Source organism: Priestia sp. 53B2 (assembly GCF_056099005.1).
In genome coordinates this window covers 57,672-115,342 of record NZ_JBLZXA010000020.1, presented here as the reverse complement: position 1 = coordinate 115,342, position 57,671 = coordinate 57,672, and the positions used below count along the sequence as shown (strand labels likewise).

At 37.6% G+C, this 57,671-nt stretch carries 62 protein-coding genes and 1 other annotated feature (2 of these 63 cut by a window edge); of the genes, 23 read left to right on the top strand and 39 right to left on the bottom strand.

Annotated elements, in window-relative coordinates; translation table 11 throughout:
* Nucleotides 1-120, top strand: partial view of an arylamine N-acetyltransferase family protein gene (locus tag ACN6NE_RS14790; RefSeq protein WP_474325773.1) — the final stretch only. Its footprint begins 636 nt before the window's first position; only the last 120 of its 756 coding nucleotides appear in the window; the start codon falls outside the window, past its left edge; it ends in the stop codon at nucleotides 118-120.
* Nucleotides 121-148: 28 nt separating this feature from the next.
* On the opposite strand, the gene ACN6NE_RS14785 is transcribed toward ACN6NE_RS14790, so the two are convergent.
* Nucleotides 149-598 carry an Lrp/AsnC family transcriptional regulator gene (locus ACN6NE_RS14785; protein ID WP_129706314.1) on the bottom strand — a complete coding sequence of 150 codons (450 nt, stop codon included), beginning with the start codon at nucleotides 596-598 and terminating at the stop codon, nucleotides 149-151.
* A 173-nt stretch (nucleotides 599-771) separates the two neighbouring features.
* Between ACN6NE_RS14785 and ACN6NE_RS14780 the strand changes: the two genes are divergently transcribed.
* Nucleotides 772-1,392, top strand: a complete 621-nt coding sequence (locus tag ACN6NE_RS14780; protein ID WP_129706313.1) for a YitT family protein — start codon at nucleotides 772-774, stop codon at nucleotides 1,390-1,392.
* A 38-nt stretch (nucleotides 1,393-1,430) separates the two neighbouring features.
* Here ACN6NE_RS14780 and ACN6NE_RS14775 read toward each other — a convergent pair whose 3' ends face one another.
* The 5 genes from ACN6NE_RS14775 to gnd form a co-directional block, all read right to left on the bottom strand.
* Entirely contained in the window at nucleotides 1,431-2,042 is a 612-nt protein-coding gene (locus ACN6NE_RS14775) for a DUF1349 domain-containing protein (RefSeq protein WP_028407502.1), read from the bottom strand.
* A 154-nt stretch (nucleotides 2,043-2,196) separates the two neighbouring features.
* Nucleotides 2,197-3,525, bottom strand: coding sequence for a GntT/GntP/DsdX family permease (locus tag ACN6NE_RS14770; RefSeq protein WP_129706311.1), 1,329 nt, complete (start codon nucleotides 3,523-3,525; stop codon nucleotides 2,197-2,199).
* 270 nt (nucleotides 3,526-3,795) lie between these two features.
* Nucleotides 3,796-5,322: an NCS1 family nucleobase:cation symporter-1 gene (locus tag ACN6NE_RS14765; protein WP_129706309.1), complete on the bottom strand. Its 1,527-nt coding sequence runs from the start codon at nucleotides 5,320-5,322 to the stop codon at nucleotides 3,796-3,798.
* A 278-nt stretch (nucleotides 5,323-5,600) separates the two neighbouring features.
* Nucleotides 5,601-7,142 (bottom strand): gluconokinase, encoded by a 1,542-nt coding sequence (gene gntK, locus ACN6NE_RS14760; RefSeq protein WP_098579475.1) that lies wholly within the window; start codon nucleotides 7,140-7,142, stop codon nucleotides 5,601-5,603.
* 17 nt (nucleotides 7,143-7,159) lie between these two features.
* Nucleotides 7,160-8,059, bottom strand: a complete 900-nt coding sequence (gene gnd, locus ACN6NE_RS14755) for a phosphogluconate dehydrogenase (NAD(+)-dependent, decarboxylating) (protein ID WP_129706305.1) — start codon at nucleotides 8,057-8,059, stop codon at nucleotides 7,160-7,162.
* A gap of 150 nt (nucleotides 8,060-8,209) precedes the next feature.
* On the opposite strand from gnd, the gene ACN6NE_RS14750 reads away from it, so the two are divergent.
* Both ACN6NE_RS14750 and ACN6NE_RS14745 read left to right on the top strand, forming a co-directional pair.
* Complete coding sequence (locus ACN6NE_RS14750) at nucleotides 8,210-9,055, top strand: MurR/RpiR family transcriptional regulator (protein WP_013055460.1); 846 nt, start codon at nucleotides 8,210-8,212, stop codon at nucleotides 9,053-9,055.
* Between the two features lie 169 nt (nucleotides 9,056-9,224).
* Nucleotides 9,225-9,704, top strand: coding sequence for a GNAT family N-acetyltransferase (locus tag ACN6NE_RS14745; protein WP_013055459.1), 480 nt, complete (start codon nucleotides 9,225-9,227; stop codon nucleotides 9,702-9,704).
* Between the two features lie 125 nt (nucleotides 9,705-9,829).
* Here the strand turns inward: ACN6NE_RS14745 and ACN6NE_RS14740 are convergent, their stop codons facing one another.
* Nucleotides 9,830-10,366, bottom strand: coding sequence for a phosphatidylglycerophosphatase A family protein (locus ACN6NE_RS14740; protein WP_013055458.1), 537 nt, complete (start codon nucleotides 10,364-10,366; stop codon nucleotides 9,830-9,832).
* A 173-nt stretch (nucleotides 10,367-10,539) separates the two neighbouring features.
* On the opposite strand from ACN6NE_RS14740, the gene ACN6NE_RS14735 reads away from it, so the two are divergent.
* From ACN6NE_RS14735 to ACN6NE_RS14715, 5 genes are all read left to right on the top strand, one after another.
* Complete coding sequence (locus tag ACN6NE_RS14735) at nucleotides 10,540-10,926, top strand: hypothetical protein (RefSeq protein WP_474325770.1); 387 nt, start codon at nucleotides 10,540-10,542, stop codon at nucleotides 10,924-10,926.
* Nucleotides 10,927-11,088: 162 nt separating this feature from the next.
* Nucleotides 11,089-11,814: an alpha/beta hydrolase gene (locus tag ACN6NE_RS14730; protein ID WP_129706303.1), complete on the top strand. Its 726-nt coding sequence runs from the start codon at nucleotides 11,089-11,091 to the stop codon at nucleotides 11,812-11,814.
* Between the two features lie 82 nt (nucleotides 11,815-11,896).
* On the top strand, nucleotides 11,897-12,409 hold the full coding sequence (locus ACN6NE_RS14725) for a YjcG family protein (RefSeq protein ID WP_013055455.1): 513 nt from the start codon (nucleotides 11,897-11,899) through the stop codon (nucleotides 12,407-12,409).
* Nucleotides 12,410-12,414: 5 nt separating this feature from the next.
* Nucleotides 12,415-12,849, top strand: a complete 435-nt coding sequence (locus tag ACN6NE_RS14720) for a GNAT family N-acetyltransferase (protein ID WP_129706299.1) — start codon at nucleotides 12,415-12,417, stop codon at nucleotides 12,847-12,849.
* 89 nt (nucleotides 12,850-12,938) lie between these two features.
* The gene (locus tag ACN6NE_RS14715; protein ID WP_013081784.1) at nucleotides 12,939-13,616 is read left to right on the top strand and encodes a DUF421 domain-containing protein; all 678 of its coding nucleotides are present in this window, start codon (nucleotides 12,939-12,941) and stop codon (nucleotides 13,614-13,616) included.
* A 76-nt stretch (nucleotides 13,617-13,692) separates the two neighbouring features.
* Here ACN6NE_RS14715 and ACN6NE_RS14710 read toward each other — a convergent pair whose 3' ends face one another.
* Complete coding sequence (locus ACN6NE_RS14710) at nucleotides 13,693-13,944, bottom strand: hypothetical protein (protein ID WP_474325768.1); 252 nt, start codon at nucleotides 13,942-13,944, stop codon at nucleotides 13,693-13,695.
* 378 nt (nucleotides 13,945-14,322) lie between these two features.
* On the opposite strand from ACN6NE_RS14710, the gene ACN6NE_RS14705 reads away from it, so the two are divergent.
* The 3 genes from ACN6NE_RS14705 to ACN6NE_RS14695 all read left to right on the top strand — a co-directional run bounded on the left by ACN6NE_RS14705 (nucleotide 14,323) and on the right by ACN6NE_RS14695 (nucleotide 17,910).
* The gene (locus ACN6NE_RS14705) at nucleotides 14,323-16,641 is read left to right on the top strand and encodes an ATP-dependent helicase (protein ID WP_474325767.1); all 2,319 of its coding nucleotides are present in this window, start codon (nucleotides 14,323-14,325) and stop codon (nucleotides 16,639-16,641) included.
* 150 nt (nucleotides 16,642-16,791) lie between these two features.
* Nucleotides 16,792-17,031, top strand: coding sequence for a hypothetical protein (locus ACN6NE_RS14700; protein WP_129706291.1), 240 nt, complete (start codon nucleotides 16,792-16,794; stop codon nucleotides 17,029-17,031).
* A gap of 90 nt (nucleotides 17,032-17,121) precedes the next feature.
* Entirely contained in the window at nucleotides 17,122-17,910 is a 789-nt protein-coding gene (locus tag ACN6NE_RS14695) for a M48 family metallopeptidase (RefSeq protein WP_240702586.1), read from the top strand.
* 47 nt (nucleotides 17,911-17,957) lie between these two features.
* On the opposite strand, the gene spoVIF is transcribed toward ACN6NE_RS14695, so the two are convergent.
* The 5 genes from spoVIF to ACN6NE_RS14670 form a co-directional block, all read right to left on the bottom strand.
* Nucleotides 17,958-18,215 (bottom strand): sporulation-specific transcription regulator SpoVIF, encoded by a 258-nt coding sequence (spoVIF, locus tag ACN6NE_RS14690; RefSeq protein WP_013055449.1) that lies wholly within the window; start codon nucleotides 18,213-18,215, stop codon nucleotides 17,958-17,960.
* Between the two features lie 134 nt (nucleotides 18,216-18,349).
* Complete coding sequence (locus tag ACN6NE_RS14685) at nucleotides 18,350-18,472, bottom strand: YjcZ family sporulation protein (RefSeq protein WP_013055448.1); 123 nt, start codon at nucleotides 18,470-18,472, stop codon at nucleotides 18,350-18,352.
* 87 nt (nucleotides 18,473-18,559) lie between these two features.
* Entirely contained in the window at nucleotides 18,560-18,739 is a 180-nt protein-coding gene (locus ACN6NE_RS14680) for a hypothetical protein (RefSeq protein ID WP_129706289.1), read from the bottom strand.
* Between the two features lie 61 nt (nucleotides 18,740-18,800).
* Nucleotides 18,801-18,977, bottom strand: coding sequence for a hypothetical protein (locus ACN6NE_RS14675; protein ID WP_165351683.1), 177 nt, complete (start codon nucleotides 18,975-18,977; stop codon nucleotides 18,801-18,803).
* 67 nt (nucleotides 18,978-19,044) lie between these two features.
* Entirely contained in the window at nucleotides 19,045-19,431 is a 387-nt protein-coding gene (locus ACN6NE_RS14670) for a hypothetical protein (RefSeq protein ID WP_129706287.1), read from the bottom strand.
* Nucleotides 19,432-19,692: 261 nt separating this feature from the next.
* On the opposite strand from ACN6NE_RS14670, the gene ACN6NE_RS14665 reads away from it, so the two are divergent.
* Both ACN6NE_RS14665 and ACN6NE_RS14660 read left to right on the top strand, forming a co-directional pair.
* Entirely contained in the window at nucleotides 19,693-20,430 is a 738-nt protein-coding gene (locus ACN6NE_RS14665) for a BMQ_0737 family morphogenetic spore coat protein (RefSeq protein ID WP_129706285.1), read from the top strand.
* A 140-nt stretch (nucleotides 20,431-20,570) separates the two neighbouring features.
* Complete coding sequence (locus ACN6NE_RS14660; RefSeq protein WP_474325763.1) at nucleotides 20,571-21,404, top strand: OmpH family outer membrane protein; 834 nt, start codon at nucleotides 20,571-20,573, stop codon at nucleotides 21,402-21,404.
* Nucleotides 21,405-21,451: 47 nt separating this feature from the next.
* On the opposite strand, the gene ACN6NE_RS14655 is transcribed toward ACN6NE_RS14660, so the two are convergent.
* The 4 genes from ACN6NE_RS14655 to mgtE all read right to left on the bottom strand — a co-directional run bounded on the left by ACN6NE_RS14655 (nucleotide 21,452) and on the right by mgtE (nucleotide 26,126).
* The gene (locus ACN6NE_RS14655) at nucleotides 21,452-21,787 is read right to left on the bottom strand and encodes a DUF1360 domain-containing protein (protein WP_474325762.1); all 336 of its coding nucleotides are present in this window, start codon (nucleotides 21,785-21,787) and stop codon (nucleotides 21,452-21,454) included.
* A gap of 77 nt (nucleotides 21,788-21,864) precedes the next feature.
* Nucleotides 21,865-22,377 (bottom strand): CotO family spore coat protein, encoded by a 513-nt coding sequence (locus ACN6NE_RS14650; protein WP_129706279.1) that lies wholly within the window; start codon nucleotides 22,375-22,377, stop codon nucleotides 21,865-21,867.
* A 353-nt stretch (nucleotides 22,378-22,730) separates the two neighbouring features.
* Nucleotides 22,731-24,590: a monovalent cation:proton antiporter family protein gene (locus tag ACN6NE_RS14645; RefSeq protein WP_474325760.1), complete on the bottom strand. Its 1,860-nt coding sequence runs from the start codon at nucleotides 24,588-24,590 to the stop codon at nucleotides 22,731-22,733.
* A 159-nt stretch (nucleotides 24,591-24,749) separates the two neighbouring features.
* On the bottom strand, nucleotides 24,750-26,126 hold the full coding sequence (mgtE, locus tag ACN6NE_RS14640; RefSeq protein ID WP_013081775.1) for a magnesium transporter: 1,377 nt from the start codon (nucleotides 26,124-26,126) through the stop codon (nucleotides 24,750-24,752).
* A gap of 177 nt (nucleotides 26,127-26,303) precedes the next feature.
* Between mgtE and prpE the strand changes: the two genes are divergently transcribed.
* Nucleotides 26,304-27,044 (top strand): bis(5'-nucleosyl)-tetraphosphatase PrpE, encoded by a 741-nt coding sequence (gene prpE, locus ACN6NE_RS14635; protein WP_025749875.1) that lies wholly within the window; start codon nucleotides 26,304-26,306, stop codon nucleotides 27,042-27,044.
* Nucleotides 27,045-27,062: 18 nt separating this feature from the next.
* Here prpE and ACN6NE_RS14630 read toward each other — a convergent pair whose 3' ends face one another.
* The 4 genes from ACN6NE_RS14630 to ACN6NE_RS14615 form a co-directional block, all read right to left on the bottom strand.
* Entirely contained in the window at nucleotides 27,063-27,971 is a 909-nt protein-coding gene (locus ACN6NE_RS14630; RefSeq protein ID WP_474325758.1) for an RluA family pseudouridine synthase, read from the bottom strand.
* Between the two features lie 14 nt (nucleotides 27,972-27,985).
* The gene (locus tag ACN6NE_RS14625; protein WP_025749877.1) at nucleotides 27,986-28,783 is read right to left on the bottom strand and encodes an NAD kinase; all 798 of its coding nucleotides are present in this window, start codon (nucleotides 28,781-28,783) and stop codon (nucleotides 27,986-27,988) included.
* Nucleotides 28,784-28,844: 61 nt separating this feature from the next.
* Nucleotides 28,845-29,480: a GTP diphosphokinase gene (gene yjbM, locus ACN6NE_RS14620; RefSeq protein ID WP_014461566.1), complete on the bottom strand. Its 636-nt coding sequence runs from the start codon at nucleotides 29,478-29,480 to the stop codon at nucleotides 28,845-28,847.
* Nucleotides 29,481-29,507: 27 nt separating this feature from the next.
* Entirely contained in the window at nucleotides 29,508-29,894 is a 387-nt protein-coding gene (locus tag ACN6NE_RS14615) for a UPF0738 family protein (RefSeq protein WP_013055436.1), read from the bottom strand.
* 216 nt (nucleotides 29,895-30,110) lie between these two features.
* Here ACN6NE_RS14615 and ACN6NE_RS14610 point away from each other — a divergent pair, with 216 nt between their 5' ends.
* The 5 genes from ACN6NE_RS14610 to ACN6NE_RS14590 all read left to right on the top strand — a co-directional run bounded on the left by ACN6NE_RS14610 (nucleotide 30,111) and on the right by ACN6NE_RS14590 (nucleotide 33,444).
* Nucleotides 30,111-30,701, top strand: a complete 591-nt coding sequence (locus tag ACN6NE_RS14610; protein WP_129706273.1) for a CYTH domain-containing protein — start codon at nucleotides 30,111-30,113, stop codon at nucleotides 30,699-30,701.
* Between the two features lie 4 nt (nucleotides 30,702-30,705).
* On the top strand, nucleotides 30,706-31,395 hold the full coding sequence (locus tag ACN6NE_RS14605) for a lytic transglycosylase domain-containing protein (RefSeq protein ID WP_474325756.1): 690 nt from the start codon (nucleotides 30,706-30,708) through the stop codon (nucleotides 31,393-31,395).
* A gap of 286 nt (nucleotides 31,396-31,681) precedes the next feature.
* On the top strand, nucleotides 31,682-32,092 hold the full coding sequence (locus tag ACN6NE_RS14600) for a globin domain-containing protein (RefSeq protein ID WP_013055433.1): 411 nt from the start codon (nucleotides 31,682-31,684) through the stop codon (nucleotides 32,090-32,092).
* 26 nt (nucleotides 32,093-32,118) lie between these two features.
* The gene (locus ACN6NE_RS14595) at nucleotides 32,119-32,970 is read left to right on the top strand and encodes a ClpXP adapter SpxH family protein (protein WP_013081767.1); all 852 of its coding nucleotides are present in this window, start codon (nucleotides 32,119-32,121) and stop codon (nucleotides 32,968-32,970) included.
* Between the two features lie 294 nt (nucleotides 32,971-33,264).
* Nucleotides 33,265-33,444, top strand: a complete 180-nt coding sequence (locus tag ACN6NE_RS14590; protein ID WP_013055431.1) for a hypothetical protein — start codon at nucleotides 33,265-33,267, stop codon at nucleotides 33,442-33,444.
* 31 nt (nucleotides 33,445-33,475) lie between these two features.
* On the opposite strand, the gene pepF is transcribed toward ACN6NE_RS14590, so the two are convergent.
* The 4 genes from pepF to mecA all read right to left on the bottom strand — a co-directional run bounded on the left by pepF (nucleotide 33,476) and on the right by mecA (nucleotide 39,170).
* Nucleotides 33,476-35,293: an oligoendopeptidase F gene (pepF, locus tag ACN6NE_RS14585; RefSeq protein ID WP_474325755.1), complete on the bottom strand. Its 1,818-nt coding sequence runs from the start codon at nucleotides 35,291-35,293 to the stop codon at nucleotides 33,476-33,478.
* 163 nt (nucleotides 35,294-35,456) lie between these two features.
* Nucleotides 35,457-36,638: a competence protein CoiA gene (locus ACN6NE_RS14580; RefSeq protein ID WP_474325753.1), complete on the bottom strand. Its 1,182-nt coding sequence runs from the start codon at nucleotides 36,636-36,638 to the stop codon at nucleotides 35,457-35,459.
* Between the two features lie 119 nt (nucleotides 36,639-36,757).
* Complete coding sequence (cls, locus tag ACN6NE_RS14575; protein ID WP_129706265.1) at nucleotides 36,758-38,275, bottom strand: cardiolipin synthase; 1,518 nt, start codon at nucleotides 38,273-38,275, stop codon at nucleotides 36,758-36,760.
* Nucleotides 38,276-38,489: 214 nt separating this feature from the next.
* Nucleotides 38,490-39,170, bottom strand: coding sequence for an adaptor protein MecA (gene mecA, locus ACN6NE_RS14570; RefSeq protein WP_013055427.1), 681 nt, complete (start codon nucleotides 39,168-39,170; stop codon nucleotides 38,490-38,492).
* 360 nt (nucleotides 39,171-39,530) lie between these two features.
* Here mecA and ACN6NE_RS14565 point away from each other — a divergent pair, with 360 nt between their 5' ends.
* Nucleotides 39,531-40,196, top strand: coding sequence for a TerC family protein (locus ACN6NE_RS14565; protein WP_029324771.1), 666 nt, complete (start codon nucleotides 39,531-39,533; stop codon nucleotides 40,194-40,196).
* A gap of 96 nt (nucleotides 40,197-40,292) precedes the next feature.
* Here ACN6NE_RS14565 and madM read toward each other — a convergent pair whose 3' ends face one another.
* The 7 genes from madM to ACN6NE_RS14530 all read right to left on the bottom strand — a co-directional run bounded on the left by madM (nucleotide 40,293) and on the right by ACN6NE_RS14530 (nucleotide 46,841).
* On the bottom strand, nucleotides 40,293-41,054 hold the full coding sequence (gene madM / locus ACN6NE_RS14560) for a malonate transporter subunit MadM (RefSeq protein WP_474325750.1): 762 nt from the start codon (nucleotides 41,052-41,054) through the stop codon (nucleotides 40,293-40,295).
* Nucleotides 41,051-41,464 (bottom strand): malonate transporter subunit MadL, encoded by a 414-nt coding sequence (gene madL / locus ACN6NE_RS14555; protein WP_013055424.1) that lies wholly within the window; start codon nucleotides 41,462-41,464, stop codon nucleotides 41,051-41,053. Before madL ends, madM begins: the two co-directional genes overlap by 4 nt.
* 195 nt (nucleotides 41,465-41,659) lie before the next feature.
* A complete protein-coding gene (locus tag ACN6NE_RS14550) occupies nucleotides 41,660-42,556 on the bottom strand; it encodes a LysR family transcriptional regulator (RefSeq protein ID WP_192996588.1) in 897 nt (298 codons plus the stop codon).
* 201 nt (nucleotides 42,557-42,757) lie between these two features.
* Nucleotides 42,758-43,156, bottom strand: coding sequence for a transcriptional regulator SpxA (gene spxA / locus ACN6NE_RS14545; protein WP_013055422.1), 399 nt, complete (start codon nucleotides 43,154-43,156; stop codon nucleotides 42,758-42,760).
* A 419-nt stretch (nucleotides 43,157-43,575) separates the two neighbouring features.
* Nucleotides 43,576-44,979 carry an amino acid permease gene (locus ACN6NE_RS14540; RefSeq protein WP_129706259.1) on the bottom strand — a complete coding sequence of 468 codons (1,404 nt, stop codon included), beginning with the start codon at nucleotides 44,977-44,979 and terminating at the stop codon, nucleotides 43,576-43,578.
* 259 nt (nucleotides 44,980-45,238) lie between these two features.
* On the bottom strand, nucleotides 45,239-45,418 hold the full coding sequence (locus ACN6NE_RS14535; RefSeq protein ID WP_474326674.1) for a hypothetical protein: 180 nt from the start codon (nucleotides 45,416-45,418) through the stop codon (nucleotides 45,239-45,241).
* A gap of 58 nt (nucleotides 45,419-45,476) precedes the next feature.
* Complete coding sequence (locus ACN6NE_RS14530) at nucleotides 45,477-46,841, bottom strand: amino acid permease (RefSeq protein WP_129706257.1); 1,365 nt, start codon at nucleotides 46,839-46,841, stop codon at nucleotides 45,477-45,479.
* 445 nt (nucleotides 46,842-47,286) lie between these two features.
* On the opposite strand from ACN6NE_RS14530, the gene ACN6NE_RS14525 reads away from it, so the two are divergent.
* The gene (locus ACN6NE_RS14525; protein WP_028407472.1) at nucleotides 47,287-47,862 is read left to right on the top strand and encodes a GNAT family N-acetyltransferase; all 576 of its coding nucleotides are present in this window, start codon (nucleotides 47,287-47,289) and stop codon (nucleotides 47,860-47,862) included.
* 281 nt (nucleotides 47,863-48,143) lie between these two features.
* Here ACN6NE_RS14525 and ACN6NE_RS14520 read toward each other — a convergent pair whose 3' ends face one another.
* From ACN6NE_RS14520 to ACN6NE_RS14500, 5 genes are all read right to left on the bottom strand, one after another.
* Nucleotides 48,144-49,061: an ABC transporter ATP-binding protein gene (locus ACN6NE_RS14520; protein ID WP_129706255.1), complete on the bottom strand. Its 918-nt coding sequence runs from the start codon at nucleotides 49,059-49,061 to the stop codon at nucleotides 48,144-48,146.
* Nucleotide 49,062: 1 nt separating this feature from the next.
* Entirely contained in the window at nucleotides 49,063-50,133 is a 1,071-nt protein-coding gene (locus ACN6NE_RS14515) for an ABC transporter ATP-binding protein (RefSeq protein ID WP_057241321.1), read from the bottom strand.
* A 14-nt stretch (nucleotides 50,134-50,147) separates the two neighbouring features.
* Nucleotides 50,148-51,074 carry an ABC transporter permease gene (locus ACN6NE_RS14510; RefSeq protein ID WP_013055416.1) on the bottom strand — a complete coding sequence of 309 codons (927 nt, stop codon included), beginning with the start codon at nucleotides 51,072-51,074 and terminating at the stop codon, nucleotides 50,148-50,150.
* A gap of 2 nt (nucleotides 51,075-51,076) precedes the next feature.
* The gene (locus ACN6NE_RS14505) at nucleotides 51,077-52,012 is read right to left on the bottom strand and encodes an ABC transporter permease (RefSeq protein WP_013055415.1); all 936 of its coding nucleotides are present in this window, start codon (nucleotides 52,010-52,012) and stop codon (nucleotides 51,077-51,079) included.
* A 97-nt stretch (nucleotides 52,013-52,109) separates the two neighbouring features.
* Nucleotides 52,110-53,756, bottom strand: a complete 1,647-nt coding sequence (locus tag ACN6NE_RS14500) for a peptide ABC transporter substrate-binding protein (protein WP_129706253.1) — start codon at nucleotides 53,754-53,756, stop codon at nucleotides 52,110-52,112.
* Between the two features lie 665 nt (nucleotides 53,757-54,421).
* Nucleotides 54,422-54,626: a binding site (T-box leader), on the top strand.
* Between the two features lie 76 nt (nucleotides 54,627-54,702).
* Here ACN6NE_RS14500 and trpS point away from each other — a divergent pair.
* Nucleotides 54,703-55,692 carry a tryptophan--tRNA ligase gene (gene trpS / locus ACN6NE_RS14495; RefSeq protein WP_029324755.1) on the top strand — a complete coding sequence of 330 codons (990 nt, stop codon included), beginning with the start codon at nucleotides 54,703-54,705 and terminating at the stop codon, nucleotides 55,690-55,692.
* A 29-nt stretch (nucleotides 55,693-55,721) separates the two neighbouring features.
* On the opposite strand, the gene ACN6NE_RS14490 is transcribed toward trpS, so the two are convergent.
* Nucleotides 55,722-56,471, bottom strand: a complete 750-nt coding sequence (locus tag ACN6NE_RS14490; RefSeq protein ID WP_013055412.1) for a YjbA family protein — start codon at nucleotides 56,469-56,471, stop codon at nucleotides 55,722-55,724.
* 300 nt (nucleotides 56,472-56,771) lie between these two features.
* Nucleotides 56,772-57,671: the 3' portion of an oligopeptide ABC transporter permease gene (gene opp4C, locus ACN6NE_RS14485; RefSeq protein WP_129706251.1), read on the bottom strand. Its footprint extends 15 nt past the window's final position; only the last 900 of its 915 coding nucleotides appear in the window; its start codon lies beyond the right edge, outside the window; its stop codon occupies nucleotides 56,772-56,774.

The following is a 57,671-nucleotide window of genomic DNA, read 5'->3' as shown; positions in this document are numbered from 1 at the left end:
CTCTCTGGTGAAACGCTAACTGTAACAGATGGAGAAAAAAAGACGAAAAGGAACGTTTCAGAAGAAGAAATACCTGATATTTTACAAAATCATTTTTATATTATTAAAGGATTTTATTAATATGTCCTTACACAAAAAAACCGGCCTCTTATGGGGCCGGTTTTTTTACAGGAGTAATCATCCTGTTTTCTACAGGCGACTTTAAAATAATTGAGGTATTCACATTTCCATAAGGAATCAGTTCATCCACTAGCATTCTAAGTCCATCCATTCCAGACACGGCTGCTTTGATAAAGTAAGAAACCGGCCCCGTTACGCGATGACATTCAAGCACGTCTTCATTTTGCTCAATAAAGTCTTCAAATTCCTCCGGTTTTCTTTTTAATTCGCTTACTTGAATAAACAGCTGTGTATCTCTTCCTAAAGCTTTCGGAGACACCGTAGCGCTGAAACGCTGGATCACTCCTCGTTCCTGAAGACGCTGCAGTCTTTCTGATACGCTTGGACGGCTAAGAGCCAGCTTTTTTGATAAATCACTAATCGTCATACGCCCGTCCCTTTGCAAAATAGACAATAGTTGTGCATCGATTTGATCCATACAAACCTTTCCTTTCAAAATGAATATAATAAATAAAATCTTTATTCAAGTTGATAATAGAACAAGTATTATTTCCTTCATTTATACATGTGTTTTCTTTATTTAATATCCTATCATTAAAGTAGATGATTGAAAATGAAAATTCCGAAAAAACAAACAAAGGGGGTTTATTTATGAAAAAAGTTTTATGGATTATTCTTGGATGTACGATTGCAAGTATTGGTGTTCTTATCTTGCGGCACTCTCACGTAGTGACGGGGGGAACAGCTGGTCTGTCTCTAAGCTTGTCATATGCCCTTCCCTTATCGTTTGCGGTGATCTTTTTTCTCATTAATATTCCTTTTTATCTCTTTTCCTTTTTTCAAATGGGATGGAAATTTACCGCCACAACTATAGGATCAGTATCTTTGCTATCGCTTCTCACTTCACTCGATCACTTGCTTCCTTCTTTTACACTTCCCAGCCTGATGGGTGCTGTTACGGGCGGACTAATTGCCGGCCTTGGCTTATCCATTTTATTTATGAACGGAGCTTCTCTCGGCGGTGCTAATATTCTAGCGTTATTCGCGCAGCGAAAATTCGGCTGGGATCCTGGAAAAGTGAATTTTTCATTTGATTTCCTTGTCGTGCTGTCGAGTATGTATTCAATTGGACTTTCAAAAGGAATTTTCTCGGTTATGTCCATTGCGATTACAGGTTTTGTCATCAGTTACTTCAAGCAAAAGATTGCTTTACACAATCAACCGACATCTGCTTCTGCCACACAGCCTTTAGATAATGCGCTTTCTAAATAAAAACCACGATTTAGCTGTCGCTAAATCGTGGTTTTTATTTACATTTTTTCTACTTTTATAAAATCAAATTGGGCTTCATACCCTTCTCCTTGAGGACTACAAGCATAAATACCAACTTGAACAGGTTCTTTGGTTGAGTTCAATAAGTGAGCGAGTCGGAGCTGAGTCCAAGAATCTCCATCACTTGAATAACAAACGGTGTAATCATCGTTTTTGCGCTGAATTTTAAAATAAAGCGCTGATTTGTTTTGAGTGAAATTTTGACTGGACCAATCTGAGAAGCCCTGGTTGGTTACGACTGCTCCTAATTGGTTAGGACCATCGGGATTGTATTCAACTGACGTTTTGATCCACGTATCTTTTGATACACGAATCATGAGACCTGCTTGATCGTAGCGATTAACTGGATATGTATGCACCTTTGTCATGATTTCAAAGTCGCCTTCTACTTCACGGTAAAGAAAGTGTCCATTGTCCGCTTCAAAGCCATAATGAGTACGCTGCCAAAAATCCGTTTTAGCGTCTGTTTTAATCACTAATCGATTCGTTTCTGTATCAATTTGAAATTGAGCTGGTGGACAATACCAAGAAACGTCTGAATCTAATTTTCCTTCTGAAAAGTTTGTGAAAAATACTAGTTGATTACTCACTCTCTGTCATTCCCTTCTTAGAAGCTATTATTCTTCTATTTCTATTTTGCCATAATTTAACGAATAAATAAAATATTTTGATTATTTTTCTTGTAAATTCTTTTCTTTCATAAAAAAATAAGACTCTTTTACATAGAGTAAAAGAGTCTTATTTTTAAATTAATGCATTTAGAATAAGTGCTCCTGCAAAAGCAATAAAGGATAGAAGCGTTTCCAGAACGGTCCATGTTTTGAACGTTTCTTTCACTGTTAATCCTAAATACTCCTTCACCATCCAGAAGCCAGCATCATTAACGTGAGAGAACATTAGTGAACCCGCACCCGTAACGATCACAAGCAGTTCTAAGTTAACACCGGACATATGCTCAATGATTGGTGAGACAATACCAGCCGCTGTTGTTAATGCAACTGTTGCTGAACCTGTAGCAATACGGATTAATCCAGCAATTAAAAATGCAAGTACAAGTGGTGATAGAGATAGATGTTCAGACATTTGACCAATCGTTGTACCTACTCCGCTATCGATTAATACTTGTTTGAAGCCACCCCCTGCACCAATAATTAAGACAATAGATCCTACAGGAAGCAAACATTCTTCCGTTAGTTTTTTAATCACATCTTTTGTCATACCTTGACGTTTTCCAAGCAGGTAAAACGCTGCAAAACAAGCAATTAAAAGTGCAATTAATGGACTTCCTATTAATTCTACAAACTTCACTACGCCGCTTGGCAATCCGTTAATAACAGGTGCTATAGCTGCTAAGATCATTAATAGAACGGGCAGTAAAATGACAAAAAATGAAACGCCTGTACCAGGAAGATCTTTTGATGTTGTTGTAATACGAATTAGATCAGGTTCTCCTTCTGGAATCACTCGTTTGTGAACCCATTTTGCAAAAACTGGTCCAGCGATAATTGCAGCTGGAATTGAAATGATTAATGCGTATAAAAGCACTTTCCCCGTATTTGCTCCGTAAATACTAATAGCTGCCATCGCTCCTGGATGGGGAGGAACGAGACCGTGAACAATTGATAATCCTGCAATAACCGGCAGAGCAATCAATAATATATTTTGTTTTGTTGTTTTATGAATGGAAATAACTAAAGGCAGTAGAATTAAAATTCCTACTTCGAAGAAAACAGGAATACCAATAATGAAACCTGCTACTAGCATCGCCCATGGCAGTCTTTTCACACCGAATATTCTTACGAAATAATCCGCTACCTGCATGCCGGCACCTGAATCGGCCATCAGCTTACCTAAAATTGTTCCCAGCGCTAAAATTCCTACTAAGTGGCCTAAAACACCGCCCACTCCCGTTTCGTAAGCGCCAACAATTTTATCCATTGATAACCCAGAAGCAATTGCCAAAAACAAACTCGCAACCGTTAAACTAATAAACGCATGCCATTTAAAAACTGAAACACCTACAATAACAATAACAATTGCAGCAACTGTAATAGCTAATAAGTATGCATCCATCTTGCTTTCCACCTTCCCTTTAAGTAAACGCTTTCTCTATGTAGCAAAAAAGCTCTACACCCTGTGAATTTTTTAAAAAATAAGTTCCAATTATCGAAATCGTTTACATTAATTATTTTAGAAAACGATTTCATTTCTTTATTACTTAAATTATATGAAAAAAAAATTCTTAAATCAACAAAAAAACTCAAAAAAATTTTATCAATTTTCTTCCATATAGTTTCAACACATAAAAAAATCCAATCATGTTAATGATTGGATTCATCTTATTTATTTGGTGATGGTTGGATCAGCCGTTTGACTGTCGATAATCGGTTTTTCGCTTGTTTTTAACGTTATTTCTTCATATTCCCCCGGCGCTAATACACTTTTATCTCCTCTCATGAAATACGTGTAAGCGATGATAGAAATGAATAGACCAAATGTCCAGGCATTATCCCATAAAAAGCGCAGTCCAGGAATCAGTAAGCCTAAAACGGGTATGGCCACGCCAATTACTAATGCATAAATACCGTTTTTATTAAAACCTGTTGAATAACTGTAGCGACCGTTTACCTCATATAAATCCTTTAATGCCATCTGTCTCCTTCTTACAAGCCAGTAGTCAGCAATGGCGATGCCGTCTATAGGGCCAAGCAGCGCTCCGTATGTTCCAAGCCAGCCGAAAATATAGTTCCCGAAATTAGACATGATGTACCATGGCTGAAGTAAAATAGCAAAAATACCGGTCACTAGCGCCCCCATCGCAAACGTGATTTTCTTTGGATTCAGATTCTCAATTGCACGGGCCGGCGCGACAATATTTGCTCCCACATTAATCGTTAAAGAAGAAAGCACGATAACGATTGTTCCTAAGAAAATGATAAACGGAGGGAATTTAGCTACTAAGGCCACTGGATCCCAAATAGCTTCTCCAAATATAACGATTGTTGCTGAGGTAACAGCAATTCCAATAAATGAAAAAATACTCATCGTCAATGGCAAAGAGAAGGTTTGCGCAACCATTTGAGATTTTTGACTTCTAGCATATCGACAAAAATCAGGAATGTTCAAAGCGAGCGTCGCCCAAAATGCAATGACTCCAGTTAAAGCAGGGAAAAATACGGCTAGAAATTCTCTGGTTGATGTAAATTTAGAAGGCGTAGATAAAATGGGGCCCCATCCTCCCGAGTTTGTATAAGCCCATATAAAAAGAATAATAGCTGAAATACCAATAACCGGAGCAGCAATCGCTCCTAATACTTTAATCGCTTGCGGTCCTTTATATGCCACTCCTACATTTAAAAGCCAAAAAAGAGCAAATACAATGGCTGTATGACCAGCTAAACCATTCCAAGACGAAAACGAAGCGCTCAGCAGTGTATCAATTGCTTCCGTTCCAATCCATGTATTAATTCCAAACCACCCAGCAGCCACAATGGCCCTAGCCAGTGCTGGGATATGTGCTCCTTTATCTCCAAACCACAGGCGGGCAAATACTGGATAAGGAATGCCAAACTTGGTTCCAGCGTGAGAATTAAGCAAAATAGGAATAAGAACAATAACATTTCCCAAAAAGATTGTACCAATTGCTTGCCACCAGTTCATTCCAAGCGTCATCATTCCGCTCGCCATTGTGTAAGCTGGAATACACAGACACATCCCAATCCAAAGCGTGGCAAAGTTAACTCCTTTCCAAGAATGCTCTTTCATCGTAGTAGGACGTAAATCCTCATTCCAAAGGTCACTGCCGCTCAGCTGATTGTGCGTCTCATCCGTGAGCGTCACAATTCCATCTTGCTCGATTTGTGTTTTCATCCATAAAACCCCTTTTCATAAAATAAGTTCATTCCAAAAAACAAATTTTGTTTGAATTTTCTGGAATATAAAGGCGTTTGTGACGATTCCTTCTAGTATGTGATAAATACTAACGTTATCCCTTATTATATTTAATGAGAAACGGGGATACACTGGACAAATTGTAACATTATTTGAGGGAACTTTTATATATTGTGTAGTGTCAACTCTTTTGGTTGTTAGATAACCTAACACACAAAAAATCATCGCTTGGAAGCTTCAAGCGATGATTTTGGATATTAATGTACGTATTTTTTTTGAAAAGCCGTAATGCTTTCGTATTCTTCTTTAAATAAGCGAGCCAAACGAATATAGATAGCCGTTAACTCTTTATATACTTCACTGTTTTCTTTGATTGGATAATGATGATTAGTCGCTCCAACCATATCAGAAACAACGTTTAATGAGTCAACTTCGCCAAGGCTATATAAGCCAAGGATAACTGCTCCTAGACATGAACTTTCAAAACTTTCCGGCACGGATACTTCTTGGTTAAAAATATCTGCCATCATTTGACGCCAAAGTGCGGAACGTGCAAATCCGCCTGTTGCCTGAATTTTTGTAGGCTCTCCAATTAACTCTTCAAGTGCCAATAATACCGTATACAAGTTAAAAATAACGCCTTCTAATACAGCACGAATCATATGTTCTTTTTTATGATGCAAACCTAAGCCAAAGAATGAACCTTTAGCATTTGCATCCCAAAGCGGCGCACGCTCTCCTGAAAGGTATGGGTGAAACAATAAGCCGTCTGCTCCCGGTTTCACTAAAGCCGCAATATCCGTTAATACTTCATACGGATCTTTTCCAAGACGTTTAGCTGTTTCTACTTCCGACGCTCCAAACTGATCGCGAGCCCATCTGAAAATCATACCTCCGTTATTTACGGGGCCGCCAATTACCCAGTGGTCTTCTGTCAACGCATAACAGAAAATACGACCTTTAGGATCGACTACTGGCTTGTCAGTCACTGCTCGAATAGCTCCGCTTGTCCCGATTGTCACAGCAACAACGCCTGGTTCAATTGCATTTACGCCTAAATTTGATAATACACCGTCACTTGCACCTACAATAAAGGGCGTATCTGGAAGTAAGTGCATGTCAACTGCAAGCGCTGGGTTTAACCCTTTTAACTGATGCATTGTTGAAACAGGAGTGGATAACTGATCGGTTGTAACACCTGCTACTTTAAGTGCTTCTTCATCCCACGCAAGATTTTTCAGATTAAACAAACCCGTTGCTGATGCAATCGAATAGTCGATAACATATTCGTTAAACAACTTAAAGAATACATATTCTTTAATTGAAATAAACTTATGTGTTCCCTTCACTAATTCAGGCTGTTCATTAGAAAGCCATGTTAGCTTGGAAAGCGGCGACATCGGATGAATAGGCGTGCCCGTACGCAAATAAATCTCATGACCATTGTATTCATTTTTAATTTTTTCAGTCCATTCTGCACTTCTATTATCTGCCCACGTGATACATTTTGTCAGCGGTTTTCCCTGCTGATCAACGGCAATAACACTGTGCATAGCCGAGCTGAATGAAACGCATAAAACATCATCAGGTTTTACATCGCTCGTTTTTACAACCGTTTGAATTGTACGTACAACTGCTTGAAAAATTTCTTCAGGATCTTGCTCAGCCATCGCGGGCGTCGGCGAGTATAATGGATACTCAATCCCATGATTCGCAATGACTGTACCGTCTACTGAAAACAATACAGACTTTGTACTCGTTGTTCCGATATCTACACCTATTGCATATTTTTTGCTCATGCTGCTGTCCCCCTACTTTACTTATTTACAACACCGTGGCCGCCAAATTCATTTCGAAGTGCTGCTACAACTTTTCCTGTAAATGTATCTTCCTCTAATGAACGATAGCGCATCATTAGTGATAAAGCAATAACAGGAGTTGCCGTTTGAAGATCAAGAGCAGTCTCTACGGTCCATTTCCCTTCGCCAGAAGACTGCATGATCCCTTTAATACTATCTAGTTTAGGATCTTTTGAAAACGCATTTTCCGTTAGTTCCATTAACCAAGAACGAACAACAGATCCGTTATTCCAAACGCGCGCTACGGCTTCATAGTCGAAATCAAACTGACTTTTTTCCAGAACTTCAAATCCTTCAGCAATGGATTGCATCATTCCATATTCTACACCATTGTGAACCATTTTTAAAAAGTGACCGCTTCCGCTTTTACCTGCGTACATAAATCCATTTTCTACGCAAATATCATTAAAAATCGGTTCAATTGTACGGAATACTTCCGCATCTCCGCCGATCATTGTACACGCTCCATTTCTTGCGCCTTCCATTCCGCCGCTTGTCCCTACATCAAAGAAGTAAATACCTTTTTCCTGAAGATCATGAGCACGTCGAACAGATTCTTTATAATTAGAGTTTCCTCCATCTATTATAATATCTCCTTCTGACAGAAGTTCTTTTAGTTCTGTAATAACATTTTCCGTTACTTCTCCAGCCGGAACCATAATCCATACAACTTTAGGTGAAGGGGGAAGTTCATTGACTAGCTCTTCAACAGTAAAGGCGTCAGTTGCCCCTTCGTTTGAAAGTTTTTCTACCGCTTCTTTATTTACATCATAAGCTACTACTTCATGATGATTGTCCATTAAATTTAATGATAAATTATATCCCATTTTTCCTAAACCGATTAATCCAATTTTCATTTTACAAACTCCCTTTGAAAAAAAATTTCACATTACCTCCATTATACGAATTATTTTTCATTTTGCAATCGTTTACAAGAAAATTTTTTTCACTCATATTTTTGTGCTATACTCTTTTTACTACTAAATTCGCGGAAAGGAACATCAGTTATGACGCAAAATTGCTTAGGAAAAATTCGTTCTCACTATGCTAGATTCAGTGAAAAAGAGAAAAAAATAGCAAATTATATTTTAGAACAGCCGGAACAAATTATTCACAGTACCATTAATGAAGTGGCAGACGATTTAAATGTAGCTGATGCAACAGTCTTTCGCTTTTGTAAACGAATTGGCTTCAAGGGCTATCAAGCGATGAAAATAGCGCTGGCTGCTGAAATTATGACGCCTATTCAGCAAATTCACGAGGAAATTGCTGAAACGGATAATGAAAAAACGATTGCTGAAAAAATCTTTCGCTCCAATGTGCGAACGCTTGAAAATACATTACAGATACTAGAAAGCAACGCTATTGAAAAAGCCGTCAAACTTCTTATGAAGGCGGATAAAGTTCAGTTTTATGGCACGGGCGGCTCTTCAGTAGTGGCTATGGATGCTTTTCATAAATTTGTTCGAACAGGAATTAAAACGTTTGCATTTATTGATTCCCACTTCCAGCTTATGTCCGCTTCTCAATTAACGAAACAGGATGTAGCGGTAGTGATTTCTCATTCTGGAACAAATAAAGACACGATGAACATTTTAAATACAGCAAAAGCGAACGGTGCCAAAACGATCGGTATTACGGGTTTTCCAAAATCTCCATTAAGCCAAAATGTCGATGTTTCTCTTTATACGAGTTCAGAAGAAACAGAATATCGATCTGAAGCTCTTGCCTCGAGGATTGGACAGCTAAGCCTCATTGATGCTTTGTACGTTAATGTAATGATTGCAAATAAAGACGCCTCTAAACACTCGCTTGAAAAAGTACGCGATGCCATTGCTGAAACTAGAATTTAATGTTTCGCCCTTATATGTTCTTCAACTATAACACTAAACAGAGCATAGAATATATGCTCTGTTTAGTGCAGTTCTTCGCTTAAAATTTTCAGGTTTTAATTCTCATTTAACATTTTCTAAGTTGCTACATATGATAAAGCACAACTTTTAAAAAGTAGGTGAAGTGTGTATGGATATTATCTATCGCACTGCAAAACTAGATGATTATACAGAAGTAAATAAAATATTAGGGGAATCACTAGAACTCCACGCAAATGCGCTTCCTTCTATGTTTGATAATCAAATGGCTGTTTTATCTCCGGAACAATATCAAGCTACTCTTTATTATGCAACCATTGATATTCTTGTAGCTCAATATCGAAATCAAATTATTGGAGCGTCTGTTGTTGAATTAAAATATAACCCTCCCACCACATTAGCTCCTCTTTCCTACACAGCGTACATCCAATATTTTGGCGTTAAGAAAGGCTTTCAAAATTATGGCGTCGGAAAAGGTCTTTTTTCTGCTACGAAACAGTGGGCTGTACAAAAAGGAGCAAATGACCTCCAGCTTACCGTATGGGCATTTAACGAGAAAGCACGTGCTTTTTATGAAAGTCTTGGGCTGAAAAACTTAAGCTACCTTATGACTACTTCACTACAGCCATAAATCGTTCCATCAACGAAGACTAGACACGTAGGTGATACGTGCCTAGTCTCCGTTATTCAAATAAAAGACTCAATCATTTCGACGTGTTAATTTACGCAGCTTATATACATACTAAAAGAAGTTTATTACGTAGCCGGATTGCCCTCTTGCAGCTGTTCTTGTTCATCACGCTGACGGTGAGCTAAACGACTTGCCGCACTAGAAGCTACGCTCGCTACTAAATCATCTAAAAAGGTATTAACTCCTTTTTCTTTTTTACAGTCCAGCTTTTCAATAATGCCTACTTTTACTTTATCTAAATAGCCAAAGGTCGTAACAGCGATACTGCCATAGGTTAAAACGGCACCTAGAGCAATCGTTTCGTCAACACCAAACAACCCTTCGTCTTGTTCTACAATACTTTGAAGAGGTTCTGATAATTTATTTTGCTCAGCTAACTTATCAAGTTCGATTCCAACTAGAAGCGCATGCTGAATTTCTCTCTTTTGCAATACTCTTTCTACGCTTTCAGCGCATTCCTGAATGGTTAGAGCTGGATGATAAGGAAGCTGTAAATCATACACAATTTCAGCAATATCTAAAACTGTTACGCCACGCTCTTCTAGCAAATCAAATGTTGCCTTTGCTACTTCTTTGCTCGTTGGGATTTTTTTCGCTGTCATGTCTCTCTCTCCTTTTCAAGTTGTTGTCTCTCTTTATATTAAATTCGATGAGAGGCGCTAAAAACCTTTTTTGTTTCATCCACTTGAATTCATAAACTCGTCACATATCTCTTTAGGCGCTCATTACATTTACTTGCTATAATGAAATTATCTAATCAGGAGGTTTGTCTACTGTGGAAGAAAAACAAAGTAAATTTAGCAGAGGCTTATTATTATTTTTCATTGGCGCAACAGCCCTGTTCTTTATCGTCTTAATCGTTCTGTTTCTCATGTCTACTTTTGGAAAAAGCGAAAAAGAAGCCGTAGCTCTTCTAGCAGGGAATCACTACGCTATCGTTAAGGAAGAGAATTCATATACTCTTTATGATCAAAAAGAAAACAAGCCTATTTTAGAAGATGTAAACGGCTATTTCGGTGCTCGTAATATCCGAAGTTATGTAAAAAATGACACAGAATTGGTTTCGATTGATGAAAAAGAAGAAGAATATACGAAGAAGCCGCTAGAAAAAGCCAGCCAAGCAGAAAAAGCTATGTTAAAAAAAATGAAAAAATTAGATTAACCAAAAGCGCTTCAGTCGATTCTGAAGCGCTTTTTTAATGACGCATGCCTCTTTCTCGTCATTCGCTAAAAAATTCGTTACAATAAAATAAAGAACGGTTATTAGAAAATGTGTTACAATAAAGGTAACGCTTTCATTCAAATGCATAGGAGTCGATTATTCATGTCAGAAAGTAAGCGGAAGTTAGAAGAAATTTCTTTTTATAGTGACGCACTACAAGAAGATGTCACGTTACTAGTCTATTTGCCGTCAAACTATTCTACGCTCTATAAGTATTCCTTACTTATTGCCCAAGACGGAAAAGATTATGTTATGTACGGACGGACACCTCGTTTAATTGATGATTTAATGAACGAGTCAGAAATCGATCGTACTATTTTTGTTGGAATTCCATATAAAAGCGTGGAAGACAGGCGCGATAAGTATCATCCAGAAGGAAATCAAGTAGATGCTTACATTCGCTTTTTAGCACATGAACTTGTGCCATTTTTGGATAAAACATATCCTACATATGAAATGGGAAAATCACGTGTTCTAATTGGTGATTCGCTTGCTGCTACAGTTTCACTTCTGACGGCCATTGCGTATCCTCACACGTTCGGGAAAGTAATTATGCATTCTCCTTTCGTGAACGATGCTGTATTACAAACGGTCAACTCATTTGCTTCTCCTTCACTTCTGGATTTGTATCATGTTATTGGGACTGAAGAGACGGATGTCAAAACAACACAAGATGGTATATTGAATTTTATTGAGCCTAACCGCCTGTTGCACGAACAAATGAAGCAGCGTGGATATTCTGTTTTCTACGAAGAATTTAATGGAAATCATACGTGGAAATATTGGCAAAAAGACGTAAAGCGGTCGCTTCAATATATGTTGAAGTAGAAAGATACCATATTTTTTGAAAATTTGTTATAATAAGCTCGCTTTATACATATTTTATGATCTTACTTTGGAGGGATTTTTTATGAAATTTGGTGTTGTACTTTTTCCATCTAAAAAATTGCAAGATGTAGCGAATTCTTATCGAAAGCGCTATGATTCTCACTATTCATTAATTCCGCCTCATCTTACATTAAAAGAAGTCTTTGAAGCTACAGAAGACCAAATTGATGAAATTGCGGCTAACTTGCGTAAAATTGCCGAAGAAACAAATCCATTTACATTAAATGTAACGAAAGTAAGCTCATTTTCACCAGCTAATAACGTTATTTACTTAAAAGTAGAACAAAAGCCAGAACTGACGTCACTTTACAATAAACTTCATGAAGGCAATCTCGAACAGCCAACTGAGTATTCATTTATTCCACATATTACAATTGGTCAACGCCTTTCAGATGATGAGCACTTAGATGTGTATAGCCAGCTGAAGCTTGTAGATGTCGCTCATGAAGAAACAGTGGATCGCTTTCATTTAATGTACCAGCTTGAAAATGAAACATGGACTGTTTTTGAAACATTTCGTCTTGGAAAGGGATAAGATACGTGAACATCAAAGTACTAACGAACAAACAAGATCATTCTGATGCTTACTTCGTACGTCAAAAAGTATTTGTAGAAGAACAGCAGGTTGATGTAGAGCAAGAAATCGATGAATACGATTCCGAAGCCCTGCATTTAGTTGTATACAAAGGAACTGCACCAATTGGAGCAGGACGCTTCCGTATAGTAGAGGACTATGGAAAAGTTGAACGAATCTGCGTTCTTTCTTCTTATCGCAAAGACGGTGTAGGAAAGCTTTTGATGGATAAGTTAGAAGAGCTCGCAGCAGAGCACGAGATTGAAAAGATTAAGCTGCATGCTCAAACGCATGCGGAAGGATTTTATAAAAAGCTAGGCTACGTAACGGTTTCAGGTGAATTTATGGATGCTGGAATTCCACATGTAGAGATGGTAAAGAAACTAAGTAAAAAACACTAGGAATTGAACCTGGTGTTTTTGCTTTTTTAAAGGATAAGAACCTTTGCTTTGCTTATACTAATACCTAATCATGTGAATTAGGTGAAAATATGGATGAACTTATCGGAATTGCATTAGAACTCTTTATCGGATTTATCTGCTTGTTTATTTTAACTAAATTTTTAGGCAGAGCGACGATCACTCAGCTTACCACTTTTGATTTTATCTCTGCTCTTGTATTAGGAGAGTTAGTAGGAAATGCGTTATACGACTCAGAAGTAGGAATAGGCAAAATTTTATTTGCTGTTATCTTTTGGGGAGCGCTTATTTATGTTACCGAAGTTATTACTCAAAAAAATATTCGCCTGCGCTTGTTTTTAGAAGGACGGCCATCTATTATTATTCGAAAAGGGAAAATTTCGTACAAAGAACTTAGCAAAAATCGATTAGATATCGATCAGCTTCTTCATATGCTTCGTTCAAAAGACATATTTTCCATTCGTGAAGTTGAATATGCGATTTTAGAAACAGATGGATCACTAAGCGTATTGCCAAAATCTGATTATGCTAAGCCAACAAGAAGCGATCTACAGCTGCCTCCTTCTGAACCAGTTTTATCTATCGCCTTCGTCAGTGATGGACGTTTGCTTTTGAAAAACTTGATTCAGTCAGGCTTTGATGAAGACTGGCTAAAAACACAGTTGAAAAAACAGGGATTTACCGATTATAAACAGGTGCTTTATGCTGAATGGCAGCAGGGCAGTACTCTTTTTATTGAATCTTACTAAAATGTTTTTTACTTGTTCATTACTTTGTTAAAAAATCGTGAGCGCATTCATCCTGCTGCGTTCACGATTTTTTCTATTAGACACGTGTATTAATCACTAGGCCCTTATTTGTTAGCTTGCTGTATATACACTCTGCTGCTTGAAGCTTTTTTCGCTTTTGTACTGAACTTGGCGTCAATTCCAGTGAGTGAGAATGCGATTCAAACTCTTCGTCAAAGCTTTTTTTCTCAATAGGCCAAATACGATTTGAAAAAGAAACATTATTTTTTTGAAGGCGATTTACGTATTGAATAGATTGATAAGGTGTGACGGGCAGTATGTATCCCATATGAACCCTCCTCTTTTTCAAGATACCTTCTACTCCCAGACCTCAGTATTTTTCTCAAGAAGTATCGACATTGAAACAGCTCACTTAAACCCTCTACTTTAGACTTGTTCAAAACAGATGGCATCTTGTATCTATACCGCCTTTTTTGAACATATGTGATGTCTTATTCAATATATACCCTTTTTTACACCCTATCCCTCCAAAAATATCCGTGCTCTTTTTAAGAAAAGATGATTTTGATATGATAGACTTTGACTATAAAACAAAAACTGTGCGTATACACACATCTATATCGATGTAGAACGAGAGCGGCTTCTTGCTTTAACTCCCTCTTATTTACTATTGATTATTCATGTTTTAAAAAGGAGGCCATGTTTTTTGCAACGTGCACTTTATCAAAATCAGATACTTAATCTTGCTATAACGTCTAGAGACCGATTTCAATATTTATATGAAGCTAGTCTCCGAGGAGAAATGACGTGTGCTCACTGCGGAGAACCAGTTAAATTATATCTGGGGATTGAGCATTCTCCTTACTTTTATCATGCTCAAGTTCCCCATGAAAGAGAAGAGTGTTCAGACACACTATCAGAAACAACAGCTGTACAACAAATAAAAGAAAATCCGGCTGAATACAGAGAAACCAATGGATTTCGTATTCCTAAAGGACGAGCTATTGGTGAGAAAAGTTCAACTGTAAAAGAGAAAGCGACATGGAGGTCTTCCGCACCTTTTTCAAGTGTTCCTGCTTTTCGCTTAAAACCAGCTGTTCCTAAACACTCTGACTCTCCTTATTTAAATGAATTTAAAGAGAGCGGTATTGAATTAGATTCGAATCAATGGAAAGCTGTTACACATTCAGAAGGACCGCTCCTTATTCTAGCCGGTGCAGGAAGCGGAAAAACGCGTGTATTAACAGCCCGCACCGCATATATGATACAAGAAAAACAAATTGATCCAAAATCCATTATGCTGGTGACTTTCACGGCTAAATCAGCTAAAGAAATGAAAGAACGATTGGCTACATACCCAAAGATGTCCGGCTTACATCTTCGTCAAATGCTAGTTGGAACTTTTCACAGCATTTTCTTACGTATGATTGTTCATCATAATCCTCAAGCGTGGCAAATGGACCGCCTGCTAAAATGGGATTGGCAAAAAGAACAGATTGTGAAAGAAGCAGCAAGAGAGCTCCACGTGGATGAAAAAGATTTTCCGTTTGATCAGGCACTTCAGCAAATCGGCTATTGGAAAAACACGCTTGTTGGGGTGCAAGATGTTCGCCCAAAAGACAAATGGGAACAAGATGTGCACTTTTTATATCGTCGCTATGAAGAAGTCAAAAAGCAAAAACAGCTATTCGATTTTGATGACATGCTGTATGGATGTTATGAAATGCTAAAACAAAATCCCGATTTACTAACTCGTTATCAAAAAAGGTTTCGCTATTTTTTAATTGACGAATTTCAAGATATCAATAAAGTTCAATATAAAATTATGAAAATGCTAAGTGAAGACTCTAAAAACTTGTGTGTCGTAGGAGATGATGATCAATCAATTTACGCTTTCCGCGGAAGCGACCCTTCGTTCATTTTAAACTTTGAAAAAGATTTTGCTCATACAACGGTTATTACGTTAAACCAAAATTATCGTTCAGCTCACGCCATCGTTTCTTCCGCTAATAAAGTCATTGCACGAAATACAGCGCGCCGACAAAAAGAAATGGCTGCCCAGTTTGATAATGAGTTGCGACCTACATTCTTCTTTCCCTACGATGAAGAAGAAGAAGCAACAATGATTGTAACGGATATGAAAGAAAAGATTAAGCAAGGGGCTTCTCCAACTGAATTCGCGGTCTTGTACCGAACTCACGCTTCTTCACGCGCCATCTTTGAACGTTTATCGCAGTCAAACCTGCCATTTTCAATCGAACAAGATGCGGATTCGTTTTATAAAAGACGAATGGTTCGAAGTTTACTTTCATTTCTACGCTTGAGCGTGAATCCAAATGACGCAAGTTCGCTACAAGATTTAGTAAACGCACTCTTTTTAAAGAAAACAGCAGTCAATGACTTAAAAGCAGCAAGTATTCTTCATGATGGTACATTTATTGATGCACTTGAATATCTTCAAGATTTAAAACCGTTTCAGCAAAAAAAGCTCAAGAAAGTAATTCCTTTATTCAAGTCGCTAAAATCAATGTCTCCTTCTTTGGCACTTGAGACGATTTCTAAAGATATGGGATTCGATGATTTTGTCAAAAAACGCGGAAATGAAGGAAATATGATGGAAAAAGGTTCGGATGACGTGCGGGATTTAAAAGTTGTAGCACGTAAATTCAAAACCGTCCCTGAACTGTTAGAGCATGTGGACCATATGATTGGCATGAACACAGAGATGAAAGCTTTAAGCAAGCAATTTAATGAAAGTATTCAGTTAACCACAATTCACCGAGCAAAGGGTCTTGAATATAAGCATGTATACGTACTGAGCAGCGTAGATGGCGGATTGCCTCATGATTATGCACTCGAAGCTTATCGAGGCGGAGATGATGTGCCGCTTCAAGAAGAACGCCGCCTTTTATATGTAGCAATGACGCGTGCACAGAATTCACTTTACTTATCTGTTCCGCAAACTAGAAGAGGTAAAACCGCTTATCCTTCAAGATTCCTGAAGTCGTTTATAAAAAAAGTGTAAAGGAAAAACAAGCTGAAATAAAAAGATTTTAGTTGAAGGAAGAAGCTAGGACAAAAGTAGTTTCATTAAAGTGAAAAACGAACTATCTATCAAAAACGGATAAATAGTTCGTTTTTTTATAATCGTGGTGAACGCAGGTGCTTCTAGCTGTTGGTTGGAAGGCAAGGCGAAGACTCCTGCAGGAACAGCGGGACAGATGAGACCCCGCAGATCGCAAGCGACGAGGAGGCTCATCGGCCGCCCGCGGAAAGCAACAGCGGTCGAACAAGCAGTCCAGATTATGTATCCAGATTGTTTGTCTTTAAATTGGATTCCTGTAGTTATGTTTTAACCTCTTTTTCTTACTTCAAGCTAGCGTCCATAACTAATATTCTCATCATCTATTATTAACCAAATGTTCCACTAAGAGGTAGATATTCGTAAGTGGATACGTTACACTACGTTATGTACTGTACTACTATATTTTAGGGGGCTCCATTATTGAACACAAAGCTTATTCATGAAAATGAAAAGATTTTTTTCATTCTGTGTATGGTTATCAGCTTATTGACCTATTTCTTTTTAATTATTTCACTCGTTGGTATTATCTACCTTGTAATCGGTTTTTTAATTACATTTATACTCCACGGTTTTTCTATTGCTCAAATTCGCAACAATGGGGTTAGATTGACAGAGAAGCAGTTCCCGCACACTTATCATCAGGCAAAACAGTTATCTTCAGAGCTGGATTTAGAGCTGCCCGATATTTATATTGTTCAATCAGGCGGATTGTTAAACGCGTTTGCTACACGTTTTTTTGGACGTCACTTTGTCGTTTTATACTCCGACATTGTTGAAATGATTGAAGATAATCAAGAAAAAGAACTTTCTTTTATTATTGCCCACGAATTAGTTCATATCAAACGTAAGCATACACTCTACCACTCACTTATTCTACCTGCCCTTTGGGTTCCTTTTTTAGGAAAAGCTTACTCTAGGGCCTGTGAATATACGTGTGATCGCATAGCTTCCGTTGCGATTGGTGATGCAAAAGCTGCCACTCAAGCACTCACTATACTTGCGGTTGGTCATTGTCTAAATAAAAAAGTAAATCAGGAGGAATTTGTTCATACGCACTCACAGGAAAAAGGTTTTTTTATGTGGTTGAATCAAACTACTTCAACTCACCCCCCTATCGCTCATCGGATTAAAGAAATTAATTACTTAGCACAGCATCCGGAACTGTTTGATCTTGATTCTAACGCATTCCAAACAAATGAAATTGCATAAATGGAAAAAAGCCCTGACAGGTCAGGGCTTTATATAAAAACGTTAAATTATTTTTTCTCATTTAGCATTTTAGCGATGGTCGCAAAATCAATGGATTGATTATTGTTTGCAATCGCCTTAACAATTTGTTCTTCTTTTTGTTTTGAAATTGGCTTATTCGCAATTTGTGCTACTCGCTTCACAATATTACGCACCGTTTGCTCATCTTTAAAATTAGCATTTTGTACAGAATTCGCAAGTTCAAAAATATCCTTCATATTAACGCCTGTTTTCTTTTCTATATTTTTAAACATATTATTATCCATTTTGCATGACCTCCTTTATTTATACTTCATCGTATGCACCATGTGCCTAGATGGTGCCCTTTACATTTAATAAAAAAAATAAAGTGCGAGTGAAACTTCACCCGCACTTTTCGGTGCCTTATTCATAGAAGGGATTAATTGTAAAAACAAACACAACCAACAATAATTAATAGAATGAATAATACAACGATTAACGCAAAACCACCGCCGTAGCCACCACCGTAACCACAACCACCGTAGCCAAATCCGCAGCCCATAATATTACACCCCCTCTGTTTTACTCCCTATACTGTATGTTCACTCAAATGATTTTGTATGGGCTTTTCAACTGTGTACATTAAATTTCATTGTCCAAACGGATCTTCAGCATCTTGCTCATCAAGTCTTTTTACATTTTGCTGCAGTTTCCTCTCTTGCTGTTCCATCTGCTTTTCTGCTTTTTCTACTTCATTCATTCTCTTTCGATGTTCTTCCATCATATGCTGTTCAAAAAAACGTTCAAATTCATCGAAAAAATCTGGCATCTCTACACCTCTCTCCACTCTATGTAAAAAAGCATTGTCCGAGTGACAATGCTTCTATTGCTTATCGCTTTGGTAACTTTGAACCACAGCCGCAACCACCTTGTTTTGGAGAAGGGTACTGGACTGGCTTAGGAATAGCCTGCCCTTTCTTCACCGATTGTTTTGTCATTGGTTGTGGATGATAAGGCAGGGGCTGAGGGTATTGATTAGGATTATAATTATAATGATAATACATCATGTTTCCCTCCTTTTCACAGCATCCTATCTATAACATTATATTCTGGACTAAAGAAAGACGTTCTATCTTATTTGTCCATTTTGCGCTGCAGGGACAAGAATAAATCCGTGCTGTTTTTTGGTTTTCTTACTCTCGATCTTTCTCCTCCCTTTTGCTCTGTCACTTCACGCAGCCGATTTTGCAGTTCTTGAATTGTCCCTTGAGCTTGATGATTGTACTGTACAATGGACTGTTCGGTTTTTGATTTTTGTTCATTAACGCATGCTCTGAGCCAATCTATTTTTTCCTCTAGCTTCTTTTTTTCTTTTTCATGCTTTTGCTGTAATTCCACTAACTCTTCCTTAATATCTTCATATTCAAATTCTTGGTGCTTGAATTTTTGATATTCTTCTTTATAAAAAGCCAACTCCGACTTCAATGAAGCAATATATTTTTTCGTTTTTTCCTCGCTCATGCCCTTCACTCCTCCATTATAAATAACCCACAGCTTCTAAAAAATCAGTTAAAGATGAATAACACTTTTTATTAACATGAATATGCTGTAATTGAGTTTATTATTTCCTTCATTTTTTATGCTCGCTCCAACTAGAATTTATTCCGATAAATTCCGCTTTTACTAAGGAACATAAAAGCTGGTCATTCATACACTATAGTAGTCCGATACCTAGTAACGAAAAGCGTAAAGGAAGGACAATTACAATTAGGAGGTTTAAAAATGGCAGAACTTTTTGAATCATTATGTATCCGCGTACCTAAAGTGTACGACTGGGTTAGACGTCAAGTTGTTTTACCACAAATCTTTACTAACGATACTTCATTGTTTAATGAAGAAAATCTTAAAGATTTAGGCCATGACGTAGAAGTGGAAATTGTTTTAACAGATAGTGAAGGTCACCCTGTAGATCCTTCAGATGAAGACGCACTTGATAACGTGATTGAGCTTGTGCCACACGGTGGTCGCAGACCTAAAAAAATTGTGTTACCAGATGGAGAAGTTGTTGTTCTTCATGAAGTAAAATTATCAATTAGCGGCTTTTACCGAGTTAAGTTAATTGAATTGAGTGGACATCACAAACACGATGAGGTTGAATCTAGCGTTATTCCTTGGAAAATACATCAGACATTCTATTTATGCGCCCCGGAAGGAACAGAACCTGTTGTCCACCTTGAATCTTTTGAAGGAACTGACGGTTCTCTCAGATTATCAGATTGTCACTTACAGCAACTAAGTTTTGATCTTGTATTGTGCCTAAGTGTCCAAATTGAAAAAGATGTAAAAGTTGAAGTAGAGGGCAGCTTCTGCTATCCTCGCCCTGAAATCATTTCCACAAGCAGCTGCTCACCTATTGAATATCCACCTCAATGTGATGCTATTTTCCCTGGAAAGCCACATCACGATGATTTTGATGGAGACGACGTAGAGTCAGACTTCGACCTTCACGACTTTGATTAACGAGATAAAAAGCCAGAGGAGAATATTTCTCCTCTTTTTTCATCGTTTACAAGCTTTGTGCATACATATAAATAAAACTGCTGTGGGCAGCTCAGGTTTACAAACTTAATTCATAGCTCAGCAGGAAAGGAGACTACTAGATGAGTCGTAACTCCCCTTCCCCTAAAGATGATTTAACTCAATTAAAACAAAAGCTCATTCACTATAAATCGGAAATTCGGTACGTACAAAACCAATTAAAAAGCTATGAACGAGCTTTAGAACGAGAAAAAGAAAATACATTGTTTTGGAAGAAAAAACACGCTGAGACGCTTTCTACATCTGAAAAAGAAGTAGAAATTGAAGGATTAGAAAAAGAGCTGGATTTACTAAGAAACGAGCTTTCTGAACAAAAAATTATTGCAGAAGCATTTCGGGAAAAAGCCTCGAGAAAACAGCCCGTTATTGAAGAAAAGATCGTGGAAAAAGTAATCGAAAAAATTGTGGAAAAACCTGTGGAAAGGTTTGAAAAGAGTGATATTCTCTGTTTCTTTCAACATTCTATACTGCTGCCAGAACAAGATGAAAGCGAGCTGACGATATTCGGCAACGTAATTATTCAAAATCAAACGAGCAGTACTTTACGCTCTCCGGTGCTTTGCTTAAAAATGAAACCCACTGCTTCGGCTATATTAAGCGGGAAGATCATTGATGAAAAAGACATTGAAGTTTCTAGTATCCCCTCTTCTTCTTTAGAATGGCGCTATGCTCATCCAAAATGGCAGGGAAAAATTCAAAATGACGGTGAATATTGGATCAAACCTATTAAGCAAACCGTATTAAAGCCAAAAGACAAGTTACTATTTGACTCTTTTCAAATAGTCATTCCGCTGTCCTCTGATACGACTTCATTTATTCTAGAAGGCTTTTTTTATAGTGAAGAATGGCGAGAAGGCATTCCTTTTTTTAATAAAGTAGTGCTAAATTTCCCTTAATTATTAAAAGACATATTGATGTTCAATATGTCTTTTAACTCGTCCATTTATTTCATAAACGATTCTATAATTCCTGCACATCCTGCGATAGCTAAGATTGTAATGACAGGAATAGCAATATGCGGGATCGCTACATAACTAAAATAAAGCCCTACCGTACACCATATGCCCGTACACCAATAACAGCTGAGCAGCTCTCCAATCCACTTTTGCAGTCCCTTCCCTTTTATCTCTAGGTAAGTTACCGTATTTCCTTGTTCATCTTGATCTTCTACGATTTTATGAAACGGTTTACGAATAAAAGCTGTAATTTTATCAAAAACAATTAGACGAGTAAGTCGAAATGTCGCAAAGACAAATAACGTTAGATAAATCCATGTCATCTTCATTCCTCCGTGCATTCACAAACTTATGAAAATAAAAGCTAACGTGCTTCTTCACTGTTAGCTTTTAGAGTTACTTAAATTTTAACGATAGATATGGTCTGAATATCATGAAATGTCAATACTGTTTTCTCTTTATTAGGAGGAACGCTTACGTATAAACTTCCTTCTTTTAATTCTAAAATCGTTCCTATATATTTTTGGTTTTGACACGTAATTTCACAAATTGGCTGAGACATATGAGGCGGGAAGCTGCATAGAAATTCAACTTTTTCTTTAATCGTCATAGACTGAAACATTTTATTTGGCTTTTTAGTCTCTGATTGCGGTATATCCACGGGAACAATTGAACGCTCTTCTTCTTTTTCATACTTAATCTCTTCCACTTTTTCTACGTCAGGCTCTTTGACTTCTTGAATGGAAGAAAAGCTGGGCTCTTCTTTTAACACATGCTCTTTCTCTATTCCTTTATTGTCTTGCTGTTTTGAGCTAAAATAATATTGCATAGAACGCTGATTTTGCGTAGCGTTTGGCTGGACAATGTACATTAGCGGCTCGTTTTCTTCTGACTTAGATTTTGAGTTAGTCATGAAGCATACCTCCAATTGCTTGTTATCGTTCTTTTAAAAATGTATGCTTGAACACGGAAAAACTTGTTTATTTTTTTCCGGTAGCCTTTTTAACACCAAAAGCAGCGCTGTACTTTTTTTCCAGCATTTGAGAAAACACAATAAAAGAGGTTGAGACATAACGAAATTAATTCAATCTAAAGACGCACAAATGGGACACATGAGCTGAACCGCTTGTCACACCGCAACAAAAAAACGAACCACTAATCAAAAATCTTGATCAGTGGTTCGTTTTTTACTTGAGCTAAAATACTTTTGTCCCAGCCTCTTCCCCTCACTCAATAAGGTAGAAACCTACACCTATCTAGATACCTTTATCTAATTTTATACTCAAGAAGCATACGCAATTCATTCACATACGAACGAGACCCCGTTACAATCAAACGATCATCAAATTCAAGCTCTGTATCGCCATGAGGTACAATGGAATCTTTGCCTCTAAAGATTCGAACAAAAATCACATCTCCTGTAAATGGGAACTTACGAAGCTCTATCCCCTCGTATTTAAGGTTACGCATATTAATTTGATAAAGCGCTGTTTCTTGATTCGTTAAGATATTTAAAATATTTGGCGACTCGATTAAAGCTTTTAGCAATGCAGTCGTAGATAACAGCACAGAAAAAACTTCAATGTTATTTTCTTTCATCTTTTCATCTAATACAGGACTTTCTACGCGAGCAATAACCCTTTCTGTACCGTATTCTTTTGCAAATAGAGCAATGTCGCTATTTCTCTCTTCTTCCCCTGTTGTTACAACTAATACATCCGCATCTAAAATCCCCATACGTATTAAAGTTTCCTTACTATATCCATCGATGTCGACGATATTAAAAATGGAATCCGACGTACGGTTTTCAATTTTGTCCTGAGTAGGATGATAAATGGTAACATCATATAAATCAAGATCCATTTCTCGAATAACCGGGAGTGTAAATTGATTTGCACCAAGCATATTAACCTTCAGCTTTCTGTCACTGATTTCTGGCTTTGGAAACAGCTTTCTAAAGATAATAGGTGTAATAATACATGTAATAATCGCCACCAAAATCAGCGCACCGGACATTTGTGAATCAATAACACCAATATTTTCACCAACCGTTGCTGCCGCAATAACGAGTGATAAAGTCGATGTTAAAAGAAAGCCCGATGCCAAAACGGTTTTCATATCATACCATTTTCTTAAGATTAACGCTGGGACTAGCTTGGATATTAATAATGCAATGAATAATAAAGGCATTAAAATCAGCACTTTTTTATCACTGAACAATGACCAAACGTCAAGCTTCACTCCTACCATCACAAAAAAGATAGGAATTAAAAATCCGTAGCCAAACGAATCTAATTTATGAACTAAGTTTTTGTTAGGCGCAAGAAGAGAAACGAGTGATCCCGCTAAAAAAGCGCCTAAAATGTTTTCAACGCCAATTGACTCCGAAAGGCCCACTAGAATAATAATGAGTGCAAATACGGCGCGCGTGTCGATTTGAATTGTACCTTTAGACATTGTCTCAAGAAACGATCGGTTTTTAAACTGCTTCCCTATGAAGTATAAAATCACTCCTACTCCAAATAAAATTAAAATCAACCATGTATTACTATTTCCTGATTTATCATAGACGGAAGCAAATACGGCTAGTAAAATCATCGTGACTAAGTCCGCAATAACCGCAATCAATAAAATGGTTTGTCCAATCGGCTTTTTCATAATCTGTGCATCTTTTAAGGTCGGCACTACTACTCCTAGTGAAATGGTAGAAATAATAAGCGTCATCAAAAAGGCGTTATCAATAAAACCTGTCCATACAAAAACATAGGACAAAAATAGTGAAACCGCAAAGATAGCTGCAAACACTAGTATAGAAATGGAAAAAGCATTTGGCACCTTCGCTCCTGATACCTTTTTGTCTTTTGAATTTCCTCCAGCAAAAGCAGAAAAATCAATTTCTAAACCACTTAAAAACATCAAAAAGATAAAGCCTAGAGTGGAAAGTGTTTCAAGCCACATATCCTGCTCCACAAGGTCAAAACCACTTTTCCCTATAATTAATCCCATAATAATTTCAGCTACGACTACAGGTATAATGTTAAGTTTAAACCGATGCAACAGTATAGGCGTTAAAAAGGCCAAACTAATGACGATAACAAGTGATGTAAAGGACGCGTGCTGTTCCATTAGATTCCCCTCCTTTTACCTTCGCTATTTATAAAACGAAGACATTAGTATTCTAAAATTAAAGGTTAATCATAAAAGCTTGAAGGTTCTCTGTCAACTATATGAACTGATAATGAAAATCCGACATGATTACTCATGTCGAATTCTAAAGTCCCTTCATTACTTTAAATAACTCATAAATGTTGTCGCTAGACCGAAGTAAATTAAAATACTGATAAGATCATTGATCGTTGTAATAAATGGTCCTGATGCGACTGCAGGGTCAATTTTGAACCTGTGCATGAGAAGCGGGATAAACGCTCCTGCTAGGGTAGCCACAATCAATGTTGAAAATACAGAGACGCCTACCAAAGCGCCTAAAATAAGATCTCCTTGCCAAATATAAACAATTAACACAACTAAAAGTCCACATGATGCGCCCGTAATCATTCCGGTAGCTGCTTCTCGGATTAACAGCTTAAATTTGCTTTCTTCTTCGATCTCTCCCGTCGCCAGTCCGCGAACCGCAACGGCTAGTGCCTGTGTTCCTGTATTACCGGCCATACCGCCAATCAAAGGGATAAATACAGCTAAAATAGCTACTTGATTCAACGTATCTTCAAAACGTCCAATTAAACTCGCTGTCATCATTCCTAAAAACAGCAAAATGATAAGCCAAGGCAGCCTCTTTTTGGCCGCTACTAAAGGATTGTGGTCAATTGTATCATCTACATCACTAATACCGGCTAATTTAGAATAGTCATCCGATGCCTCTTCATCAAGAACATCCATCACATCATCAACCGTAATAATCCCGAGAAGATGCTGCTGAAAATCAACAACTGGAAGCGCAAGAAAGTTGTAATCGCGCATAATACGCGCAACTTCTTCTTGGTCTTCTGCTACTGACACGGATACGACTCGTTCATTCATAACTTCGCTTATCATCGTATCTTCATCTGCTATAATTAAATCACGAAGAGAAATAACACCTGCTAGATGCTTTTGTTCATCAATAACAAATACATAATAAATCGTTTCCGCTTCTGGAGCTTCCCTGCGTAGAATGTGCATGGCTGAATGTACAGTTTGATTTTCACGAATGGCCACAAATTCAGTCGTCATAATACTTCCAGCGGTATATTCCTCGTAATGAAGCAGCTCTTTAATTTCATCCGCTGCTTCTTCATCCATAATCGTTAAATAGCTCGCCACTTGTTCTTTATCCAATTCATTTAATACGTCAACGGCATCATCCGCCGACATTTTCGACAGCATGTCCGCTGCAAAATTGGGATGCATCTCTGAGAGAATTTCTTGATAATCTTCTTCTCGTATCTCTACATTTTCAAAGATATCCGCCATTTCTTCCGGAGATAACATCTCGTACAGCGCAAATCTAGAAGGCTCATCTAATTCTTCAAAAAATTGAGCTTGGTCATACGTATGCATATGTAAAAATTCTTCACGAAATGCATCGATTTCATTTTTTTCTAAAAGTGATAATAAATGTTCGGCGAACCATGCCTTTTCTTCTTTTTCAATTGAATCTGTCATGTCTTCAACCTCCCTGTCGCACAAAACTCATTTAACTTTATGATGAATTTTGTTTTTTTTCAACTCACAGCTCTTTACTCTTTTCCCAATATTATATAAGTTCTACACATAGTTTGCTCCATATAAGGGTAATTTTATATCGTCAAAGGAAAAACCTTTTAAGGATGTGGATAAAAGATGAAAGTAGATATAATAGGCGATATCCATGGGTGCTATGATGAATTAAAAGCGTTAACAGAAAAACTTGGGTATGAGTGGCAAGACGGGATTCCTGTCCACTCTGACGGACGGCGCCTTGGATTTGTAGGTGATTTAACAGACCGAGGACCTCATTCACTAAAAGTGATTGAGCTCGTATGGTCACTTGTAATAAAGCATCAGCAAGCTTACTACTGTCCAGGCAATCACTGCAATAAGCTATATCGCTTCTTTTGCGGTAACAAAGTGCAAATTACTCATGGGTTAGAAACGACCGTTGCTGAGTACGAAGCTTTACCTTCAAGAGAACAGAAATTCATTAAGAAAAAATTCATTGAGCTTTATGAACAATCACCTCTATATGTGCAGCTTGATCAAAACCAATTAATTATTGCTCACGCCGGTCTTAAAGCTGAATACATCGGCAGAACGGATAAAAAAGTAAAAACCTTTGTGCTATACGGAGACATTACGGGTGAAAAACATCTAAACGGCATGCCTGTCCGACGGGATTGGGCCCAACATTATAACGGAAAACCGTTTATCGTGTATGGGCATACACCCGTAGTAAAAGCCAGAAAAATTCATAATACCATTAATATTGATACAGGCGCAGTTTTTGGAGGGGCTTTAACGGCGTTTCAGTATCCTGAAAGGAATATTATATCGGTGCCTTCATCTATGCCTTATGTAGAGGAAAAATTTAATCACTTCGTGTAAAAAGAAAGTCGCTTTTCATTAAAAAAAGCGACTTTCTTTTACGATTTGAAGTTTCTGCATATCTGGCGGCAAAGGTGCTGTAAAAGACAAAGTTTTTTGTAAAAAAGGATGAAAAAAAGTGAGCTCATAGCTGTGAAGAGCTTGACGAGAAATAAGATGATTCGTTCCGCCATATAAGGTATCTCCAAGCAGTGGATATCCTTTATAAGCCATATGAACACGAATTTGGTGAGTTCTCCCCGTCTCAAGCGAAAGAGCAACTTCTGTAAAAGAAGAATACTGACGCAGCGCCGTATAGTGTGTAATAGCAAACTGCCCATCTTCTCTTACTTCCCGTTCGATGATACTTGACTCTTTTCGGCCAATCGGTGCCTCTATCGTTTCTTTGCCAACAAGCTTACCATGAACAAAAGCTCGGTATACGCGTTTAATTTCATGTTCTTTTTGTGCTTTAGAGAATAAGTAATGAACGTGCCTATGTTTAGCGACAATAAGCAGCCCAGATGTGTCTCGGTCCAACCTATTTACAAGATGAACAGTCGAGTTAATGTTATTTTTCTCATAATAATAGAGCACAGCATTACTTAGTGACCACGTTAGATGTTCTCGAGAAGGTATACTTGGCATGTTTGGCTGCTTATTCAAAACTACTATATACTCATCTTCGTATACAATATCCAAAGGTATAGCTTTAGGAAGAAGACTTTCACTTGCTTTTTCTGGTGGAAACGCCACCTTGATTTCGTCACCTTTTTGCAGAATATATCGAACCGTTGCATGCTTTCCATTTACTTCAATTGCTCCTCCTCTGAACTTAATGTCCGTCAGAGAAGCTTTGGAAATATCATGTTCTTTTAAAAATTCACGAACCGCTACACCCTCGAAAGAATTATCTACGGTCCAACTCAACGTAAAAACTTGTTTCATTCTCTTCCCTGCCTTTAATCATCACATACAAAAGAGTCTCTGACACGCTGCCAGAAAGGAAACGCACGAAAGCGAGCAAATCGAATTTTTTCGCTTGCTACCCGAAATTGAATCGACTTTACATCTTTATGTAAAAGAGTTAAATGATCAATGGTAATTTGAAAGTCTGCGTCGTTCACAGGCTTTAACAGCGCTGTATGATGTCCAGGAAGAACCAATGGAGAACCTATCGTACGGAACACTCGATTGTTAATAGAAGCCATTTCAGCAATTTGAATAGCTTGAAGCGAAGGATGTAAAATCGCGCCTCCAAGGGATTTGTTGTAAGCTGTACTTCCCGAGGGAGTGGATACGCAAAGGCCGTCTCCTCGGAAGGTCTCAAATCGCTGCCCTTTAATTTCCACATCCATCACTAAAGAACCTTCTACACTTTTTACTGTACATTCATTCAGAGCTAAGTATCGAGCTTCGCGTCCACCGTTTGTATAGCGAATAATCACTTCCAGCAGTGGATACTCTACAGTCTGATAGGGTGTCTTTGCAATAGCAATCACCAGCTTCTCAATCTCATCAGGTGTCCAATCTGCGTAAAAGCCTAAATGGCCGGTATGAACCCCAATAAAAGCCGTCTTGTCAAGTCGGTTTCGATAGCGGTGAAACGCGTAGAGAAGCGTTCCATCCCCTCCTACTGACACTACAATATCAGGCTGGTTTTCATCATATTCTAAATGAAAATCTAATAAATACGTTTTCATTTTTTGCATAAGCGTATTTGATATTTGGTTGCCTTTTGATGTAATAGCAAATTTTATTTTCTCCACCTAATTCTCTCCCCCTATCCATCCAATGTACAAAGCTGTTGCTGAGTCATACCTAAGATTCTTCCGCCGATTCTTTTTTTCGTGAGAAAATAGCCTGAGCTTCTTGAATCTCACCTCGTATTTGAGACATTTCTTCATCGAGCTGAGTAGCCGCTTCAGAAGCACGCTGAAGTCGCTTTTTGATATTCTCAGGAAATTTCCCGCTGTACTTATAATTTAAAGAATGCTCAATTGTAGCCCAAAAATTCATAGCCAGTGTACGAATTTGAATTTCCACTAAAATTTTCTTTTCACCTTTAATTGTTTGAACAGGATAACATACGACCACATGATATGAACGATAGCCGCTTTCTTTTTTATGAAGAATATAATCTCTTTCTTCAATCAATTCAAAGTCTGTTCGCTGACGTAGGAGCTCTACGACCGCTTTAATATCGTCCGTAAATTGACACATCATACGGAGTCCCGCAATGTCCTGCATCTCTTCCTCTAAGCGATCGAGAGAAATTCCTTTTCGAGTCGCTTTATCCAAAATACTGGCGATAGGCTTTACTCGTCCCGTCACGAATTCAATAGGTGAATGCGTAGACTTCATATCATACTGTGAACGAATTCCCTTTAATTTCACCTTAAGTTCTTCAACGGCTTGTTTATACGGTGCTAAAAATAAATCCCAATGCCTGATCATTAATAACACCCCCCTTTTTTCTCTCTATTACTTATTTTCTTTATCTAAAAAAACTTCCTCTACTCGTGCTACCATCTCGTCTCCATAATTCACATTTCCTTCGATGTTACTGATGAGATAAGATAGCTCTTCTTTAACGGCTGATAGCTCAATTACTTTCTTATTAATTTCTAAAAATACTTTCATATCTTTATGTAAGACGTGCTTTAAATTTGCCCAAATATTATCACTAAGGCCAACATACATAAATTGATCATTAATATCTACAACATATACAAATGACATGTTATCTGAATCAACAAGCATTTGTTTTGTATCTTCCAATTGTTCAATTTCCGTCTCAATAGGGTCTGCTTTTAAATGTAATTCATTTGATTTCATCACACAGGTAGTGATGTCAATTCGATTGTGCATAAATAAACTCCTTCCAACTATACAATTCGTTACTATTTTAACACATTCCAGGAACGTTTAATAAAGGTAAAACCTAAACAATCCGTATTTCTTCATTTTCCAAGTTCCCCATATGGATATTCCTGTTAGGAAATGTAGTTTGACTGTCTCAAAAAGTGTGATAAATTAAGATGGAAAGTGCCTTACCAAAAGACCTAAATTAAAAGGATGATTTCATTGAAACAAGAAATTGAAATTGAATTTAAAAATATAGTAACGAAAGAAGAGTTTGATCGTCTCCGCTCACACTTTCAACTAACTGAAGATCAGTTTGTTTCTCAAGAAAACCACTATTTTGATACACCTTCTTTCTCATTAAAAGACTGCGGGGCTGCCCTGCGAATTCGAAGCAAAAAGGATAAGTCCGTTCTCACGCTCAAACAGCCTCATCAAGAGGGTCTTTTAGAAACACATGAAGCCTTAACAAATGAACAAGCTAAAGAATTGCTAGATGGCAGCGCCAAGATTCCGTCAACAATTCAACAGCTTATTACTGATTTACAAGTCGATAGCCATGCGCTAACTTATTTTGGCACTTTGCGTACAAGTCGAGCAGAAATTCCATATAAAAACGGGTTACTTGTACTCGATCATAGCTTTTATCTAGGTGCTGAGGATTATGAACTTGAATACGAAGTAACCGATGCCAATGAAGGAGCAAAATGTTTTGAGCAATTGCTTACGGAGCTTGATATTAAAAAGAAACCAACGGAAAACAAAATTCGACGATTTTACAAGCGAAAGTATACGTTAATGGATGGAGAATAAATTCATGAGCATGAATATTAACAATTACATGTCTTCCGTTCAATTTCCTGGAACTCAGCCATTTTCAGTTAACAACCAGATGCCAACAGCTAACGTGATGCTTGGTACAACTTTACTCTCTGTATTTGCTCAGCTTTTTCAAGACTACGTCAATCAAGAGCCTCAAATGAGTACCAATCTTTACTTGAAGGCAGCGCAGATGTTTCCATCTACGGCGGTTCAAATGCAGTCCGAGCCATCTGTTTCTTCCTCAAGTAAGGCAGCGGCTTCAAATGCTGCCTTACCTGCACAAAAAAATGAAACGGCAAAGGCCAGTTCTCAGGATGTACAAACGATAATTACAGAAGCAGCTGCACGCTACCAGCTGGATCCTAAACTTATTCGTTCTGTTATTAAACAAGAATCAAACTTTAATCCATCTGCCAAAAGTTCTGTAGGAGCGGCTGGGCTTATGCAGCTAATGCCAGCAACCGCTAAAGCTCTTGGTGTAGAAGATCCGTACGACTCCAAGCAAAATGTATTTGGAGGAGCCAAATATCTTCGACAAATGTTAGATAAATACAACGGAAATGTGAAATTAGCGTTGGCGGCCTATAATGCTGGACCAGGTAATGTCGATAGATACGGCGGAGTACCCCCTTTTCAAGAAACGCAAAAATATATAAATAAAATTATGTCTTCTTATCTTGTGTAAATGAACAAAATCATTCGCCACTCGAACATGGAATGGCTGTAGTTTGTCGAGGTTACACTATATAAATAGAAGGAAACGTTTGTGAAAGTATTCCTTTGTTTCTCATAATTAGTGATTCGCCACAGCATCATAGACTTTTCTTATGTAGAATTCCACTTTATCTCTTTTCCAGTAGAAGAAGTAAGCGGATAGTTTGAGTTAACGAAATGACACTGCTAAAATTAAGGAAAGTAAAAAACACCAAAGAGTTAAGACGTATATTTCTTATAACAAAGGAGTTATCAACATGAGAGAAAAAATCCACTCCCCTTACGAATTATTAGGCGGTGAACATACGATTTCAAAACTTGTTGATGCTTTTTATACACGCGTTGGACAACATCCTGAGCTCGCGCCAATTTTTCCTGATGATTTAACAGAAACAGCACGAAAGCAAAAGCAATTTCTGACACAATATTTAGGAGGGCCTTCGTTATACACTGAAGAGCATGGTCACCCTATGCTGAGAGCTAGGCATCTTCCTTTTGAAATTACACCGTCAAGAGCCAAAGCCTGGCTGACGTGTATGCATGAAGCAATGGACGAAATTAATTTAGAAGGCCCTGAGAGAGATGAACTTTATCATCGTCTTATTTTAACTGCCCAACACATGATTAATTCACCGGAACAGACAGATGAGAAAGGATTTTCACATTGAGTAATCTAAATAGCCAATACCCATCCTTGCATCAGCTTTGTCAAGGTTCAAATAAAAAGCCGCTTGAAATCTATGTATTTGTTGACCCTCTTTGCCCGGAATGCTGGGCACTCGAGCCTATTCTAAAGAAGTTACAAATAGAATACGGTCAGCTGTTATCCCTCAAGCATGTGCTTGGCGGAAACTTACAGCAATTAAATATTGGAGCACAGCAAAAATTTGAACATATTGCAAAATCGTGGGAGAAAACTGGAAGCCGCTCCGGTATGTCATGTGACGGCAATCTGTGGCTTGAAAACCCAATCGATACTCCTTACGCTGCATCAATTGCGATTAAAGCGGCCGGTCTGCAAGGAAAGAAACAGGGCATTCGCTTTTTGAGAAGACTTCAAGAAGTAGTATTTTTAGAAAAACAAAATGTTACAGAAGAATCTGTCTTAATACAATGTGCAAAACATGTGGGGCTAGATGTTGATGAATTTGTAAAAGATTTGCATTCAGATTACGCTGCGAAGGCCTTTCAATGTGATTTAAAAATCACGTCGGAAATGGATGTCGATGAGATTCCAACTCTTGTGTTCTTCAACGAAAAAGTTGAAGAAGAAGGCATTAAGATATCAGGATACTATTCGTACGAAACATATGTACACATCATTAAAGAGATGTTAGAAATTGACCCAGATCCAGCTTGTCTTCCGCCTCTTCGTTCATTTTTAAGCTACTTTCAATTTGTTGCTTCAAAAGAAGTTGCAGTTGTGTATGGTTTATCATTAGAAGAGGCTGAAAAAGAATTGAAAAAACTTCAGCTTCAGCAAGTCGTTGAGAGAGTTCCTGTCAAATACGGAACCTTTTGGAGAAGTACTGAAAAGAGCTGTTAATCATTAAATGTTGATGCTTATCCTAAGCATCAACTAAACAAAAAAGACTTGGCTTTCGCCAAGTCTTTTCGTTTGTCTTAAGACAACAAGGGGATGGGAGAAATTTTTCACGGTCAAACAAAGGGGTATATGTTTGTTTTGTGATAAACTTCACGATTAATACTATAGCAAATTATGTCGACTTTTGGCAACCCCTTTTTTCAATTTTATTCACTTTTTTATAAAAAAACTTCATAAACAGCCAGATTCACTCATATAGTACAACCAATTATGCTTTTAATAGAGGTGTTAACTATGAAAATTGCTGGAATTACTCTAGGGGTTGTTATTCTTTTGGTTTCTTTTTTATTCTATATTTTATCTCTTATGCAGCTTGTTCCTCTCATTATCGCAGGCCCTCTCTTATTTTTAGCTATCCTTATTATTTTTACATTGCTTAACAATCACAACAAATTTCGAGGATTTAAAAAATGAAGCAGGATACAGCTCCTGCTTCATTTTAATTTTATTGATTTAATAAACGTTCCATTTCCGTTAATTTCTCTTCAAATACGGCTAGCGCTTCTTCAATAGGCTGAGATGTTGTCATGTCTACTCCTGCTTTTTTCAACACTTCAATTGGATAATCAGAGCTTCCTGACTTTAAGAAACCTACATAGCGCTCAACAGCTCCATCTCCTTCTTCAAGGATTTGCTTGCTTAATGCCGCTGCTGCACTGAACCCTGTAGCATATTGATAAACGTAGTAATTGTAATAGAAATGCGGAATACGAGCCCATTCTAATCCAATCTCTTCGTCAATTACTAAGTTGTCTCCAAAATACTTTTTATTTAAGTCATAATATAATTTTGTTAATAATTCAGGTGTAAGCGGCTCTCCGTTTTGAGCACGCACGTGCACATCGTGCTCAAATTCAGCAAACATCGTTTGACGGAATACCGTACCGCGGAATCCTTCTAGATAATGGTTAAGCAAGTACAAGCGCTGCTTTTCATCATCAATCGTTTTTAGTAAATAATCGTTTAGAAGCGCTTCATTACACGTTGAAGCTACTTCTGCCACAAAGATTGAATAATCTCCGTAAGGATATGGCTGCGTTTTTCTTGTGTAATAACTGTGTACAGAATGGCCAAATTCATGGGCTAGTGTAAACAAGTTATTTACATTATCCTGCCAGTTCATTAAGATATAAGGATTGGTGCCGTACGTTCCTGAAGAATAAGCACCGCTTCGCTTGCCTTTGTTCTCATGAACGTCTACCCAACGGTTTTCAAATCCTTCTTTTAACACGTTAAGGTAGTCTTCACCTAGTGGTTTCAGACCTTTTAAAATATAATCTTTTGCTTCTTCATAGGTTACTTCCATTTTTACGTCTTTTACTAAAGGCGTATAGAGATCATACATATGAAGTTCTTCAATTCCCAATACTTTCTTACGTAAATCAATATATCGATGCAATAAATGCAAGTTATCGTTCACTGTTTTAACTAAGTTATCGTATACTTCTTCTGGAATGTTATTTGTGCTAAGAGCTGAGTGACGAGCTGAATTATAGTGACGAACGCGGGCGCTAAAATTATCTTTCTTCACCGTGCCGCTTAATGTACTTGCAAACGTATTTTTAAATTTACCGTACGTTTCGTACACCGCTTTAAACGCTTCTTCTCGTACGCGGCGATCGCTGCTTTCTAGGAAACGAATATAGCGCCCGTGCGTAATTTCTACTTCTTCTCCATTTTCATCTTTAATGGAAGGAAATTCTAAATCTGCATTGTTTAACATTCCAAACGTGTTGCTTGAAGATCCTAGCACTTCAGAAGCCTGAGCAAGAAGCGCTTCTTCGCTTTCTGATAAAATGTGCGGACGCTCGCGAGTAATTTCATCTAATGCATGAGCATATAACTTTAGCTCTTTATGTTCCGCCATGTATTGTTTAATTTTTGATTCTTCAATAGACAAAATTTCTGGTGTTACATACGATAATGCACTTGCAATTTGGGTATAAAGTGTTTTGATACGATCATTTAACCCTTGATAAAAAGAGTTAGTGGTATCTTGATCGTAGCGCATATGAGCATATGTATAAAGTTTACTAACGCGCATTGTGAGCTCGTCTTGCTCTTGAAGAGCGTCGTATAAAGTTTGAGCGGACTCTCCAAGTTTCCCTTTGAATTTTTCCATTTGCGGAATAAGAGCTTTTACTTCTTCAAATTCTTTTTCCCATGCGTCATCTGAAGCAAAAATATCCTCTAGTTTCCACGTATCTTCTACTTTTATCTCGCTTCTACTTGGTAACTTTTTTACTTTTGATTGTTCACTCATGGTCATCCCTCCATCTTTTTCTACCTGTCTATAACTGTTCGCTTTTTCTAAGGCGAATCCTTTTTATTTCTTTCGTTATTGTATGTTGTTTTAAAAGAATTAATCAAAAGTCAGTACGCTTTTGAAAAAAGGATTCTTTCTTAAGCGTACTGATTTTCAGTGATTATGTCACTTCTTTTGCTTGATTTAACCACCTTTTCATCATTTGTCCATCCTCTAAAAAAGCATCAGATGTTTGCTTTGGAATCGTATAGGGCCTTCTGATTTTGTATACCCCAGAAGTTATATACGTTAGCATCCCTAGCCGGCCTAATACCTCTATATACTCAAACAGGGGCTGTTCCACAGCAACAGGGGCCATCGGCAAAGAACGAAATACAATATGCCTTTTATGAATTCTGTAGAGCCATAGCCGGCATAACTCTTTTTCTGTAACTAAATCCCCTACTTGCTTCTGCTGCATTAAATCGAGAAGCAGCCACGTTTGCCATATAGTAGCAGACGTTTCAACCATGTATAAAGAAGGCAGCGGCATGCCTGCTTCTGCTGGAATATGGGAGGGAGGAATATTATTTTCATAAAGAGCGTGTAAAAAAGGCTGAAGCTTCTGATTAGGATAGAGGACATAATGCGTTCTCCATGCCTTCTTTTTCTTTATCCATGAAGAGAAAAATTGAGGTTGTGTATGTGTAGAAAAAAGATCATGAAAGGTATGCTCGTGAGGAGAGAGCACGACAAGCTGTGCATAACAAATCTGAGATGAAAAAGGAATAAGATGTTCAAGTTTCAACAGTTGATTAGTAGAAGGTGAAAAATAAAGAAGTGTGGGCGTATAATCGGAAAGAGTAAGAAACTGCCACTCTTGAAAAGAAAGTTGATACATATAAGTGGATAAGCGCTTCATTCTTTTTGCCCCCATAATCCAAAGGGGCATATAATTTCCTTTCTCATAATGAATAGAACGTTTGGTTAGCACTGAGGAAGATAAGGAAGCACATTGAAATTCGATTGCATATTTTTGCGAGGGCGTATCTACAAGAAGATCTGGGCGCTGCATGATGTCAGGAAGATAACTTTCTAACTCGACTTCAAGATGAGAACTAAACCAGTGAAACAGCTTTCTTTTTCCGTCGAGATGATAATCTGTTTCACCTTCATGCTGAGCGATGCACGTTTTTTTCAGGTGAGCAAAATGAGAGATTTTTTTTGTACCTACCTTTAACTGTACAGGGGATTGACAAGAGGGACAGTAGAACTGCTTTTCTTTTTTCCACAGCTTAAGCTGTTCAAGTGAAAAGCGCTGAGCTAGTGAAATGAGGCCTTCTTCTGTTTGGGCAACTAACAATCGTACATTTCTCCTTCCTATAGTAGCGAGCTATATCCTTGTATTCGACACCTTTCTACTAAACCCTTTTCTTTCAGAAAAAAACCACATTACAGCATACGCAATGTGGTTTACAGCGATCATAATAGCGGTGAAAGCAAACGGGCTGTTGATTCAAATAGCCGCTGTATAAATGGCCGCTTTTCAAAGTCTTTAAAGTGAAGCTCACTCGTTTCTTCTAAATCTTGCATATATTCATATACGAGCTTTTGAGTACTAGCTGTGCGATATAAAAAAGCATTTACTTCAAAATTCAAATGAAAGCTTCTCATGTCCATGTTAGCTGTTCCAATAGAGGCAATTTCTCTATCAACAATCACAATCTTGCTATGCATAAATCCTTTTTTATACTCGTAAATTTTCACACCTGCTTCTAGCAGCTCCGGAAAATAAGAGCGTGATGCATGAAAAACAATTTTTTTATCGGGCTTCTGAGGTACAAGAAGCCTTACATCTATACCGCTTAGAGCAGCTACTTTGAGGGAAGTAAAAATATCTTCATCAGGTATGAAGTAAGGAGAAGCAATCCAAATGGACTCTTTTGCAGACGTAATCATCGAAAAAAATAAGTGTTTGATAATTTCCCACTCACGGTCTGGTCCGCCAGCAATCATTTGCACACCGCCGCACTTTTCCATATTAATATCAATTAAATCCGGCGATAGATACGTTTGAGTAAGCATCGTCTGACCTGTCATATAATACCAGTCTTGCAAGAAAATAAGCTGCAATGAACGTACTGCCTCACCCTTCACCATCAAATGGGTATCTCTCCAAAAGCCAAAATGCCGACTTTTCCCAAGATATTCATCACCAATGTTCAAACCTCCTACAAATCCAATTGTTCCATCAATGACTACAATTTTACGATGATTACGGAAGTTGATTTTATTATTGAGAAATGGAAGTCTGACCGGCAAGAACGGAATCATTTCTACGCCCGCGTTTCTTAACTCGTGAATATAATGCGGTGAAAGCTGAAAACTGCCCACGGCATCATACAAGAAACGTACATAAACTCCTTCTTGTACCTTCTGAATTAAAATATCTTTAATTTGTTCTCCTAAGTGATCATGTCGTACGATGTAATACTCTAAGTGGATATGATGCCTTGCATGCTTTAATGATTCCATAATTTCGTGAAACGTCTCTTTTCCATTCGTCAATGCGCGCGTATCTGATGAAAAAGAAATTGGACTCTTGCCAAGCCTAACGGCTAGCTTCAGCATTTGCTTTCTACTGGTGCCCAACTGTTCAAAGTGATTTTCTAATATACCGGAATCTCTTTCCATCTTTAAAAGCACCTGTTCATCCAGCTTTGCTTTTTTAGCAAATAAACGCCGTTTTCGCGTATTGCGTCCAAATAACAAATAAAAAAAGAACCCTATTACCGGGAAACCGCCTAATACTACGAGCCACGTTAGCGTTTGAGTTGGATGACGGTTTTCTAATGAAATAACAAGACCGATGAAAACAACACTAATCGTAATTAAGATACTTAGCACGCCAATAAATTTACCGTCCCAATACCCTTTTGTAAAATAAAGCAAAGCAATAATACCAATAACAAAAATTAAAAGCTGTAATCTATTTTTCAACTTGTTTTCACCTATCCTAAAACCAATCTTTCATCATTCACAACAGGTCTCTATACCGTTATTATCCTCAAACTTGTTATTTTGACACTACACTTTCCCGTGTAGAAAGCAGCCGCCTGCTTTTTCCACCTATATTGTTCGATATGAGCGGAGAGCATTTCCAAAAAAGAGGGCAAAACAAAGACCGATTTCATATACATGAAATCGGCTGCTATTATCGTAAAGGAAAATACTGCTTTACTTGTTCAAGTGCATTTTCACTGATTAATTCTTTTCCATATTCCATTAAACGATGAACTGTTACATTTGATTCATTTGCATATTCTAAAATGATACTTAAAATGTTATCAATTTCAGCTACAAAGTCTTCATCATCTGTAAACTCAACGTATAAATAATATTTCCCTTCAAACACGTACATGCTGTTGATGATATCATCTAACTCTAAATGGTGACTTAAGGAAATTAAATGTTCTAAGTCTTGAAAGCGTGCGACGAACTGCAGCCCTTCGTCTTCTATAATTTCTTCTTCAAAATCAGCTTTTTTATTTTGATTCGCTTGATGATCAAGCAACGCTTCAATTTTTCCATCTACAGGGATATCGATTTTATCATTTTCACCAACAGGTACTTCGAACTTTTGACCGTCTTTTGAAACTTGTGCTCTTGTTACAATAACCTCTAGCCCCTTCTCAAGCGCGTGTACTTGAATCCAAAGAGGACCTTCTGCTACAAACTCTTCTTCTTGATGAATTTCGTCCATCATCTCCCAGAATAGCTCTTCACTGCGCTCTCGGCTAAACCAAATTTCATTGCGATCAAATCCACGTTCTTCAATATCTACGTAAGTGACAAAGAATTTTACTGTGTTTTCATTAATGCGTTCGATTTCCATTATCATCTCTCCCTTCGGAAAAATCAGTGAAGGTAATCCGGCCATTTCGAACATTACCCCTAAACGATGAAGGGACTATTTTACCCCCGTGTTAAAGCAATATTACATGTACTTTCTCACTTTGTAAAGCATTCTAACTTGGGATATACAAGCATACACTATTTGAGTGAACCTTGTATATCTATTTTATGACAAAATGCGAAAGAAAGGAAATAAAAAATACTCTGACAACTCATAGCCACCTTACACCTTACTTTGTTATATACATAATCTCTTTACCCTATGAACGCTTTTTGTTAAAAATGAACACAGATAAAGCAATATGAGCTACTTATCCTTACATATTGGGAGGGAAGACTATTGGATTTAGAATTAATAACCTCCATTCTTCTTATTATCGGTATCGATATTGTATTAGGTGGAGACAACGCTATTGTTATTGCCTTAGCAAGCCGCAACTTACCTGAATATCAGCGAAATAAAGCTATTTTTTTAGGGACTGGCTTAGCTGTGATAGTTCGCATTGTACTTACTATTTTAGCTGTTTATTTACTAACTATTCCTTACTTGCAGCTCATCGGCGGTTTTTTATTAGTGATCATTGCCTTTAAGCTTCTTGTATCAGAAGGTGATGATGCATCTTCAATCCGTGCAGGTGTGACATTAGGTGCCGCTGTAAGAACGATTGTATTTGCTGATATTGTAATGGGACTAGATAATGTAATAGCTGTAGCAGGCGCAGCTCATGGAAATATTACCTTGGTTGTTACCGGATTACTCGTATCCGTCCCCATTATTGTTTGGGGAAGCAAGCTCATTTTGTATTTGATGGAACGATTTCCCCTGCTCGTTTATGGTGGAGCAGCTATTTTAGCTTATACTGCTGGAAATATGATTGGACATGAAAAGAACTTACATTCATTCTTTGCAGACCATACATCTCTAGGAACATTTATTCCGTTTATAACAATTGCTGTTGTGCTGATAAGCGGCATGGTTGTTAATAGCTTTCGTTCAACTAAATGATAAAGAAGAGGCCATACTAAACATTTTTATTTAGTATGGCCTTTTCTTTAGTTTAATGAGCACAGCAGTCTTTTATTCATAAAACACTTTGTACACTTAAAAAATAATCTCTGTGAGTAAAAAAAGAATAGATGGTACGAGTAAGCAACCAAGACCTGTATAAAATGTAGCTGTCATGGCTCCGTAAGGTACAAGTTTTACATCTGTCGCGGCTAAACCAGCTGCTACACCGCTCGTCGTCCCCATAACTCCTCCATAGATCATTGCTGTACGAGGGTTGTTTAATTTGATTTTCTTAGCAAATATCGGTGTCAAAATCATAACTGAAATGGATTTAATTAATCCTATAGCTATACTTAACGCGATAATATCAGAAGAGGCTCCAATCGCAGTTCCAGAAACCGGCCCCACAATATAGGTCACGGCTCCTCCTCCGATTGTGGTCAAAGCAACGGGATCTCTATATCCAAAACAAAGAGCAATAATTACACCTATTACAAAGGAATAGAAAACCCCAAAAAACAAGGCCATCATCCCGCTGATTCCCGTTTTTTTGACTTCGCTAAAATTGGCACCGAACGCAGTAGCAATAATGGCAAAATCTCGCAGCATCCCTCCGCCCATTAAACCAATTCCTGAAAATAACTGTATATCAGAAATTCCTTTCTCTCCTCCTGTGTTCACTCCACCGATATAAGCAAGGATTAATCCAAACATAATAGCAATAGCAGATCCGTGAACTCTTCCTTTTGTTAATTTATCTGATAAAAAATAAGCAATATACATGACAATCCCAATAATAGCAAATGCCGTAATCAGCCCGTTATTTTCTAATCCTTCTTTGATCATATTCATCATTTTATCTGCTCCTTAGGTAAAATAGAAAGCTCTATTTCTTGTTCTTTCACCTTCGCTTTCTCTCCTATTCTGCTGATAAATGGTATGGATAAAAAGCCTACTACGACTACTACCACCCCTGCAAGAAGCGCCATCCCTCCTCCATCAAGAGCAGCTACAACATTTTGCTGTGCAGACATTGCTACCACGATAGGAATATAAATACCTCCCCAAAAAGCAATGCCTTCTTCGGATTTTACTTGGAGCTTATTTTTCTTCTTTAAATAATCCACTGCTAGTACAAGAAGAAGCATAGATACCCCTACTCCTCCAACGTTGGCTTCTACTCCCATCAGCCCTCCTAATGCGTCCCCTACAATTACCCCTATCAACATGCAAATAGACAGCAATGCTACACCGAAGATTATCATATTACTTCCTCCCCAATCCATTATTGAAAGCGTTTACTTTATTGTTTGAAAATAGTGTAAAGGAAAAAAGTTGAATAACCTATGCATTTTTAGTTATACACTTATATCAAAAATGACATAATGCAGCTTTTCTCTACTGTTCACTTTAGATTTATTCGAAAAAGAAATAAAAATCATGACATTTAGTCATGATTTTTATATGTATTCATGAGACATACCGGAGGGTAAATGTTTAAAATAATCGATCACAAACTGCCTGAAGATTTGTTGTAAATCCGTCACGTAGCCTCCATTGTTCCAAGCTAAAAAGATAGTACGTTCAAATGTTTCCTCTTCAATTTTCAGCAGTTTTACATCTTTTCCTGTAGAACCTCCCCAAGTTACTTCAGGAATAAAACCTATTCCTTGCTTCGCTCTAATCAAACCTCTCACTGTTGCTGGATCATCGCTTTCAAACGTAATTTGAGGTACAAAATTCTGTTCCTTACAAATTACATCCGTTATTTTCCTTAGCTCTTTCCCTTTCTTTAGCACAATGAATTTCTCATTTTTAAGTTCATTTAACTTTACACGTGATTTCTTGGCTAAAGGATGATCAAGAGGCACTGCGAGCAAAATCGATTCACGAAGCAAAGTAGTATGTTCGATCTGACGGGTTGTTAATGGAAAAGCTGAAATACATAAATCAAAATCAGGCTGTGAATAGCTATTAGTCAAGTGCTGCATCAGTCGAAAACGCACCTGAGGATATTGCTCACGAAACCTGCTTAATAGCTCTGGAAGTAAATGTGAACTAGCTAATACAACAAGGCGAATTTCTTCACATGGATCGTTCGACATATCCTTTAGCTCGTGCTTTGCATCTTCCAATGTTTTTAAAGCAAGTTCTACTTTGGCACAGAATGCTTTACCATACCGATTTAATTTAATGTATTTACCGTTTCGATCAAACAAACGAATGCCTAGCTCTTTTTCTAACTGTGAAATCGTTTTGCTGAGAGCAGGCTGAGATACGTATAGCTCTTCGGCCGCTTTACTGATATGTTCTAATCTAGCAACTACTTGGAAATATTTTAGCTGTAAAAGCTCCAATCCGTTCACCACCACTTTTATATGTTTAGATACTCTCTTTCTTTACTAATTACATATATACTTCATTTTCCCTGCTATTTCGACAAAAAATAAGCAGCAGAGGCCATTTGGCTCCCTGCTGCTTATTTTTTATATACCAACTTCAAGCAAACGTTACTTGGTTGGTTTCTTATTTAAATCTTAAACAGACAAATATAAAAATTAACCATTCACAAGTCTTTGAGCTTCGCGAAGTTGGAAAGTACGCACTTTACGTGGTAAGAAACGACGGATTTCGTCTTCATTGTAACCAACTTGTAGACGTTTTTCATCAATGATAATCGGACGGCGCAATAAGCCGGGATTTTGCTGAATTAATTCATACAAATCTTGCAAAGGCATAGCGTCTACCTGAACGTCTAGTTTTTGGAAAGTTTTCGAACGTGTTGAAATGATTTCATCTGTTCCATCTTCTGTCATACGTAAAATTTCTTTAATCTCGTCGATTGATAACGGCTCTGAAAAGATATTACGCTCTGTATATCCAATATCATTTTCCTCTAACCAAGCTTTCGCTTTACGACAAGATGTACAACTTGGTGATGTATATAATGTAACCATTTACTCCTTCACTCCTTCTATCATAATCGGTCATAACATTTAAAACATGAACTGTAAATCATGTTGTTTTATACAAACTTCAACGAGTGTAAATATTTAATGACTGATAATGAAAATCGATACTACTTTATAATTACTTTTAAAAAATAATATCTATTTGCATTATACTATAAACTTCATCGGAATGATATACTTTTTGAAGTGAACTAGTACATTAGTTCGTTCCTTCACTGTCATTATTTTCATTGCCGATTTTCTTCATTATTTATTTACCACACTACTATTACGAATAAACCTGTAGATTAGTTTCATTTTTTTTATTATTTTTTTCTTTCACAAATTCCCCAAATTTTTCAGTCACTAAAAAAGCCTTGCAGAAGAGCTGACTTTTCTGCAAAGCTTTTGAGATAACCTCTTATTTATTTAATAGCTGATGTGCTTTTTACTCGTCTCATTAAGATAGGATACAGTAACAGCCCGATTACAAATAAGCCAATACCTAAGAAAAATGTTTTTAAATCAGCTGTCCCTGTCTTAATCACCCAAAGCGAATAAATAAGTGCTAACGAGGCAATGATTCCGTCTTTTACTCGCGATCCTTTAATCGTGTCGTACGTCTCACCCGTCACAATAAGCTTTAATTGATAAACTGTCGTCACGAAATAAGGAACTAAATAAGCGAGAGTAGCTACAACAATAGCGAAATTATAGGCTTGCGAAACTGTACCTGAAATAGTCGCAAACAAAAACAACTGTGTTAAGCCATTTGTTAATGTTAGTGAGCGGGCTGGACTATTGTTCTGATTTGTTTTAGCAAACCACTGTGGAAACAACCCTGATTTTGCTGCTTGATAAGGAACTTCTGCACTAACAACAATCCATCCAACAGTAGAACCTAATAAAGAAATAAGTGCTAAAATGGCCATTACGTAAGCACCTTTATGTCCAATCACCATTTCTAACGTATCTACCAAAGGTTTTTGAGACTGCTGAAGCTGAGCTGTTGAAAGAATCCCCATAGCTAGAAGCGTAATCCCCACATAGATAACCATTGAGATCAATAATCCAAGCAGCGTTGCTTTCTTTACTACTTTTTGTGATTTTGCACGGTTAGATAACAGTACAGCCGATTCAATTCCGATAAACGCCCAAAGCGTAGCAATGGCTGCCCCATTGACCTGACTTCCCAATCCTACATTTATACCCTTTGAATTAACAAATTCTGTACTGACCAGGTTGGATGCGCTAAATAGCGATAGCGCCACAACAATAAATAAACCGAATCCAATAATTTTAGCTGCCGTTGTGATAAAGTTAATATTACCGGCGCTATTGATATCTCGCTGCAAAATAGCTTGAATTCCCCATAGGACAATAGAACATACTAAAAACGTAATGAATTTTCCAGCTTCTAATTGAAAATTTCCGACTGAGAATAAAATATCCTTACTCTCCATTACTGGAAAGAACGTTGTTAAATATCCCGCAAACGATATGATGACAGATGCTGTTGCAGCCCAGTTAGCTGCCCAATAGCCCCAAGCCATGCTATACCCTGCTACTTTACCTGCTTTAGGCGATGAAAAAAGATTCGCTGCATAACTTTGAGGCCCTCCTTTTAATTCGGGCTTTCTCATGACTAAATTCCCGAATACAAGAGCAATCATGAATACGCCAAGACCTGTTGCAATCCAAGCAAGTGTTGAACCGATTGGACTTGATACGTTTGCTAAATTAGAAGGAAGCATAAATACTCCGCCGCCTACCATATTACCAACTACAAAGGCTGTTAAAAACCAAAGTCCCCATTTTTTATCTTTCATTTGCTGTGTCTCCTTTTGCTTTCTAAAAGCTTAAACTTTTGAGATAGAAAGCTCGATGCTAATCTATTAACACGTAAAAATTATTTGTTTCTTCATTCATCTCTTCATTTGTTTAACAATATAATATATTAGCACACTAAAGCGAAAAGTGAAATAATAAATCCTTCATTTTCTTTTGGAAAAAAATGCGGCTGGGACACAACTACATCAATCTAAAGGTGAACAAATGGGATATATGAGTTCGTATGGACCGCGCTTGTTATACCGCTGCTGATTTCCGTGCAAGACTTCGCTTTCCGCGGGCGGCCGGTGAGCCTTCTCGTTGCTTCCGCAGGAGTCTTCGCCTTGCCCTCCAATCAACAGCTAGAAGCCCTACATACAGTAAACCTACGTTAACCATCACCATAAAAAAATCCGAACGAGTTGGATTCTTAATCAAGAATTCAACTCGTTCGGATCTTTCTTCAACGAGACTACTTTTGTTCGAGCCTCATTTTTTATCTTTTATGAAAACCTTTTGAATAGTAGACAACAACCAATAAAACAAACCATATCGGACCTACAATAAGGGCTATTCTTGTGTCAGAGGAAAAACCCATCACCACTACTACTCCCGCTAAGAAAGCAAGAGAGAGATATGACGTATACGGGAAAAACGGAAGCTTATATTTTAAATCACTTACTTGCTGATCGCTTAATCCTCTGCGGAAGCGAATTTGAGAAAGTAAAATAATTCCCCATGTCCAAATCGCTCCAATAGTAGCAATACTTGTCACCCAGGTGAACACCTTATCAGGAACTACATAGTTTAAGCCAACTCCCAGTAGCAGTACAACAGCTGAAGCAATAACTGCTGCACCAGGCACGCCGCCTTTTGTTAAGTTGGCATAGCGTTTTGGTGCTTCCCCGTGCTGAGCTAAATTAAATAACATACGGCCTGTACTAAAAATTCCACTGTTACAAGAAGATAAAGCTGCTGTTAACACTACAAAGTTTATAATCCCTGCTGCAGCGGGAATTCCAGCTTTATCAAATGTTAAAACAAATGGGCTTCCTTGTGTTCCGATCTCTGGCCAAGGATAAATAGACATAATAACAAACAAAGCTCCAATGTAAAAAATCAAAATTCTCCACAGTACATTATCAATTGCTTTTGTTAATGTCTTTTCTGGATTTTTCACCTCTCCTGCTGTTACCCCAATCATTTCAATACCAAGGTAAGCAAACATAACCATTTGAAGTGATAGAAGAACACCTTTCATACCATTCGGGAAGAAGCCCCCGTGATTCCATAAATTACTGATTCCTGTTGCAATACCGCCATTTCCAATTCCAAAGATAATCATGCCTAGTCCAAGCACAATCATAAGGATAATCGTTACTACTTTAATAAGAGAAAACCAAAACTCTAGTTCGCCATATGCTTTTACAGCTAAAAAGTTAACGCCTGTCATGATAACAAGTGCTGCAAGTGCCCATATCCACTGAGGCACACCCGGGAACCAAAACTCCATATATACCCCAACAGCTGTAATTTCAGCCATACATGTAATAATCCACATAAACCAGTAGTTCCAGCCTGTTAAATAACCAGCGAGTGGCCCTAAATAATCGTTAGCATACTTACTAAAAGAACCGGCTACTGGATTTTGTACTGCCATTTCACCTAGCGCTCTCATAATAAAAAACATAATAAGACCACTGATTCCATACATGATAAGAATACCAGGACCTGCTAACCGAATAGCGGATGCAGAACCTAAAAACAGTCCAACTCCGATAGCTGCGCCTAAAGACATTAAGCTAATATGTCTTTCCTCAAGTCCACGGCTTAATTCTTTTTCTTGCGTGTTCCCTTGCATAATTCTCTCTCCTAACATGTCCATTTCATTTAATAGCGGCTACTTGTATAGTATTAACTTATTTTTCAACCAATTAATTCTAGGCAGTGTATGTACTAAAAATCTGATATTGCAGGTTTCGCACCTGCACTTTTACCGCTATCACATCTATAAAATACAATATTAAAAAAACTTCACTTCGTTCATTTTATCAAAAATCACAAAAAATGCGATAGTTTTTTGTGATTTTCACAAATAAACTTACGATCGAAATATAATAAAAACCATTTTTTACATTATATGTTCTTATTCCGCTATAATTATCTAATTATTAAGAATAATCAATCGATTATTCTTCTATATTTTCAATTACAGATGCTTATTTTTCCCTAAAAAGGGTAAAGATAAGATAACTGTTTAAACACTATTATGAACATCATCATGAAAAGATCAGTAGGAGGGTGCTATGAATTGGTATGAAAAACTAAGTCAATATTTTCCCATTGAAGAAATGAAATCAAAGAAGCATATCGAAACGCTTTTACAAGAACGCAGCGATATTTATCATAAAAATGAAGGACCTCATCACGTATTAATGTACGTGGAAACAAACCAATTTATCTTTATTGATTACCTCTTTGTTTCAAAAGACGCTCGAGGTCAAGGGCTTGGCGGTAAATTAATTGATGAGCTAAAACAGCATAACAAACCAATTATCTTAGAAGTAGAGCCTGTAGACTATAAAGATTCAGACTCAGCAAAACGACTGCATTTTTATAAACGTGCAGACTTTAAGCATGCTCAAACAATTGGCTATAACCGCCGGTCATTAGCTACAAATGAAATTAACCAGATGGAAATTCTATATTGGTCTCCTACCTCTGAAACAGAGGAAAGCATTTTAAATAAAATGAAAAAAACGTACGAGTTAATTCATACGTACAAAGACAAAGAAATATACGGTGCGTCTTATCAGCCGGCAGATCAAGTATTAAAAATTGACAAAAATCGTAAAGACGGCGATATCTTAGCAGATTTATAAAAAGAAGGTAGACATGCGTCTACCTTCTTTTTATATTTTTGAATTATTATTCAACTTATAACATTATTAATCACTTATATTCCTTTAGTTATAAGGTTTATACATAGATATTTTGTCTTAAATATAAAATTCTGAAAATTTTCAATAGTATTTTTCAATCCTTTACTGTATAATACCTGTAAAGCGCTAATGTTACTTGTTCTTACATGTTTTTTGCAACTTGAAGCTTAGTGTTCTTTGATAACTAAATAAAAAACGACCTCGTTGTGAGATCGTTTTTGTTATGTTGTATATGTGGCAAACTCAGCTTGAGAACAAGACACATAGTGACCTGGAGATACTTCTCTAAGCTCCGGTTCTTCACCGTTATAGTCATGGATACTTGGATCATAAATTTTGCGCTGACGCGTTTTTTCACTGTCAGGATCGGGAAGAGGAATAGCTGAAAGCAACGCTTTTGTATATGGATGAACAGGGTTTCGATAAAGTTCATCACTTGGTGCAAGCTCTACAATCTTACCTCTGTACATAACGCCGATGCGGTCACTGATGTATTTTACCATTGACAAATCATGGGCGATAAATAAATATGTTAGTCCACGTTCACGCTGTAACTTCTTCATTAAGTTAACAACTTGAGCTTGTATAGATACGTCCAAAGCTGAGATTGGTTCATCTGCGATGATAAAATCAGGTTCTACTGCCAGTGCTCTTGCGATACCGATACGCTGACGCTGCCCGCCACTAAACTCATGTGGATAGCGATTTGCATGTTCTTTGTTAAGCCCCACTGTTTCAAGAAGCTCGTGAACCTTTGCCATACGATCCTTTTTCGTCTTAGCTAAACCGTGAATGTCAATGCCCTCTGCGATGATATCTGCTACGGTCATACGAGGGTTAAGCGACGCATATGGATCTTGGAAAATCATTTGCATTTTACGATTGAATTTTTTAAGCTCTGAGCGAGATTTGCGACCATGTACATTTTCGCCATTAAATAGCACCTCACCGCTAGTAGCGTCGTATAAACGAATAATTGTTCTGCCTGTCGTTGACTTGCCGCAACCGGATTCACCTACAAGCCCTAATGTTTCTCCGCGGAAGATGTCAAACGTCAGACCATCAACTGCTTTAATTGTTCCTTTACTTGTGAAAAAATGTTGTTTTAAGCCTTTAATCTCTAATAATTTATCTGTCATATTATTCACCATCCTTCGCTGCGAGTACAGGTGTACTGTATACATTATCAACTTTACGCATGCGGCGCTGAACTGAAGCAGGCGGCTCTACTTTTGGTGCATCGGGATGTAACAGCCATGTTTTCGCATAGTGCGTATCAGATATTTTGAACATTGGAGGCTCTTGCTCAAAATCAATTTTCATTGCGTATGGATTTCGCGCTGCAAATGCATCTCCCTTTGGAGGATTAGTTAAATCTGGCGGCGTTCCAGGAATAGCAGCCAGCTCTTCTTCTGCCTCGTTATCTAAGCTTGGCATAGAAGCTAGCAGTCCCCACGTATACGGATGTTTCGGATCATAAAACACTTCATCCACAGTGCCCATTTCAACAATTTGACCAGCATACATAACCGCTACTCGATCAGCTACATTGGCTACTACACCAAGATCATGGGTAATGAAAATAATAGATGTATCCGTTTTTTTCTGAATGTCTTTCATTAACTCTAAAATTTGAGCTTGAATGGTTACATCAAGCGCCGTTGTCGGTTCATCAGCGATCAGCAGTTTCGGATTAGAAGCAAGAGCCATCGCAATGACAACACGCTGTCTCATCCCGCCGCTGAATTCATGCGGATATTGGTTTACACGCTGTTCTGGAAAAGGAATACCTACAAGCGTTAATAACTCGACCGCACGTTTTTTCGCTTCTGCTTTAGACACTTTGGAGTGCTTGATTACGACTTCACCAATTTGAGCTCCAACTTTCATCGTTGGATTTAAAGAAGTCATTGGATCTTGGAAAATCATACCGATATCTTTACCGCGGATGGCTTCCATTTCTTTATCCGTTTTCTTAGCTAAATCAATACCGTCAAACAGCATTTCACCGCTTTTAATTTGGCCAGGAGGCATCGGAATAAGGCGCATGATCGTTTGTGAAGTTACACTTTTACCAGATCCTGATTCACCAACGATGGCTAGTGTTTCACCTTTATTTAAGTGGAAGTTAACGCCGCGAACAGCTTGAACTTCTCCGCCATATGTTTTAAATGATACAGCTAAATTCTTTACTTCTAATAAACGTGACATATGAGTTCACTTCCTTACTTACGTAGTTTTGGATCTAACGCATCTCGTAATCCATCACCAATTACGTTGAACGCTAAGATTGTTAAACAGATAAACAAACCTGGGAAAAATAAGCGCCAAGGATAGTATTCCAAAGCAGGTAAGCCTTCTGAAGCCATTGTTCCCCAGCTTGCAAGCGGTGCGGGAACACCTAGTCCCAAGTAGCTCAAAAATGCTTCTGTAAAGATTGCTGAAGGAATCGTTAGTGTCATTGTTACTAAAATTGGGCCTGTTGCATTAGGAATAAGATGTTTAAATAAAATACGTTTTGTTGTTGCTCCTAATGTTTGTGAAGCCATTACGTACTCTTGGTTTTTCAACTGCAATACCTGTCCACGCACAATACGGGCCATGTTAATCCAGCCGGTAATGGTCATTGCCAAAATCATCGTGCCTAACCCTTGGCCAAGCATAACCATTAAAATAATAACCAGTAAAAGGTAAGGAACACCATATAAGATATCCGCAACACGCATCATCGTTTCATCCGTACGGCCGCCGCGGTATCCAGAGATGCTTCCCCAAACTACGCCGATGAATAAATCAATTAAAGCTGCTGCTAACCCGATAAATAATGAAATACGAGCGCCTTCCCACGTCCGGGCAAAAACATCACGCCCTAATTCATCTGTACCGAACCAGTGCTCTGAAGATGGAGCCTGATTAGCATTCAGTAAATCATTAGTTGCATAATCATATTTCACCATCAATGGACCAAATATAGCCATAAAAACAAGGAGAACCATTAGTACTACACCAAACATAGCAAGCTTATTTTTGCGAAAACGAATAAAAACATCTTGCCAGAATGAAAGACTCGGTTTTTCAATCTTTTCTGCCTGAGCACGGTCAATCCCTGCTGTTTCAAACATTTCTTTAGGAATTTTCGGAAGTTGCTGCATAGTTACTCTCCTTTCTTAGCACCTGTAAGTTTAATTCGAGGGTCAATGAAGCCGTATGCAATATCTACAAGCAAGATACAAAAAAGTAGTAAAATACTGTAGAACACCGTTACGCCCATAATCGTTGTATAATCTCGGTTTGAGATACTGAGTACAAAGTGTGAACCTAATCCCGGGATACCAAATATTTTTTCAATAACAAAGCTACCCGTTAAAATCCCTGCTACTAAAGGTCCCATATAGGATACGACTGGAAGCATCGCATTTCGCATGGCGTGCTTAACTGTAATAACGCCTCTGCTTAAACCTTTTGCTTTCGCTGTACGAATATAATCATTACTTAATACTTCAAGCATACTCGAACGAGTTAATCGTGCGATAAACGCCATAGGGGTTGAAGCAAGTGCGAGAGCTGGTAACACCGTGTGTGCCCAAGATTCCCAGCGTGCAACCGGAAAAATTTGTAGTTTCATAGCCAGAACGTATTGTAATACCGCTGCCATGATAAAACTCGGAACTGAGATTCCTAGAACTGCAATAACCATTGCCGTGTAATCTTGCCACTTATTATGTTTTAAAGCAGCAATAACACCAAGTACTACACCAATAGCAATTGCTATTAAAATAGCTTCCATCCCTAGCATGAATGAAACAGGAAATCCGCCGTTAATCAAATCATTTACCGTTTGGCCTTTATATTTGAAAGATGGACCAAAATCCCACTTTAAAATTGATGTTAAATAATCAAAGTACTGATGGTACCAAGGCTGGTCTAAACCGTAATACTGATTTAGATTTTTTTGAATTTCAGGGGGAAGCTGCTTTTCTGATGTGAATGGACCTCCTGGAACAGCACGCATTAAGAAAAAGGTCGCTGTTACGATCAGCCATAATGATAGAAACATATAAATAAGTCGTTTTCCTATATATTTGAACACCCTGACACACCTCCATATTTTTACAAAATTCGCGCACAAGAAAGAAAAGTATATGGAGCACCAGGCCCCATATACCCTTTGTCACAATTGATGTTACTTACTCAAAATGAGCCCACTTAATCTGAATGTCTCCAAGTCCAGACATCACAACATCTTTCAGCTGCTTGTCTTGTACCCAAGCGTTTGTATAGAAGTAGATTGGTGCCACTGGCATTTCATCCATAAAGATACCTTCTGCTTTTTTCAACATTTCCAGACGTTTTTTAGGATCTGTTTCTTTTTGAGAGTCAATTAATAACTTTTTATATTCTGGATTTTCCCAGTTTGTATCATTGTTTCCGCCTTTTTTATCACGGAATAATTCTAAGAAGTTGATTGGATCGTTAAAATCTCCTAACCAGCCCATACGTCCAACTTGATAATCTCCTTGGTGTAATTTTTCAATGTAAACAGCCCACTCAGAGTTGTCTAACTGTACTTTAATACCAAGGTTTTTCTTCCACATATCTTGAACAGCTTGTGCAATTTTTGCATGTTTTTCATCCGTGTTGTATGAAACCTTAATTGCTGGCAGTTCTGAAGCATCTTTAAGGCCCATTTCTTTCAAGCCTTTTTCTAAATATTCTTTTGCTTTTTTCACATCATTGTCTTTGAAATAGCCTTTTTTGTTGTCTTCAAACATTGTTGGTGGTACAGCCGCCATCGCTGGAACTGAACCGTCTTTTGTAATTTGTTCTGTAATACCTTTACGATCAATTGCATAAGCTAATGCTTTACGAATGTTCACATTGTCTAAAGGTTTTTGTTCTGTATTAAACTTGTACCAGTAAGTACCCGCAATCTCTTGAATGTTTAATGAACCGTCTTTCTTTAATTCAGGAAGTGCATCAGCTGGTAATTGACCAGTAGGCATACCCGCCCAGTCTAATTCACCGTTTTTGAACATTGAAAGTTCAGTGTTATTATCATTGATCATGTACATTTCAACTTTTTTAAGTTTTACAGCATCTTTATCCCAATAGTTTTCATTAGGAACTAACTCGATTTTGTCATTATGTTTCCAAGCTTTAAGCTTGAAAGGACCGTTTGACGTATAGTTTTCGCCCGCATTTGTATACCATTTTTCATTTGATTCAGCAATTTTCGTATTCACTGGGAAGTACGTATAGAAAGCTGTTAATTCTAAGAAATATGGCGTTGGGTTTTCTAATGTTACCTCAAGCGTTTTATCATCTGTTGCTTTAACGGCAACATCATCTAATGAACCTTTTCCTTCATTGGCAGCTTGTGCATTCTTAACATAGTATAATTGATATGCATATTGAGATTCGTTTTTAGGATCTAACGCCCATTTCCATGCATATTCGAAATCTTTTGCTGTTACAGGGTCACCATTTGACCATTTTGCATCGTCACGAATCGTAAACGTATATTTAGTTTGATCATCGCTGACCTTCACATCTTTCGCCATTGCATTTTCAGGTTTTCCATCTTTACCGATACGAGTTAAACCTTCGAATGTTTGTAATAATACGTTTGATGACGTTGAATCATTAGCTAAGCCTGGGTTAAGTGAAAAAGGCTCAGTTTTAATGTTTAAGCGAAGCTCTTGCTCTTTTTTCTTATCGCCGCCATCACTGCTAGCGTTTTCACTGCCACCAGATTCTTTGTTAAACCCGCATGCAGCTAAAAACAAGCTCATGACAAGCAGCAAACTGAAAAGAATCGACAACCTTTTCTTCATTGCGTATTACCCCCTATTAAATTTTGTTTGTGTGGCAACCATATTTTTTGATATTCACTAATTTCTTAATCCTCTTTCAATACAAAATAATCAGTTATTTTTTCGTGTAGTAGAGCGTTAAAGACCTCACTGCAAAATTATTCTTCTACTCTATGAAACTGTCATCAATTGTTTACATGCTGTAAATCTAATGTATGCGCTTAATATGTAGAAGACTCATTCATTACAAAATTCGCTAATTGAAACAAAACATTTTCTATTTTGTGTTTTCTGAAAAATTAAGAAATTGTAATACCTTTGTAAAAAATATGTTTGTTACGCCTATTATAAATATTTTAAAAATTTATTGCAATACTATTATTTAATGGTATTTTTCTGTCACGAGGGAAAAAACCTTATCCTATAAGGATTGTGCCTACTTGTCAGACGTCTAAAATCTTTTTTGTAGTATAGGTATTACAATAGTATTACAAAGTCATTAGAAATACTAAATAAAAGATTTTTACCAAATCCTACACCAAATTTTCATCAAGAAATGCTTTAATTAAAAGGTTCTTGTCTTTTTTTGTCGCTGAAAAATTCCAGTAAATTGTCTTATAAAACTTTTTAGCGATAAGATGTTTAAATTCCTGCTTTTTCGCGTTATAATAACGAATAACTATATAATTAAAGCTGTGAAAAAGAGTAGTATGCAGAATTTTCATTTTTAGAGAGTTTGTGGCTGGTGAAAACAAACATTGAAACCTGCAGAATGGACTTTGGAGCTTTCAAGTGCAAAGCTTGAACGTTGACCTCAACGTTATATGAATAAAGATAGTTCACAATTATGTGTGCTAATTAGGGTGGCAACGCGGTCCATTCGCCCCTAGCTTATGCTAGGAGCGGATGGGCCTTTTTATGTTGTATTCGTAAATTAGCATCATATATGTGCAGATGAAAGGAAGATTTGATGAAAACAATTTTTTCAGGTATTCAACCAAGCGGTACAATCACTCTAGGTAACTACATTGGAGCGATGAAGCAATTTGTTGAACTTCAACATGACTATAACTGTCATTTTTGTATTGTAGATCAGCATGCGATTACAACGCCTCAAGATCGTTTAGCACTTCGTAAAAACATTCGCAGCCTTGCTGCTCTGTATGTAGCAGTAGGAATTGATCCAGCAAAATCGACTTTATTTATTCAATCAGAAGTGCCCGCCCACACAGAAGCGGGATGGATGTTACAGTGCGTAGCGTATATCGGTGAACTTGAACGTATGACTCAGTTTAAAGATAAGTCCGCTGGAAAAGAAGCAGTATCAGCAGGATTACTAACTTATCCTCCATTAATGGCAGCGGATATTCTTTTATACAACACCGATTTGGTTCCAGTTGGTGAAGATCAAAAGCAGCATTTAGAATTAACGCGCGATTTAGCTGAGCGCTTCAACAAAAAATACAATGATATCTTCACTATTCCTGAAGTACGTATTCCAAAAGTGGGCGCACGCGTCATGTCTCTTCAAGATCCTACGAAAAAAATGAGCAAGTCCGATCCAAACCAAAAAGCTTTCATTACGCTCTTGGATGACGCAAAAACAATTGAAAAGAAAATCAAAAGTGCCGTAACGGATTCAGAAGGTATTGTTCGCTATGATAAAGAAAATAAGCCAGGTATTTCAAACTTATTAAGTATTTATTCAATCCTAGCCAATAAATCGATCGAAGACATTGAAGCAATGTACGAAGGCAAAGGTTATGGTGACTTTAAAGCTGACACAGCTAAAGTGGTAGCTGAAGCACTCGCTCCAATTCAAGAAAGATATTATGAATTAGTTGATTCTAGCGAGCTAGATGATATTTTAGATCAAGGTGCCGATAAAGCAAATGCAACGGCTAATAAAATGCTTCGCAAAATGCGAAACGCAATGGGAATTGGCCGTAAACGTTAAAAAAACGACTGCTATGCAGTCGTTTTTTTTTAATTAACTTTTGGCTCTTGTTCAATTTCCCAAAGTTTTTCAAAGAAAGGTTGTCCTTTTACTAAGCGCTCGCATAATAATTTATGTTTCGGTGACCACCCTGACTTCGTTTCATCGTATAGCTGATTCCATACGTCTTGAAACGACATCTCTTGAATATCTTCGTATTTCGTTGGATTCCACTCTGTGTACCAGTAGCGGATTTGAGCTGTATTTTTTGTTGTATGTAGCTGATCAAGTGCCATAAATAAAAGCTGTTTTAGCTGACGTTCTTTACGTGTTAGTCCTCTCATCGTTTCAGGAGACGGCGAAAGAATATGATGCTCTTTTTTATTCAGCTCGTCTTCACTGAACTTATATTCTAGCTCTTCTTGATCCGCAATCATCTCATAGACTAACTGCTCTTGTCTTGGAATTAAGCGGCTTTTTCGAATCGGAATATGATATCCCATCGTATCAATTGCTAAAATATTCGTTCCATCTGTAACGATAAAACAATATTCAACCTGCGTGCGTTCATGATTTTTCCGAATGTATGCTTTCTGATAGACATCTTGTAGTAGTTGTTGAGGTAGCTCGGAAAGATCATTTTCAATGTAATGAAATAAAAGCGGATTTACTTTTAATAATGGTGCTTGATCGAGCAGTTCTACACAATCGTCTTTTCTCCACTCATGGAAATGACACACATTATAACCGTTTTCTTCGCCTTCAAACCAATTAACCCATACATCATGAAGATATAGCATAATTTACCCCTCACTTACTATCTGTTTGTTATCCATCAGTATAGGCAGAGAAAGGAATTTTTATTCCAAATGATGTTATCTTTCTAAAAATTAATTGTAAAATGCCTTCGTTTTTGGCTATTATTCAAATGCACTTATTTCGAAGCTAAGATATAACGCCAGTGCTAATGATTGCTAAAGGCTTCATGAGCTATATCCACCCCTATAAGCAGAAAAAAATCCGAGTTTCTTCTATAGTAATAGGTTTGTCAGGAGGTCTGACAAACTTAAAAAAATCTATCACACTTTTGTGATAGATTTTTAACGAAGAGATTTGGGATTCAAAGCATCTTTTAATCCTTCACCAATGAAGTTGATAGCTAGGATTGTAAATGTAATAGCTAAACCTGGCGGAACCCACATCCAAGGCTTATTCTGCAGCACATCTGATTCCCTTGCTTCTGTCAGCATATTCCCCCAGCTTGGCGTATCAGCCGGCACTCCAAAACCGATAAAGCTAATCGCTGACTCAAACACAATAAGAATAGCCATCTGCAAACTGGCTTGAACCACAATCGTTGAAAACACATTTGGCAGCAAATGTTTAAAGATGATTTTAAACGGGCTGCACCCAATGGAAACAGCTGAAAGCACATATTCATTTTCTTTTTCAGCCAAGACTTTGCTTCGAACCAGCCGGGCCGTACTTCCCCAGCTTAAGAAACTAACAACTAGGATGAGCGTCCAAACGCCTGAGATCTTTCCAATTAGGATTGTATTTAACACTACAACGAAAACAATTAGCGGAAAGTTTAATACAAAATCTGTAAAACGCATTAAGAATTGATCCACTTTGCCTCCGTAATAACCCGCAATCGACCCAATAAGAGTTCCGATTAAAATAACAAGTGTTGTACAGGCAACTCCAATCAGTAACGAAGTTCTTCCTCCATACAATGTACGTGCAAATACGTCTCGCCCATTTGTATCCGTTCCAAACCAATGCTCACTAGAAGGCCCTGCATTCATCGCCATATAGTCGATACGTGTAATATCTGCTTTTGTAAGCAACGGTGCAAAAATGGCAAGAAGCGTAATCACAATCATGAAAGCTAAACTTATCATGGCTAGTTTATTTTTAACAAACTTCTTTCGCGCAATCGCCCATGGAGAAAGGTTTTTAGGAGCTTTCATATTCACTTCTGGCTGTACATCTTTTTT

Coding starts and splice junctions, on each gene's coding strand:
- gnd (WP_129706305.1), bottom strand. CDS start 8,059: ATGAAAATTGGATTAATCGGTTTAGGAAAAATGGGATATAATTTATCA.
- ACN6NE_RS14740 (WP_013055458.1), bottom strand. CDS start 10,366: ATGACAGCGAAAAAAATCCCAACGAGCAAAGAAGTAGCAAAGGCAACA.
- ACN6NE_RS14730 (WP_129706303.1), top strand. CDS start 11,089: ATGTCAGAAAGTAAGCGGAAGTTAGAAGAAATTTCTTTTTATAGTGAC.
- ACN6NE_RS14515 (WP_057241321.1), bottom strand. CDS start 50,133: ATGTCACGTTTATTAGAAGTAAAGAATTTAGCTGTATCATTTAAAACA.
- mgtE (WP_013081775.1), bottom strand. CDS start 26,126: ATGACAGATTCAATTGAAAAAGAAGAAAAGGCATGGTTCGCCGAACAT.
- prpE (WP_025749875.1), top strand. CDS start 26,304: ATGAAAGTAGATATAATAGGCGATATCCATGGGTGCTATGATGAATTA.
- ACN6NE_RS14615 (WP_013055436.1), bottom strand. CDS start 29,894: ATGCACAATCGAATTGACATCACTACCTGTGTGATGAAATCAAATGAA.
- ACN6NE_RS14650 (WP_129706279.1), bottom strand. CDS start 22,377: ATGACTAACTCAAAATCTAAGTCAGAAGAAAACGAGCCGCTAATGTAC.
- ACN6NE_RS14590 (WP_013055431.1), top strand. CDS start 33,265: ATGAAAATTGCTGGAATTACTCTAGGGGTTGTTATTCTTTTGGTTTCT.
- madL (WP_013055424.1), bottom strand. CDS start 41,464: ATGATAATCTTCGGTGTAGCATTGCTGTCTATTTGCATGTTGATAGGG.
- ACN6NE_RS14530 (WP_129706257.1), bottom strand. CDS start 46,841: ATGCAAGGGAACACGCAAGAAAAAGAATTAAGCCGTGGACTTGAGGAA.
- madM (WP_474325750.1), bottom strand. CDS start 41,054: ATGATGAATATGATCAAAGAAGGATTAGAAAATAACGGGCTGATTACG.
- ACN6NE_RS14490 (WP_013055412.1), bottom strand. CDS start 56,471: ATGCTATATCTTCATGATGTATGGGTTAATTGGTTTGAAGGCGAAGAA.
- ACN6NE_RS14525 (WP_028407472.1), top strand. CDS start 47,287: ATGAATTGGTATGAAAAACTAAGTCAATATTTTCCCATTGAAGAAATG.
- mecA (WP_013055427.1), bottom strand. CDS start 39,170: ATGGAAATCGAACGCATTAATGAAAACACAGTAAAATTCTTTGTCACT.
- ACN6NE_RS14675 (WP_165351683.1), bottom strand. CDS start 18,977: ATGATGTATTATCATTATAATTATAATCCTAATCAATACCCTCAGCCC.
- ACN6NE_RS14725 (WP_013055455.1), top strand. CDS start 11,897: ATGAAATTTGGTGTTGTACTTTTTCCATCTAAAAAATTGCAAGATGTA.
- ACN6NE_RS14510 (WP_013055416.1), bottom strand. CDS start 51,074: ATGCAGCAACTTCCGAAAATTCCTAAAGAAATGTTTGAAACAGCAGGG.
- ACN6NE_RS14660 (WP_474325763.1), top strand. CDS start 20,571: ATGAGTCGTAACTCCCCTTCCCCTAAAGATGATTTAACTCAATTAAAA.
- ACN6NE_RS14780 (WP_129706313.1), top strand. CDS start 772: ATGAAAAAAGTTTTATGGATTATTCTTGGATGTACGATTGCAAGTATT.
- ACN6NE_RS14540 (WP_129706259.1), bottom strand. CDS start 44,979: ATGAAAGATAAAAAATGGGGACTTTGGTTTTTAACAGCCTTTGTAGTT.
- ACN6NE_RS14680 (WP_129706289.1), bottom strand. CDS start 18,739: ATGCCAGATTTTTTCGATGAATTTGAACGTTTTTTTGAACAGCATATG.
- ACN6NE_RS14745 (WP_013055459.1), top strand. CDS start 9,225: ATGGATATTATCTATCGCACTGCAAAACTAGATGATTATACAGAAGTA.
- ACN6NE_RS14785 (WP_129706314.1), bottom strand. CDS start 598: ATGGATCAAATCGATGCACAACTATTGTCTATTTTGCAAAGGGACGGG.
- ACN6NE_RS14715 (WP_013081784.1), top strand. CDS start 12,939: ATGGATGAACTTATCGGAATTGCATTAGAACTCTTTATCGGATTTATC.
- ACN6NE_RS14770 (WP_129706311.1), bottom strand. CDS start 3,525: ATGGATGCATACTTATTAGCTATTACAGTTGCTGCAATTGTTATTGTT.
- ACN6NE_RS14710 (WP_474325768.1), bottom strand. CDS start 13,944: ATGGGATACATACTGCCCGTCACACCTTATCAATCTATTCAATACGTA.
- spxA (WP_013055422.1), bottom strand. CDS start 43,156: ATGGTTACATTATATACATCACCAAGTTGTACATCTTGTCGTAAAGCG.
- ACN6NE_RS14600 (WP_013055433.1), top strand. CDS start 31,682: ATGAGAGAAAAAATCCACTCCCCTTACGAATTATTAGGCGGTGAACAT.
- ACN6NE_RS14655 (WP_474325762.1), bottom strand. CDS start 21,787: ATGACATGGATTTATCTAACGTTATTTGTCTTTGCGACATTTCGACTT.
- ACN6NE_RS14645 (WP_474325760.1), bottom strand. CDS start 24,590: ATGGAACAGCACGCGTCCTTTACATCACTTGTTATCGTCATTAGTTTG.
- ACN6NE_RS14665 (WP_129706285.1), top strand. CDS start 19,693: ATGGCAGAACTTTTTGAATCATTATGTATCCGCGTACCTAAAGTGTAC.
- yjbM (WP_014461566.1), bottom strand. CDS start 29,480: ATGATCAGGCATTGGGATTTATTTTTAGCACCGTATAAACAAGCCGTT.
- spoVIF (WP_013055449.1), bottom strand. CDS start 18,215: ATGGATAATAATATGTTTAAAAATATAGAAAAGAAAACAGGCGTTAAT.
- ACN6NE_RS14520 (WP_129706255.1), bottom strand. CDS start 49,061: ATGACAGATAAATTATTAGAGATTAAAGGCTTAAAACAACATTTTTTC.
- ACN6NE_RS14765 (WP_129706309.1), bottom strand. CDS start 5,322: ATGAAAACACAAATCGAGCAAGATGGAATTGTGACGCTCACGGATGAG.
- ACN6NE_RS14750 (WP_013055460.1), top strand. CDS start 8,210: ATGACGCAAAATTGCTTAGGAAAAATTCGTTCTCACTATGCTAGATTC.
- ACN6NE_RS14500 (WP_129706253.1), bottom strand. CDS start 53,756: ATGAAGAAAAGGTTGTCGATTCTTTTCAGTTTGCTGCTTGTCATGAGC.
- ACN6NE_RS14670 (WP_129706287.1), bottom strand. CDS start 19,431: ATGAGCGAGGAAAAAACGAAAAAATATATTGCTTCATTGAAGTCGGAG.
- pepF (WP_474325755.1), bottom strand. CDS start 35,293: ATGAGTGAACAATCAAAAGTAAAAAAGTTACCAAGTAGAAGCGAGATA.
- ACN6NE_RS14605 (WP_474325756.1), top strand. CDS start 30,706: ATGAGCATGAATATTAACAATTACATGTCTTCCGTTCAATTTCCTGGA.
- ACN6NE_RS14685 (WP_013055448.1), bottom strand. CDS start 18,472: ATGGGCTGCGGATTTGGCTACGGTGGTTGTGGTTACGGTGGTGGCTAC.
- ACN6NE_RS14630 (WP_474325758.1), bottom strand. CDS start 27,971: ATGAAACAAGTTTTTACGTTGAGTTGGACCGTAGATAATTCTTTCGAG.
- gntK (WP_098579475.1), bottom strand. CDS start 7,142: ATGAGCAAAAAATATGCAATAGGTGTAGATATCGGAACAACGAGTACA.